40 protein-coding genes and 7 pseudogenes are annotated in these 52,178 nt (G+C 48.3%); 36 read left to right on the forward strand and 11 right to left on the reverse strand.

Going from position 1 to position 52,178, the window contains the following annotated elements; translation table 11 throughout:
- Positions 1-834, forward strand: an 834-nt coding sequence (locus JCM2765_RS05290; protein ID WP_225351979.1) for a MucBP domain-containing protein, incomplete at its 5' end; no start/stop codon positions are given.
- A 68-nt stretch (positions 835-902) separates the two neighbouring features.
- Complete coding sequence (locus JCM2765_RS05295; protein ID WP_054734644.1) at positions 903-1,601, forward strand: MucBP domain-containing protein; 699 nt, start codon at positions 903-905, stop codon at positions 1,599-1,601.
- A gap of 276 nt (positions 1,602-1,877) precedes the next feature.
- Here JCM2765_RS05295 and JCM2765_RS05300 read toward each other — a convergent pair whose 3' ends face one another.
- Entirely contained in the window at positions 1,878-2,234 is a 357-nt protein-coding gene (locus JCM2765_RS05300; RefSeq protein ID WP_054734647.1) for a hypothetical protein, read from the reverse strand.
- A 132-nt stretch (positions 2,235-2,366) separates the two neighbouring features.
- Between JCM2765_RS05300 and JCM2765_RS05305 the strand changes: the two genes are divergently transcribed.
- A complete protein-coding gene (locus tag JCM2765_RS05305) occupies positions 2,367-2,855 on the forward strand; it encodes a hypothetical protein (protein WP_054734649.1) in 489 nt (162 codons plus the stop codon).
- 144 nt (positions 2,856-2,999) lie between these two features.
- Here the strand turns inward: JCM2765_RS05305 and JCM2765_RS05310 are convergent, their stop codons facing one another.
- Positions 3,000-3,893 (reverse strand): 3-hydroxyacyl-CoA dehydrogenase, encoded by an 894-nt coding sequence (locus JCM2765_RS05310; protein ID WP_054734652.1) that lies wholly within the window; start codon positions 3,891-3,893, stop codon positions 3,000-3,002.
- A 141-nt stretch (positions 3,894-4,034) separates the two neighbouring features.
- Here JCM2765_RS05310 and JCM2765_RS05315 point away from each other — a divergent pair, with 141 nt between their 5' ends.
- The 6 genes from JCM2765_RS05315 (at position 4,035) to JCM2765_RS17940 (ending at position 17,433) form a co-directional block, all read left to right on the forward strand.
- Positions 4,035-4,736 carry a FadR/GntR family transcriptional regulator gene (locus JCM2765_RS05315; protein WP_054734654.1) on the forward strand — a complete coding sequence of 234 codons (702 nt, stop codon included), beginning with the start codon at positions 4,035-4,037 and terminating at the stop codon, positions 4,734-4,736.
- Between the two features lie 31 nt (positions 4,737-4,767).
- On the forward strand, positions 4,768-4,989 hold the full coding sequence (locus JCM2765_RS17060) for a hypothetical protein (protein ID WP_156301686.1): 222 nt from the start codon (positions 4,768-4,770) through the stop codon (positions 4,987-4,989).
- Positions 4,990-5,368: 379 nt separating this feature from the next.
- A complete protein-coding gene (locus tag JCM2765_RS05320; protein ID WP_054734656.1) occupies positions 5,369-6,052 on the forward strand; it encodes an EAL domain-containing protein in 684 nt (227 codons plus the stop codon).
- Positions 6,053-6,181: 129 nt separating this feature from the next.
- Positions 6,182-6,964 (forward strand): KxYKxGKxW signal peptide domain-containing protein, encoded by a 783-nt coding sequence (locus tag JCM2765_RS05325; RefSeq protein WP_054734659.1) that lies wholly within the window; start codon positions 6,182-6,184, stop codon positions 6,962-6,964.
- Positions 6,965-7,171: 207 nt separating this feature from the next.
- The gene (locus tag JCM2765_RS05330) at positions 7,172-15,982 is read left to right on the forward strand and encodes a beta strand repeat-containing protein (RefSeq protein ID WP_054734662.1); all 8,811 of its coding nucleotides are present in this window, start codon (positions 7,172-7,174) and stop codon (positions 15,980-15,982) included.
- 692 nt (positions 15,983-16,674) lie between these two features.
- Positions 16,675-17,433, forward strand: a complete 759-nt coding sequence (locus JCM2765_RS17940) for an LPXTG cell wall anchor domain-containing protein (protein WP_082405005.1) — start codon at positions 16,675-16,677, stop codon at positions 17,431-17,433.
- A gap of 54 nt (positions 17,434-17,487) precedes the next feature.
- On the opposite strand, the gene JCM2765_RS05335 is transcribed toward JCM2765_RS17940, so the two are convergent.
- On the reverse strand, positions 17,488-18,018 hold the full coding sequence (locus JCM2765_RS05335) for a hypothetical protein (RefSeq protein WP_054734664.1): 531 nt from the start codon (positions 18,016-18,018) through the stop codon (positions 17,488-17,490).
- A gap of 250 nt (positions 18,019-18,268) precedes the next feature.
- On the opposite strand from JCM2765_RS05335, the gene JCM2765_RS05340 reads away from it, so the two are divergent.
- Positions 18,269-18,706: a MarR family winged helix-turn-helix transcriptional regulator gene (locus JCM2765_RS05340; protein ID WP_054734667.1), complete on the forward strand. Its 438-nt coding sequence runs from the start codon at positions 18,269-18,271 to the stop codon at positions 18,704-18,706.
- On the opposite strand, the gene JCM2765_RS18705 is transcribed toward JCM2765_RS05340, so the two are convergent.
- Positions 18,703-19,056, reverse strand: a complete 354-nt coding sequence (locus JCM2765_RS18705; RefSeq protein WP_082405004.1) for an SDR family NAD(P)-dependent oxidoreductase — start codon at positions 19,054-19,056, stop codon at positions 18,703-18,705. The two genes, JCM2765_RS05340 and JCM2765_RS18705, sit on opposite strands and share 4 nt — an antisense overlap.
- Complete coding sequence (locus tag JCM2765_RS05350; protein ID WP_054734673.1) at positions 18,960-19,475, reverse strand: SDR family NAD(P)-dependent oxidoreductase; 516 nt, start codon at positions 19,473-19,475, stop codon at positions 18,960-18,962. Before JCM2765_RS05350 ends, JCM2765_RS18705 begins: the two co-directional genes overlap by 97 nt.
- Before the next feature lie 104 nt (positions 19,476-19,579).
- On the opposite strand from JCM2765_RS05350, the gene JCM2765_RS05355 reads away from it, so the two are divergent.
- The gene (locus tag JCM2765_RS05355) at positions 19,580-20,263 is read left to right on the forward strand and encodes an SDR family oxidoreductase (RefSeq protein ID WP_225351980.1); all 684 of its coding nucleotides are present in this window, start codon (positions 19,580-19,582) and stop codon (positions 20,261-20,263) included.
- 272 nt (positions 20,264-20,535) lie between these two features.
- Here the strand turns inward: JCM2765_RS05355 and JCM2765_RS05360 are convergent, their stop codons facing one another.
- Positions 20,536-20,733, reverse strand: coding sequence for a hypothetical protein (locus JCM2765_RS05360; protein ID WP_054734676.1), 198 nt, complete (start codon positions 20,731-20,733; stop codon positions 20,536-20,538).
- 208 nt (positions 20,734-20,941) lie between these two features.
- Entirely contained in the window at positions 20,942-21,925 is a 984-nt protein-coding gene (locus JCM2765_RS05365; RefSeq protein WP_054734679.1) for a LacI family DNA-binding transcriptional regulator, read from the reverse strand.
- A 234-nt stretch (positions 21,926-22,159) separates the two neighbouring features.
- Between JCM2765_RS05365 and JCM2765_RS05370 the strand changes: the two genes are divergently transcribed.
- From JCM2765_RS05370 to JCM2765_RS17545, 9 genes and pseudogenes are all read left to right on the forward strand, one after another.
- Positions 22,160-23,197: a Gfo/Idh/MocA family protein gene (locus JCM2765_RS05370; RefSeq protein ID WP_225351991.1), complete on the forward strand. Its 1,038-nt coding sequence runs from the start codon at positions 22,160-22,162 to the stop codon at positions 23,195-23,197.
- A 6-nt stretch (positions 23,198-23,203) separates the two neighbouring features.
- Entirely contained in the window at positions 23,204-24,184 is a 981-nt protein-coding gene (locus tag JCM2765_RS05375) for an ABC transporter substrate-binding protein (RefSeq protein WP_054734684.1), read from the forward strand.
- Between the two features lie 15 nt (positions 24,185-24,199).
- Positions 24,200-25,426 (forward strand): sugar ABC transporter ATP-binding protein, encoded by a 1,227-nt coding sequence (locus JCM2765_RS05380; RefSeq protein ID WP_225351981.1) that lies wholly within the window; start codon positions 24,200-24,202, stop codon positions 25,424-25,426.
- Between the two features lie 10 nt (positions 25,427-25,436).
- The gene (locus tag JCM2765_RS17945) at positions 25,437-25,676 is read left to right on the forward strand and encodes a hypothetical protein (RefSeq protein WP_225351982.1); all 240 of its coding nucleotides are present in this window, start codon (positions 25,437-25,439) and stop codon (positions 25,674-25,676) included.
- A 213-nt stretch (positions 25,677-25,889) separates the two neighbouring features.
- Positions 25,890-26,683, forward strand: a pseudogene (locus JCM2765_RS16650) (ABC transporter permease).
- Positions 26,684-26,693: 10 nt separating this feature from the next.
- The gene (locus JCM2765_RS05395) at positions 26,694-27,605 is read left to right on the forward strand and encodes a sugar phosphate isomerase/epimerase family protein (protein WP_054734690.1); all 912 of its coding nucleotides are present in this window, start codon (positions 26,694-26,696) and stop codon (positions 27,603-27,605) included.
- 191 nt (positions 27,606-27,796) lie between these two features.
- A complete protein-coding gene (locus JCM2765_RS05400; protein ID WP_054734693.1) occupies positions 27,797-28,420 on the forward strand; it encodes a hypothetical protein in 624 nt (207 codons plus the stop codon).
- A gap of 176 nt (positions 28,421-28,596) precedes the next feature.
- Positions 28,597-30,252 (forward strand): zinc ribbon domain-containing protein, encoded by a 1,656-nt coding sequence (locus JCM2765_RS05405; protein WP_054734697.1) that lies wholly within the window; start codon positions 28,597-28,599, stop codon positions 30,250-30,252.
- Between the two features lie 279 nt (positions 30,253-30,531).
- Complete coding sequence (locus tag JCM2765_RS17545; protein WP_054734699.1) at positions 30,532-32,613, forward strand: MucBP domain-containing protein; 2,082 nt, start codon at positions 30,532-30,534, stop codon at positions 32,611-32,613.
- Between the two features lie 85 nt (positions 32,614-32,698).
- Here JCM2765_RS17545 and JCM2765_RS17950 read toward each other — a convergent pair.
- From JCM2765_RS17950 to JCM2765_RS17960, 3 genes and pseudogenes are all read right to left on the reverse strand, one after another.
- Positions 32,699-33,619: pseudogene (locus tag JCM2765_RS17950) on the reverse strand (ABC transporter substrate-binding protein); the annotation flags it as partial.
- Between the two features lie 38 nt (positions 33,620-33,657).
- Complete coding sequence (locus tag JCM2765_RS17955; RefSeq protein WP_225351983.1) at positions 33,658-33,822, reverse strand: hypothetical protein; 165 nt, start codon at positions 33,820-33,822, stop codon at positions 33,658-33,660.
- Positions 33,823-33,836: 14 nt separating this feature from the next.
- The gene (locus JCM2765_RS17960; protein ID WP_225351984.1) at positions 33,837-34,361 is read right to left on the reverse strand and encodes a peptide ABC transporter substrate-binding protein; all 525 of its coding nucleotides are present in this window, start codon (positions 34,359-34,361) and stop codon (positions 33,837-33,839) included.
- A gap of 405 nt (positions 34,362-34,766) precedes the next feature.
- Here JCM2765_RS17960 and JCM2765_RS05420 point away from each other — a divergent pair.
- The 15 genes and pseudogenes from JCM2765_RS05420 to JCM2765_RS05480 all read left to right on the forward strand — a co-directional run bounded on the left by JCM2765_RS05420 (position 34,767) and on the right by JCM2765_RS05480 (position 49,352).
- Positions 34,767-35,197 (forward strand): annotated as a pseudogene (locus tag JCM2765_RS05420) (C40 family peptidase).
- Between the two features lie 352 nt (positions 35,198-35,549).
- Positions 35,550-36,277, forward strand: a pseudogene (locus JCM2765_RS17970) (FGGY family carbohydrate kinase).
- Positions 36,184-37,083 (forward strand): FGGY-family carbohydrate kinase, encoded by a 900-nt coding sequence (locus JCM2765_RS17975; protein WP_225351987.1) that lies wholly within the window; start codon positions 36,184-36,186, stop codon positions 37,081-37,083. Before JCM2765_RS17970 ends, JCM2765_RS17975 begins: the two are co-directional and overlap by 94 nt.
- A 133-nt stretch (positions 37,084-37,216) precedes the next feature.
- A complete protein-coding gene (gene galU / locus JCM2765_RS05430) occupies positions 37,217-38,134 on the forward strand; it encodes a UTP--glucose-1-phosphate uridylyltransferase GalU (RefSeq protein WP_054734701.1) in 918 nt (305 codons plus the stop codon).
- A 461-nt stretch (positions 38,135-38,595) separates the two neighbouring features.
- Positions 38,596-39,630 carry a hypothetical protein gene (locus JCM2765_RS05435; protein ID WP_057152032.1) on the forward strand — a complete coding sequence of 345 codons (1,035 nt, stop codon included), beginning with the start codon at positions 38,596-38,598 and terminating at the stop codon, positions 39,628-39,630.
- A gap of 11 nt (positions 39,631-39,641) precedes the next feature.
- A complete protein-coding gene (locus JCM2765_RS05440) occupies positions 39,642-40,580 on the forward strand; it encodes a hypothetical protein (protein WP_054734705.1) in 939 nt (312 codons plus the stop codon).
- Positions 40,577-40,906: a Firmicu-CTERM sorting domain-containing protein gene (locus JCM2765_RS05445; protein ID WP_054734708.1), complete on the forward strand. Its 330-nt coding sequence runs from the start codon at positions 40,577-40,579 to the stop codon at positions 40,904-40,906. Before JCM2765_RS05440 ends, JCM2765_RS05445 begins: the two co-directional genes overlap by 4 nt.
- Entirely contained in the window at positions 40,872-41,189 is a 318-nt protein-coding gene (locus JCM2765_RS05450) for a Firmicu-CTERM sorting domain-containing protein (RefSeq protein WP_054734711.1), read from the forward strand. The genes JCM2765_RS05445 and JCM2765_RS05450 overlap by 35 nt, the downstream gene beginning before the upstream one ends.
- Positions 41,190-41,831, forward strand: a complete 642-nt coding sequence (xrtG, locus tag JCM2765_RS05455) for an exosortase family protein XrtG (RefSeq protein ID WP_054734714.1) — start codon at positions 41,190-41,192, stop codon at positions 41,829-41,831.
- Positions 41,794-43,143, forward strand: a complete 1,350-nt coding sequence (locus JCM2765_RS05460) for a TIGR03111 family XrtG-associated glycosyltransferase (RefSeq protein WP_054734715.1) — start codon at positions 41,794-41,796, stop codon at positions 43,141-43,143. Before xrtG ends, JCM2765_RS05460 begins: the two co-directional genes overlap by 38 nt.
- 4 nt (positions 43,144-43,147) lie before the next feature.
- Positions 43,148-43,525, forward strand: a complete 378-nt coding sequence (locus tag JCM2765_RS05465; RefSeq protein WP_054734718.1) for a 6-carboxytetrahydropterin synthase — start codon at positions 43,148-43,150, stop codon at positions 43,523-43,525.
- Positions 43,526-43,648: 123 nt separating this feature from the next.
- Positions 43,649-45,252: pseudogene (locus tag JCM2765_RS19360) on the forward strand (TIGR03766 family XrtG-associated glycosyltransferase).
- Positions 45,236-47,077, forward strand: a complete 1,842-nt coding sequence (locus JCM2765_RS05475) for a bifunctional diguanylate cyclase/phosphodiesterase (RefSeq protein WP_054734722.1) — start codon at positions 45,236-45,238, stop codon at positions 47,075-47,077. The pseudogene JCM2765_RS19360 and the gene JCM2765_RS05475 overlap by 17 nt, the downstream one beginning before the upstream one ends.
- Positions 47,078-48,026: 949 nt before the next feature.
- Positions 48,027-48,375: pseudogene (locus JCM2765_RS18980) on the forward strand (hypothetical protein).
- Complete coding sequence (locus tag JCM2765_RS05480; RefSeq protein ID WP_369404036.1) at positions 48,375-49,352, forward strand: amino acid permease; 978 nt, start codon at positions 48,375-48,377, stop codon at positions 49,350-49,352. Before JCM2765_RS18980 ends, JCM2765_RS05480 begins: the two are co-directional and overlap by 1 nt.
- Positions 49,353-49,428: 76 nt before the next feature.
- Here the strand turns inward: JCM2765_RS05480 and JCM2765_RS05485 are convergent.
- Positions 49,429-50,197 (reverse strand): annotated as a pseudogene (locus tag JCM2765_RS05485) (NUDIX domain-containing protein).
- Positions 50,198-50,468: 271 nt separating this feature from the next.
- On the opposite strand from JCM2765_RS05485, the gene JCM2765_RS05490 reads away from it, so the two are divergent.
- Positions 50,469-51,575 (forward strand): glycerol dehydrogenase, encoded by a 1,107-nt coding sequence (locus JCM2765_RS05490; protein WP_054734725.1) that lies wholly within the window; start codon positions 50,469-50,471, stop codon positions 51,573-51,575.
- Positions 51,576-52,178: the final 603 nt, after the last annotated feature.

Here is a 52,178-nt window from a genome sequence, read left to right on the forward strand (position 1 = left end):
AGTATGCCAGTTCTTGATTTGTCAGATTGGCATACGATGACTAATTCAACCGATAGTCTGGATAGTACTAGCCCGGTATATGGCATGTTTACTGGATTAATGGCTAAAAAGATTGTATTAGGTACCGGATTCTTACTTAAGCCAGTGATGCCATCGTCTACAGGTGCCATGAACGCTGCTAATGATACGACTTGGATTGGTGTCGGCGCTGGTACCGAGGATGATCCACAGGGATTGTTACTAGTGAATACATCGTATACTGGCGATCCGAATGATGCGGACACTTACCTTTTGGTTGGGGCATATGTGAACTACGTTGATGTCGATACGGGAAGTCAATTGAAACAAGTTATCCTTCCAGCAACCGTAACCAGTTACACGGCAACGGTTCCAGATGGCTATGTGCTCGCAACGGGTCAGAAGAGGACGTTCGCTATTCAAGCAGCGAATAAACCAACCGTCTATACGGTCAACGTGACAACGCCTAAACCAGCGCTTCCGGATGCATCTCAAACGATGACTAATTTGACAGTTAAATACGTTGATGCAGCAGGTAATGAACTTCAAACAGCAACGGTCCAGAGTGGCCAAGTTGGTACGGACTACACGGTCAGTGTTCCCGCAATTAAAGGGTATACCACAACTGCCAAACCAATTTCTGGCCAGTTTAAAGGTAACAATATGGTACTAACGCTGACGTACGTTAAGGATGGCGTAATTCCTGACGAATCTGCTAATACCACGACCATGACCATCAACTATGTCGATCAAGACGCAACGCCATCCAAGCCCCAACCACTCAATCGGGGAAGGTTGGTACTGATTACAAAGTAACGGTACCGCAAATCAAAGGCTACACCACTCAAGCCCAACCGGTTTCCGGTCAGTACAAGGGCAACGCCATGGCACTCACGCTGACTTACGTGAAGAACGGCGTCCTGCCTGATGAATCGCAGACCACCACTGGCATGACGGTGCACTACGTTGACCAAAACGGCAACGCGATTGCGACACCAACGACCAACACTGGCAAGGTTGGCACGGACTACACGGTCACCGCACCAACGATTGCCGGCTATCAGTTAGCGGACGGTCAACTAGCAACTACAACTGGTAAATACAGTGGTAACACGATGGATTTGACCTTAGTCTACGACAAGGTTGCGCAACCGGCTGATGGTGGTGACACTGGTAACGGTACTGGTACAACGACTGATCCCGGTTCGGGTGAGGGTACTTCAACGACCGGAACTGGTACTGATACGACGGCGCCTGATACAGGGACCACGTCCGGCACTGATTCAGACACTGCTGTGACGACTGCCCCTTCAGACGCGGCAACGGCGGTGAAAGCTGATCAACCGGAGACGACAACTTCAACGGATGCTGGCGCGGTTGTGAATGACGCGCCAGAGGATACGCAAGCGGTTGTTGCATCGGATGATTACCAGAAGTTGAGTGATGATTCGGTAGCGCCAACCAGTGATTCGGTTAAGTTAGCTACGACTGAGCGTGCTGAAGGTGCTACTACTGAGAACGCTGCTGGCAAGGCTGAGACGTTGCCACAGACTGATGAGACTCAAAGCGGATTGCTTGGCTGATTGGTGTGGCGATGTTGGGGACGCTTGGAGTTGTTGGTAGTAAGAAACGGAAAGTGGATTAATTAGCTTTTCATCATTATTAATTTATAGTAGTTAAAAACGAACCGCCGGATTTCCATTTAGGAAAATCGGGCGGTTCGTTGTCTTTCGGATTGGGAAGGGCTAAGCTTTGAGATTAACGATGGTAATAATAAGAACTACCGATCGGCTTAACCGCATCGCCTAATCGATAATACCAAGACTTAAGCACGGTCTGACCGTGATACCGGGTTTTCTTCAGGTGCCAAATCGCATCCGTGCCATTCTTGCCCAGCGAGTAGTAACCGCGGGAGATTTTTGGCTGACAACTAAGTCGTATCCTGAACGATAAGCTGTCAGCCGTTTTCCAGAAAAATAGCTTGGTTGGCCAACTGAGCGGCCATAACGGAAATTGTTGACGTAAAAGCCGTATTTGCTGATGCTGAGAAATTGCGATTCGCCGTTGCTGTCGCGGTGTGTCTGCCATTTACCACGAAGTGAGGATGGTGTGGTGGTGTATTTTGCTGAAACGTCAGTCGGTTGAAGCCAACTGACACCGGCACCAACTGAGAGGGTGAGGCCAACTGCCAGCAAGGGTTTCGTTGAAGTGAGCATAATCATCATCTCCTTAATTTTAGGAACGCGGGTTAACTACGAGATGACTGTAAGAAAAGATTTAATAGACAAGACTTTTTTGGTATGCTTTGAGTAACGAATGCTCACTAAACTCAAAAGGGGACGACACACATGAACCTGCACAAACTCAACCACTACCTCAACCACTACCTGCTCCTAACCACCGCAACCTTCGCCGGCGCTCTGGCGCTCACCACAACGGCAATGACCACTCAAGCTTCTGCGCGCACCTTCGCCACACCAATTCGTGGCACTTGGTATCACAAGACAGGCAAGCATCAAACGGCGGTTAAATTCACCGCCAGCGCTGCTAAGGTGACCGGAATGCCCAAGACCGTTAAATTGAGTAACAAAGAAGTGCGCAATATTAACACTAAATTTAAACTCAGCATCAATGGGACTAAGACTAAGAACTACCAGGTTGCCGGTTTCGACTATCTAGGCGGCACGTTCCAGTTTGTCCCAACCAAGTTAAAGTTGGCTGGTAAGACGCGTAAGGTGCTGGTGAAGTTACCAAACGATGCATCGACGAAGTGGGAAGTTTATACAACATATAAGTCATCGGTTGCGCGGACGGCGCGGGTGCGGATGGCGTATTAATAGCTAAATTAAAAGCGTGTCTGACCACTCTGGGGTTAGACGCGCTTTTTTAGATTGACCCAATAAAAAGGACCAGCAGCTCACACTGCCAGCACTTTCAGGATGGTAACTCACTTATGCCGCCGCTGTGGTTGAGACACAGGGTTATTTCAAAAAGTCAGGGTTCATAAACTCGGGATTTGGATAGTGATAGAAACCTTCTCCAGTCGATGGTCCCAGTAAGTTGGCATCGATTCGTTCTTTCATCTTATCGGCAGCGTGCTTCAAATCAGCGTCACCGGTGCGTTCGGCTTCAGTAACCACGATGTTGTAGTGGGTGCGCAGGCCAATCATGTCAAGAATCCCGAATGGTCCAATTGGTGATGAGAGCACGACCATCCAAGTTTTATCGATGGTTTCGGGCGTCGCAATCCCGTTTGCCCAAAGCTTCAGTGCCGCGTTTAACCATGGGACCAAGATACTGTTGAGTACGTAGCCGGGTTGTTCCTTTTGTAGCGGAATGGCAATCATCCCGATGGACTTCGCGAAGTCAACGACGGTGTTAAATACCGCTGGATTCGTCTCCGGTGAGCCCATCACTTCAGCCGTGTTTCGCAACCAGATTTGGTTGGCAAAATGCAGGTTTAGGAAGCGAGTTGGTCGGCCGGTTGCAGGTGCGATATCGCTTGGCAACAAGGTTGAAGAGTTACTTGCGAAGATGGCGTCCTTGGGTACAACTTGGCTGAGTTCCTTGTAGAAGCTTTGCTTGATCGAAATCTTCTCTGGAATCGCTTCGATGATCAGGTCTGCATCCTTGGTGGCATCGGCCAAGTCGGTTGAAAAGGTCATGCGGCTCATGGCAGTTTGGAAGTCGTCGACCGTTACTTGTAAGTCGTGCTCGTAACTTGGCTGTAGTTGACTAATGAGCAACTGCGCGTGCTTTACTGTTTTTTCGTTAATATCATATAACGTGACGTTATAGCCTTTAAAGGCGGTCTGAAAAGCAATTTGGCTACCTAAAACGCCATCACCCGCAACTGTTACGTGTTGAATCGTCATGTGAATTCCTCCTCAAAGTTAAGTGACTTTAGTATAAATAGCCGGTGGTGGGAGTGAAAGCCGAAAAGGGCGATTTTGAAGCTAAAGCGTGCTAAACTGGACTGTGGTATCTGGTACAACCAGAACAAGGAGGCCGTTAACGTGAAATTTGAACCGATCCATGCACCGAGTGCGACGGATATTTTTACCAATCAAATGAAGGAAGCCATCATTTTAAGGAAGCTGAAACCCGGTGAGACGTTGCCGCATGAGCGTGAACTAGCTGAGCAAATGGGGGTTAGCCGGTCAGTGATCAACCATGGATTGCAGCGGTTGGCCCAGCTGCATTTTATCACCATCAAACCACGGCAGGGCGCGGTGGTGGCGGATTATCTGGTTGATGGCACGTTGGAAACGATGCATGAAGTGGTGGCGCTCCATGACGGTTTTTACACGCCAGCGATGTTGCAGTCCATCTATCAGGTGCGGCGGTCGTTAGAGTGTGACGCAATCAAGTTGGCAGCACAAAAGCGGTTAGCTGAACCGTTGCGAGAAGCTCGCCGGGCACTGATGCGGTTTAAAAATGGTGATAACTTAGATGTTCAGTCCCCAGCGATTTTTGACTTCTTCCATTCGCTGGCAATCGCATCGGGTAATCAGGTGTACACCATGATGATTAACAGTTTGAAACCCATCTATTTGCGGTTGGGGCGTTGGAACGCCCAACGCGATAACGGAGTGGCAACGATTTTTGAATTAAATGAGACGTTGTTGACTGCAGTTGAGGCCGGTCAGGTTGCCGAAGCCGTTGCTGCGGATGAGCGATTGATCGAGTGGAGTTTGCAGGATTTGATGCAAGCCTGATGAACAGTTTTAACTTTGATGGTCTCATGAGTTGACTCATGAGGCTTTTTTTTATGATCGTGATGAGCGGGTTACTATCCATTGTTTACCCGGAATGGTTAGAAATACTGTTGTAGCGGGGATGATTGACTGGTCAATTTTTGCCAAAATTGAGAATTTTTCGCAAATTTTTGGTCGTTCTAGTGAAAAAAAGTGCTACTTTTTTGAATATTTGCCGATTTACGACCAAAATGAAACCGGTTTTATAAGATGAAACCGGTTTATTTGAAAAAACGAAGATTTTAAGCTAGGCTTCCGGTGGTTAGTCAGGAGAATAAACGCCTTATATTATTATAACGTTATAACAACTACTTGATAAATTGTATTAGCGTAAAAACGAACTATTGCCTGAAATAGCGATTGATTATCCGGATTCGATTTTCAGGTGAAAATTGGTCGTTATAATTAGTTCACAATTGTCGTATTTTATATGCAGTTATTTTGGCTAAAAATTGTATGTTAATTTGATAATCAGCGAATTGGTGTATAAATATTGGAAAAAGAGGTCATAAATTTACGGTTGTAACCCTTGAAAACGTCAATTATACTTGCATTAATCTAGAATTAGTCTGAGCTTAATCTTTGGATAGGGGGTGAAGACAACGCTTACTTTTTTTGGACAACCCAAGTTTTCTAGAAGTGGCGCGAACGATTTAGCAATCGGCTATGAACTATTTATTCGGGAAGCGCATGGCGATGAGTGGACGCTGCCGCACGACTTTGGGGCCATTACAGCACCAACGATTGAACGATTGTTGGGGCAGGTTTTGGAAGTGTTACCGAAGACGACGACCATTGTGTCCTTCAATTTGGAACAGACCCAGTTTATTGATCCGGCCTTCGCTGCCATGGTGGCACGCGTTCAGGCCAAAACAGACATTCACATCTACACCGAGTTAACGGAACGCCAGGACCCGAACGTGACAGCGAGAGAGCTGTTTTTCGCCGCCCAGCATTTTAAACAACTCGGCTTATTAGTTTGCATCGATGACGTTGGCACCGGGTTTAACACGCCTGAGTTAGTGTTACAACTGGATCCATACATTGACGAGTATAAGTTTGCGTTACAGAATCTACGACCGTTCAACACCATGGGGGAGGTTGAATCGGAACTTCAGTTCTGGTACGACTTAGCAGCGACCAAGCACAAAAAGTTTGCGATCGAGGGAATCGAAACTGAGGACGAACTGCTGACCATTACTGAAAAATTCCCTTGCGATATTTTACAAGGGTACTACATTGGCAAGCCGCTATTGATTCCAGTGGGAATGACGTAGCCGCGGCCCAGACAGGCAAATGCATAGGAGCGCATTTCAGGTGGGGTATCTCGAAAATTACTAATAATTAGCTGATTCGCAAATCAGATGCGGGTTAGACAACGATAGTAATTAAGGGGATATACACATATGGATAAGAAACGAAATCAGCTTTACCGGGACATGCGTTCAGTTAAGACGCACTATAAGGCTTACAAGGCAGGTAAGCGTTGGTTAGTGGCCGGCATCTCAATCGCCACTTTCGGCTCGTTCTTGATGACGAGCACCGCACATGCCGATACGCTGAGTGAAAATACTGCAATCACAGCACAGACATCGACGCAGGGAAGCAGTCCAGCGGCGGTGTCTTCAACGTCCGCTGAGCCGGCAACTACTGGCGAGAGTACGACTTCGACAACGACACAAGCTCAGACTCAAGCAACAACCGGGTCAACTTCAGATGCTTCCCAAACAACGGCCACCAATTCGGCGACCGCTGATTTACCTGTGGGCACAACTACGAGCACGGGTACGGATAGTAGCGTAACGGTTGACTTGCCGGCTGGGGCGACTAGTGCACATATTGCTGCGGCTAAGCAGGCGGTGGTGGCTAGTGGCGCCAGTGTTGGGACGGTGACGGCGAAGGATGGGGCTAGTGCGGATGCTGGTGATGTGACGACCAGCACCGATGACACAGCATCTACAAATACGATGACCGCCACTTCTTTGAAGTCAATTGATCAACTTGGCGGTAAGTATATTGATGATAAAGGAAACGTGTCGGATACTGCGCCGGGGGCTGTGACGATTGGTGGTCAGACTGGGACTTCGGATGATATGTCAACGGAGATTACTGGGAATTTAACAGCGGTTAAGACTGCCGATGGCAAGGATACCTACTATGTATCAGACAACGGTAACTTCGTAGGTTAAGGTGGTGCTGATGCCGCTGATGGTAATAAAGAAGTTATTGTTGCTAATACGGGTGATAATTACGAAGAGTTTGGGAAGGTTTACGTTGATGCGAACGGAAAACAGTGGGTTAAATTAGTTAATAACTCCGCTAATTCGGCTGCGTCATATGCGTACAAAAATCAGATCAATACTAATTCTAGTTTCGAAATTCAAGGCGAGTGGCAAATGAGCACAAATGTTGCTGGCGGTGGCTTGGGAATCATTCTTCAACCCGTATTACCGCAAACTGCTGGCGTTGGTGCTGGTGCTAGTGCGGCTGCTGATATTGGTATTTTAGGCCAACAATCCACAACTTTTGTGGGATTTGATGGTTACGTTTCGGGAGATCCGAATACGTATGACAGCAAGCCAGGTGCGCTAACGATTCGTCAAACTGATGATAAAACTGGTAAGTCGTTTGTCAATTTACAAATGGTTGATAAAGGTATTGATGGGTTAAATGACGACACATTGATGGGCGGTAACGATAAAGACGGTGATAAGACTCAAAGAACTAACCCTCAAACTTCGCCTATTTCGGGTGTACTGGATGTTCTGTACGATATTCAATGGACCCCGGACTCAACACAGTTATCCGGTGAAACTGTTACCGGGACCCTTTCAGCAACGTTATACGATGCGAAGACTTATACTGCAGCCTCAACGCCTTTGCGGACACTAGCTGTCAGTGGTATTAACTTACCTAGTTCAACAGCGATTGCGTTATTTGGCGCATTTGGCGGCGGTGGTGCTAGTGCACTTGCTCAAGGTCGAGTGACTTCCTTCACTTTAACGCCTGTTACTCAACAAGTTACCGTCAACTACATCAACGTGGATGGTGGTGCTACGCTGAAACCATCAACAAACATCAACGCCAGTGTCGGGAATACGTTAAACGTTACCGCAACCACTTCTGGCGACAGCGCTAGCTACGGTGCACCCACTATTGATGGCTACACCTTCGTTGGGGCAGTTGGTACCGATATTACTGGGAACTTCCAAAGGGCCGATATGCAGGTAGTTGATCCTACGATGACTACTGGTACCGGAACTTACAATACGATTAACGTTTACTATAAAGCCACCTCGAAAACACAACAGCAAGCTGTTGCATCATATACAACGCCTGATGGTGTGACGATTCCTGCAGTTAGTCAGGGTTCGGCCGGAACGAGTAATGCGGTTCATGCGGGATCGGCAACGGAAATTACGGACGTGAATGGTAATGCAATTTCACTGGGTAGCGATATCAGTTCAGTCCCGATTCAACAAGTTGACGGTTACATTTCTGGGTACACTTTAGATGGTGGTGCTTGGACTGCTTCGACCGATATTCCAGGTAAGAGTACTGGGAACTATGTCGTTTCGTATCGGAGTCCAGATATTTCATTGACACCCGTTAAGTTTGCTGAAGGTGAAACCGGCTTTAACGTAACACTTAAAGCACCTCAGGACGGGTTGAACGTGCCGAATGTGACCTTAACTGCTGATGACGTTGTGATTACTAAAAATGGCGTTGCAGTTGATCCTAATGTTGCTGCTTTACAACCTAACGACTACACAATCAGCCTGACCAGTGAAGGTCAGGCAAAGGTTGCTACAGCATACGGATTGGCTGCTGATCAACTGAATTTTGACACCGCAGCGACTACCTTAACTGTCACTGGGAACGACACTGTCACCGATGATGCGGATGGTGGTCAAACGACCATTACCCGGAACAATGTTGAGCAAATCGTTATTATTCAAAAGAAGTGGTCTGATGGTGCACTGTCTCGAATTGAAATCAATGTGGCGACGGGAGAAGCAACGTTGACTGAAACTGGGACGGATGGTTCGGTTGAAGGACCGCTAGCATTAAATGCTAACGAGGATGTGACGGCCGGTAACACGACGGTGAACTACGGTGGTTCTGGAGCAGACTTTAGTTTGGGACACATGAATCCTGACGATCCGAAAGCGGTAAGTGGTGCGACGGAAAAGATTTCCGCTGCTGGCGAACCATCCTATGTTAATACTGCAACTCTCGCTGATGGCGATGTTGCGGGGACTAACGATTTCTTGAATGATGCGGTGAAGACTTCGGAAGAATTGGCAGCTGATAATCAGCCGCAAAACTACATTGATGGGTATTTGAAAGCTGTTGAAACTGCGACCGATGATTTTAAGAAGGGGCAAGATGCCGGGCACAGTGTTGGGTTGAACGACTTAACGCCGCAAGATGAAGCAACGCTAGCGAAAACACCATTTGATGAAGCCTATATTAAAGGGTATTTGAACGGTTATGAAACTGGAAAAGCGTCTTACGATGAAGATAAAAAACTTGGTGAGACGGATGGCACCGCTGCGGGATTAGCTGGTAAAGACCAACCCACAGCACTTGATACAAAGGGTTATTCTGACGGTGTATTGGCGAGCTATGAGGCTGCAAAAGGTCAATATACGGCCGATAAAACGGCTGGTATTAACGATGCAACAGCTGACGGTTCAAGTCGATTAGATGAGGCTGATTTAACTGGGCGCTCACAAGGCTATATTGACGGCTATACCACTACGTATCAAGGTGTGAAGGACGAGGCTGATACGAATGCCGGTCAACTTGATGGGACCACTGCGGGTCTAGCAGGTGAAGATAAGGCGGACGTTACAACCGAAACCACTAAGTATCAAGATGCCTACACTGCTGCCTATACAATGGCGAAGGCCAGTTATGATACTGATCGGATAGCCGGTGCTGACGCTGGTACTGCAGCCGGTGAAGCTCGTGAAGCAGCAATAGATTTAACAGATCAATCACAAGGGTACGTTGATGGCTATACCAGTACGTACCAAGTCTCGAAAGATACAGCCGATGTAAATGCCGGTACAGACGCCGGAAAGCAAGCCGGATTAGCCGGTAAAGTTGCAGTTGATAACCAGACTGAAACCGATAAGTTTAAAACTGCGTATACTGATGCTTATACGACTGCTAAAGCGAGCTATGATCAAGATGAAGCTTCAGGTGCTAAAGCTGGGCAAATTGACGGTGATAATCGTTTAGCTCAAATAGATTTAACGGATAAATCACAAGGGTATATTGATGGTTATAACAGTACGTATCAAGATGCCAAGAATGCGGCTGATACGAATGCCGGTAAACTTGATGGTGCTAAAGCTGGTTTGGCTGGTAATGTTGCAGCCGATGTAACGACAGAAACTACCTCATATCAAGACGCCTACACCGCAGCGTATACAACAGCGAAAGCTAGTTATGATACTGATCGCGAAATGGGTGCGTTTGATGGGGCAACTGCTGGTAATGCGCGTGAAGCCGAGGCAGATTTAACTGATAAGTCTCAAGGTTACATTGATGGCTACAATAGCACGTACCAAGATACAAAGGATAAGGCTGATACTGTAGCCGGCGCAGAAGCCGGTAACCAAGCTGGTTTAGCCGGTGAAGCAATCGTTGATAACGCGACTGAAAGTGAGAAGTATCAGACAGCCTACACAGAAGCGTATACAGCAGCGAAGGCCAGTTATGATACGGATCGTACAACGGGTACAACTGTCGGTGAAGCAACCGGGCTTTCAGGCAAGTCATCGTTAGACGTGAGTGGTGAGTCAAAGGGATATCAGGATGGCTATGCTGTCGGGTATCAAACCGGTCTGGATAGTTATCAGGCAGATGAAGCGCTGGGTCAAACGGCGGGGACTACTGACGGCAGTTCACGGGTTGAGCCTGCTACTGATCTAAGTGCGAAATCGCAAGGTTACCAAGATGGGTACAACGCTACCTATACGCCAGCGAAAAATAAAGCGGATCAAACCGTCGCAATTAAGGATGCCAACGCTGTTGTAATTCCAGAAAATCTGTCGGAAAATACTGACGTGGTCAAGGCTAATCAAGCACTTCAAGAGGCAATCACGGCAGGGGATAACACACCAACGACAACCGATTCGATTAATACTGCTACTGAGGCACTTCAAAAGGCCATTGAAACGACTGAAAAGGCCTACACGACTGGCTCAGATTTGCTGACGAAAACGACTCCAGTCACTAAAGAAATTGATGTTGAAAAGGCTATTGAAACGCTGACAGCGACACTTGAAACAGGTACTGCCACCCAAATTACTGATGACACTGCTACTTTACAGAATGCTTTGAAGCTGGCCAACGAGAACCGCGACATCGCCGTTAAGGACGCGGGTACGGTAGTTATTGAGTTCACGATTGCGGGCAATGCCGATGTGATTGCAGCGAAGCGTAACCTGAACGATGCACTTAACAATGGTGAAACTGACCAAGGGACAACGGCTGACATTACGGGTATGACGGCAACGTTACGGCAGGTGATTGAAACGGCAACGACTGCCTATAATCAAGGCCAAACCGCATTACAGACGGCTGAATCAGTTGATAATGAAACCGAAGTTGCCACACTGATTAATCAATTAAACGCTGCACTGAAGAGTGGGACAACCAGTGATATTCAAAAACTAACTGATCAGCTGAATCAAACTAGTCAGACGGCTCAAGCTGACCGAAATGTGGCCATTACCGATGCCAATCAGGCACAAAAAAATGTACCAGAGACTCTGAAGAACAACGCTGACGTTGCTTCTGCCGCAACGAATTTGATGACTAAGTTGGAGACGGGCACAACTGAGCAAATTAGGTTGGCCACAACAGTTTTGAAAACTGTCAGTGCAGCTACCGATAAGGCTGTAACTGCTGGTAACGCTGCAGTTGATACGGCTAAAACGGTTGCTAATGAACCGACTGTGTCACCGCTACTAACAGCGTTGAAAGGTATTTTAACAACTGGGACTACCGAAGCGATTGGTTCAGCCACTGCTAAGCTCACTGAAGCTACCAAGTCGGCTCAGGAATCACGTGACGCTGCGGTTAATGCTGGTCGTGCAGTTCAGGTACCAACTGAAGTTGCAGGAAATAGCGATGTTCAAATGACTCAAGATAGATTGGCAGATGCGCTTGATTCAGGAACAACTGAAGCAATTGTTCAGGCAACGAAAAATTTGACAACCGCCATTAGCACAACAACCGACGTCAAGAGCAAGGCAAAAGACACGATTGATAATGCAGGAATCGTTGCGAACGAAGAGACAGTGAATGCGGCTATCCAGGCGTTAAATGATTTACTAAATTCAGGTAGTGCAGCCGACATTGAAACTTCAACTAATGATTTAGATAAATTGTTAGATCAAACGGATGGTGAGCGAGCCGACGTTGTTACAGTTGCGACTGCCGTTGAAGTGCCGGGAAATATAGCTAAAAATGCCGATGTTACGGCTGCTAAGTCGGCCTTAGACACGGCGATTTCAAACGGAACGATTGCTGACATTACCGAGAAGACGACGGCGCTGAATACTGCTATCCAAATGACCGGTGACGCTCAACAGACAGCTCAAGTAGCGCTTGAGAAAACTGCTCCGGTTACCCAGGAGGATGAAGTTCAAAAGGCGATTACAGCGTTAAATGATACTTTGTCGACTGGGACAGCGGACGCAATCGATGGTGCAGTTGCTACGCTTACAACAGCAGTTGAGACTGCAACTGGAATACGGGAAACAGCTGTTGCTAAAGCATATCAAATCACAATTGATGAAACTATTACCGATAACTCGACCGTTAAGGCAGCCCAAGCATTATTAACTCAAACTTTGTCCGATGCCGATACAGGTGTCGCAAAAACGGATACCATCACTGAAATGACGGCTAAACTTCAAACGGCCATCGATGGCGCCAATCAAGCCTACGCTGATGGTCAAACGGCCTTGACTACGGCTCAACCAGTCGGCAATGAAGATGAAGTTGAACAGCTAACAACTCAGTTAACTAGTCTGTTAGCAAATGGATCGACTGATGAAATCAGCAAGACTATCGATGCCTTGAACACCACTGCTAAAACTGCGTTGACCAACAGACAAACAGCGACTGACAAGGCTACTGAAGCACAATCAAACATAACGCCTGATATTGCTAAAAATAGTGATGTTGCTACTGCTGGAGGTGTGCTAGAGGAACAGCTTGTGACAGGAACAACAGCCAAAATCAATGAGGCGGCAACCGCACTACAAACAGTCATTGACAGTACCATAGCTGCTAAACAAAATGCCAATACCGCACTCAACTCACAGGGGACAGTCGCCAACGAACCAAGCATTCAGGCAAAGGCCAACACGTTGAATGAGTTACTGGCAACTGCTGCCACTGCCGATATCGTAGCAGTAACGGAATCCTTAACGACCGACATTGATCAAGCAACCTACAGTCGCGCAACGGCAGTCACTGCTGCGAATATGATTACGATTCCAACGGATTTGGCAACCAATACCACTGTGACAAGTGCTCAGGATAACTTGCAAACTATGCGATCCTCTGGAACCACTAGTGAAATCATGGCAGCCACAACCACGTTAACCAACGCCATCACCGTAGCAACATTAGCTCAAACTACTGCAACCGCAGCGCTAGATAATGTTGCACCAGTTGGCAACGAAGGCAGTGTTCAAACGGCAGTTGGTTTGTTACAAACTGCCTTGACTGGTGGAACGACCGCCGAAATTACCAAGGCTACTGAACAGCTAACAACGGCCGTCCAAACTGCCCAAGCCGCTCGGACAACCGCAATCAACGATGCAATGAACATCATCGTATCGGGTAACCAAGTAGCTAACGAGGAAGTGAAAAAGGCTCGGGAAACGTTGAACACCAAATTGGCTGATGGTACCACCGATGACATCAACATCGCCGCAACCGAATTAGCAAACGCGGTCCAAGCAGTGACTGATGCCAAAACAACGGCCAATACTGCCCTTGGCAACCTCGGCGATGTCGCTAACGAAGCAACGGTTCAAAAGGCTGTGACTGGCGTAACTGATCTGTTAACAACGGGAACGGCAGACGCCATCGAGCAGGCCGTAACAGCGTTACAGCAAGCCACCACGACTGCTAAGGCGGCGCGCAACACCGCTGCAACAACGGCCAATGCAGTTCAGGTCCCAACCGAACTCAAGGCCAACCAAGACGTTAAGCAAGCGGCTGACAAGTTAACGACGGCCTTAACCACTGGGACGACGGCTGAGATTGACACGGCAACCACGGTGTTGACCACTGCGATTACCAACACTAACCAAGCGTTAACCACGGCAAAAAACACGTTAACGGGCATTGGTAGAGTTGCCAACGAACAACCGGTCGCTACTGCAATGGCAACGTTGACGAAGACCTTTACGACAGGTAGCGCCGCTGAAATCAATGCAGCCAACGATGCCTTAACGGATGTGCTTAAAACCGCGCGATTGCAACGTGATACGGTAATCACTGCCGCAACTGCCGTGGTGATTCCAACGTCACTCAAAGCAAGCGCCGACGTTATCGCAGCGCAAACGGCCTTGAACACGGCCTTACAAGTCGGGACAACCGCAATCATCAAACAGGCAACCACTGATTTGAACACCGCAATTGCTGCAACGGGTACAGCGCAAACAACTGGTCAGATGGCGTTAGTAACGGCTAACGCAACTACCTTGACGAAGGAAACCGGGGTGGCTAACGCGTTGACGCAGTTAGCAGCCTTGTTAGAGAATGGTACAGCGACTGCTACGGAATTGACGCAGGCTACACAGCATTTAGCGACTGAAGTTGGCACTGCCGAAACTTTACGTACTACGGCAATCGATACGGCCGAAGCGATTACGATTCCAGCCGAGTTAGCGCATCACCAAGATGTGCTGGGCACCAACGATGCGTTGATTAGTGCGGTGACGGCTGCTAAGCATGGTACGGGCACCACGGCGCAAATCGAGCAAGCAACAATCGCGCTCCAAAACGTGATTGCAACCGCGCAAAATACCAATGATGTTGCCCGGGCCGCGATTGCGGTGACCGACCTCTCAACAACGGCCACGACACCACTCGTTCAATCCGCTAAGCAACAGCTCCAAACGTTGCTTGACGGTGGTACGGCAACGATTGCGCAGCTCAAACAAGCGACAACGAATCTGGCAACGGCGGTTGAAACCGCGCGGACGACCTTTACACAAAGTTGGTCAGACGGTGCCATTTCGACGATTCACATTACTGATAACCATGATTTGACGGTGATAACGGTTGAAACCGATGGCACGCGCACCACGGCAACGATTGCGGGTGGTAACGGAACCGCTGACGGCTTGACCTTCGTCACACCAGCCGATGGTGCACTCAGTGTATTTAAGGCCACAACGGTCGCTGAAGGGCAGTTGGTTGAAACACTGACCGTGCCACGGACTACGGCGATTACGTCAACCACCACGTTGACCACGACCACGCCAGCAACCACCAACATCACGGTACCGGCAACCACGGTTACCACGACTACGGTGACGCCAACTGGTGACACCACAGTCACAACGGTGGTCACGAGTCAACTTGGCAAGCAAGGGCAAGTTGTCGCAACGGTGGCACCAGAGGTAACGACCGCAACTGTCGTGCTCCTGCCGGATGGCACTGATGCGCTGACGACAACCGGTACCAAGCGGAGCACTCAAAGTGATGGCGCACAAGTGCTCACATTGACCACGCCGCAAGCTGATGGCAGTGAACTGACGCAACAGTTGATCATCCAAAAGGATGGTACTGTCAGTTACGCGAAGACGGCTAAATACACGGATACCGATGCCAACGTCGCCACAGTTGAAACCAACGCCAACGGCCAACTCGTTCAGTTAACGACTTACGACGCCGGTACGAAGCAGGCAGTCGTCGTTGATGCAGCCGGTATCGCCCAACTCTTGGCAATTGCTGATCGGACGGGCAGCCAAACGGTGGCTGGATTTACCATCACCAAAGCAGATGACGGTAGTTTAGCGGTGACTTGGCTGGTAACAGCGGTACGACAACTTACGCCGTTGGGACTGATGACCAAGGGAATTTTGCTTACACCAAGGTTGCGGTTACCAAGGATACTGACGGCACCACGGTCGTTGCAACCAATCTCGATGCTGACGTGACGTCAATCGATAAGACTTGGAACGATCAGAGCAAGACCAACGTTCAAGTTTCACAGAGCACAACGGCCATTCAGAAGCTGATTCAACAGCTCTTGCAAGATAAGGGCGTCCTCCCAACGACTACGCCAGAGCAGGCCACGGTTTCGGCGACGGTTCCAACGCAGCATTTGGCAAATGACGTTAACTTGGACTACGATGCATCGACTGATAGCTACGTGCTCCACAAAGCAACTGATCCGTTGACCAACTACCATACGGCGGTTACGGCCAAGCACGGGAAGGTGTCTGACAGTAAGGATCAACTTTACCAAACTAACGGCAGCCAAACGGTGATCACCACCCAATTGACCGCGGACGGCGCACAGTTGACCCAAGCCGACACGACCTGGTTAGATGGCAGTCAATCGACCATCCAACGTCAAGCTGACGGCACTTACCAGTTGGTTGAACAAACCGCTACTGGCGAAACGAAGGCGACTGATTTGACGCCGGGGACTACGGTGACATCCGGAACGTTGAGCTTTACCGCTACGCCCGATGGCAACGTAGCCGGTGTTCAAACCGCTGGCGATACCCAACTGATCTTGGGCGCAGATGCGGCTGGTAACTTTACGGCCAACCAAGTCACGACCGTTACCAACAACGGCAACACGACCAAAGTTGTGACCGATGACGCTGGGACGCCAATCGCTATGAGTCAAATTTGGTCGGATGGGTCACAGACGAACCTGACCTTTGGTGATCCGACCGCAACCACGTCATCATTGACACAGTTAGTTCAAAACCTACTCAACCAAATCGGCGCAACGGCACCGGACGCAATTAAGGTTGCGGACGACGCCCAACAGGTTGGTGGCGTTTTGATCAAACGTGACGGCAACAAGGTCACGTTATCGAAAGTCACGGCCGGTAATGTTGAGACTTCGGCTAGCGTTGATCAAAAAACCGGCGACGTGTTGTACCAAGAGACAACGCTGTCACAACCAGAAGTGGTGACGGAAACGGTTGTTGAAACGGTTCCAACAGCTTCGACTGAACAGGCCGGGGGAACTGCTAGCGATGGGTTAACCACACCAGCAAAGCAAGCAAATACAGCGGAGTCGACACGAAATACTGCACGGACGAACGAAACGCAGTCTGCTAACAATGATCCAAAGGTTAAGCAACTTGGCACCTCTGGACAAGCAGGCAACCCTGAATTCGAGACGAATGGGGCGTCCGAATCCAATGGGCATGCTGAGCGGACTGGTAACATCGAACAGCTTGCAACTGATGGCGAACCATCTCTGACGGCGCAAACTGAACAGAACGCAGCCAGTGAAGCTGCAGAACAAGAGCAATTGCCACAGACGGATGATCAAAGTAACGCCGCAGCTTCAACGGCGGGACTAGGATTGTTGGCTGGCTTGGCCGGTGCGCTTGGGTTACGGCGGAAGCGGCGTGAGGAATAGTTATAGTAAATAAATAAGGAACCTACCAAACTCGGTAGGTTCCTTATTTATTTACTAATTGATTTCTGGATAATAGCGCTCGCCTGAAAAATGCCGATTTTTCATTACTTTAGCGACTTTCTTAGTTGCATAAAAGTGCTCATAAGTCCATATGCCGGCGCCACCTGCGGCACTTAAAACACGGAAACGAACACCGTGATAGCTATGAATTTTCACTTTGTAATAGTCACCGGCACCTGCAGTTTGATTCCAGCCATAAACCCAAAGCCATGGTGATTTAAAAGTTGCGAATGTCCAATTTTGATGTGAAGAAACTTGTTCACCATCGAGGTTTAGATTTCGCGTGTGCAAAGGGGAACGACTATAGTACCATTTTTCATAGTAAGTATGGCTACTTAAATGATTGGGCGTAAATATCATTTTTTCGTATCGACCGTCAGTGTAATGATACCAGGTTCGTTGAAATCTGGCTGGATAGTGACGAAGCGAATTCTTCGCTGAGGCAGAGGTTGTCGTTGTTGCCCCGATAATTCCCAATGGAAGTAGTAATAGTAAAGCAGATTTGTAGATAGTAGATTTATGCATGGCAAGGCCTTCTTAAATTGATGAATTTAATATTCTTATTATATCATTAAATAATTTGGCAATATGCCTTGATAAAGGAATCTAATACTTTTCAAAAATGAAATTAATTTGCCTGATAATATACGATGCATAAATTCTGTCATAATCAGAACCCCACCTCCCGCATTTCCCAAGTTATATGATAAACTTGATAGTAACTAGTGTTATAGCACTGAAAACAATACTCATTTAAAATTCAAGGAGTCTCAACATGCCCAACACCCCCGAAGCCGATTTCGTGCAGCAAGTCGCCCAACTGAATCTTGCCATTTCAACGCACATTACCGAAACCCTGGCGCCGTACGATGTTAATGCGTCCAACTACTTCTACCTGATGAAAATCGGTGACCATCCCGGTATCGTGCAACGTGAATTTAACGACGTGGTGCACCTGAATCCCAGTTCGATCACCCGTGCCGTCAACCACCTCATCAAAAAAGGATTGGTCGACAAGCGAACCAATCCTGAAGACAGGCGAGCAACGCAGCTTTATCTGACAGCGGATGGTCAGCAGATTACCACCGCAATCAATCAATTTATTCAGCAATTAAATGCCGAGTTGATGTCTAGGTTGGGGCCGGACGCTCAGCACATCTTTGAACAATTGATTCAGCTCCGCCACTCGATTGAACAAGGCACGGCCGATTAAGCGTTCTTGAAAGTCGGGTTGTCTTTAAACATGTGCCATACTTGCTCGGTCATGTCGTTGTTCTCTTGTTTAGTGGCGCGCAGTTGCGTCCACGAGGTGTCAAAGGTGATCTCTGGCGTATCACTTGCCAGTTGGTCGATCACCGCACTGACGAATTCGTTGAGGTCAGAGCCATAGGTGTGCTCACCGCTACCACCGAGGTTGGTATTGACGGCGGGTGGTAGGATTTCAAATACCGCCGTGTCGGCTTCCTCTAACTGAAGACGCAACGATTGGGTAAAGCCATGAACCGCATTCTTCGAGGCAGTATACAGTGCACCCAGGCACCGGTGGTGATGACCAGGCCGGATGAGACGTTGATGATGGCGCTGTTCGGATGACTCGTAATCAACGGTAACAGGAGCATCGTCAGGTGAAGCGGGGCTTCAAAGTTGATGGCCAGTTCCTGATGGTACCAGTCCCAGCTTTGCCGCTTATCCTGATTTTGAAGGTTGATCCAGCGCTGGATACCGGCGTTGTTGATCAACATATCGAGGTCACTAAAATGAACTTGAACCCAGTCAGCTAATCGTTGACGTTCACTTGCCGAACTTAAGTCGGCCTTGAACGTTTGCAGAGCTGGTTGGGTCTTTTTAGCTTGATCAATGTTGGTCTGACTATAATCGACAACCAGTACATCGTTGCCCAATGACAGTAACTTTTGCGCGATTGCGAAGCCGATGCCAGTTGTGCCACCGGTGATTAAGACGTGATGATTAACGAGTTCCATAATGCCATCCTCCTAAAAGAATTAGTTTTCAAGTGAAGCGTAACACAAATTAGGTGCATATGCACCTAATTTGTGTTACGCTTTTAGCAAAGGGGATGAAAAAGATGATTGTTGTGACTTCAGCAGCTGGCCATACCGGGTCAATTATTGTTGATGCATTGGTGAAACGCGGACTGCCAGTGATTGCGACGGACCTTAATCCGACAGTGAAGCAACTACCAGGGATCGAACGGGCCATCGTGGGTGATCTGACTCAGTTGGACGTTCAACTTGAGATTATTAGTGCGGCGGATATTTTAATTTATATTCCACCGTTATTTTCATCGGAGGAAGCGTTGATTGGGAATTCATTGATTGATCTGGCAGCTGAGGCGAAGTTGCAGCAGTTCATTTTTATGTCGGTGACCCACCCCATATTGAGTTCACTGTTGCAGCATACGGCCAAGCGCGATGTGGAGGAGCATTTAATTTACACGGGTATGCGCACCCAGTTGCCGTACACGATTTTGCAACCGATGCACTACATGCACAACTTTGATCCACTAGCGGTAAAGCGGAGCGGAAAATACCGGATTTTCTACAGCTTAGACGGTGCCGTTGCGTACGTTGATCCAATTGACGTTGCCGAAGTCGTGTTGAACGTGCTTGCGGAACCAGCCAAACATAATAAGGCCACGTACGAGCTAGTGGGGACCGCACCGTACACGCCGAAAGAATTAGTGACCCGCTTCAATGCGTCACCGGGGAGCATGCCGTTGCTGAATACGTGCCAGTTGAGCAGTTTTTAGATGATATCGGCGCGCAGGATTTATACTTTAGGACTGGCTTTAAGCACCTTGCCGACAGTTACAGCCAATGGGGATTGGACGGGAACGTGACTGTTTTAACGATGTTGTTGGGACGGGACCCAACACGTTTGAGGACTATTTAGTCCGGACGTTGGCGAAGTGAAATGAGGATGAAAAGACGCTATTTTCGGATTGGGGAATCCGGGAATAGCGTCTTTTTTGTTTTACTAGAAAACTAGTTAAAAGTGTTTGTACCGCTAATTATCGGTACCTTATTCGTCTTCCATATCAGCCAACCATGGATTTTCACGGTCTGAAATCCAAGAATAGCTGGTAACTTGAGCGTTGTATTCGGCAGCGATTTGGTTGGCAATCTTACGACTTTTGATGATTCTAGCCTGTTCAATATCATCGTTGAAGTGGTTGTTGCGGTCGAGGTACTGATTGTCTTTGAAGATTAAGTTGATCATAGGTGTGAGCTCCTTTATGTGTGGATTGATTATTAGAGAATGGGGGAGTGAGCTTTCCTGTCCTTGAGCTGAAACGCGTTCCACGAAACTGAAAACTGCACGCAAGGCGCAACCAACATAAAGCCGAAGCCCACGACTTTCTGTCGGTTACGCCTTACGCTCCGCTTTCAACCCGTTTCGCTCCACGCTCTGTCCTACGTACTTTCCCTCACCAACAACGACGCTCCAACACCTCATGCCGCTCCGGCGCATTTTTTCGCGCAATCTTTTCCCTCAGAATTTCACACGCTTCGTGACCAATTTCATAGGCCGGTTGCTTAATGGTGGTGAGCTTTGGTGAGACCACGGTGGCTAAGAAGATGTTATCAAACCCCACAACAGAAAGCTCATCCGGTACCCGCCGCCCTAAGTGACGGGCAGCTTCCAACGCCGCAATCGCAAAGATATCCGAAGTGGCAAAAATCGCATCGATTTCGGTGCGGGTGCGGAGCAGGTCCGTGACTTTCGAAAGTGCTAAATTATAACGGATGCTGTTAATATGCAGCACTAGATCCGCCTCGAACGACAGCTGCGCTCGCCGCAGCGCCTGTTTGTAGCCAGCTTCCCGTTCCCGAGCGTACTTATGGTTAGTCGTCGCGTTGATCAGCGCAATGTGGCGCCGGCCGATTCGGGTGAGGTAATCGGTCGCTTTTTGCGCTGCGATATCGTCGTTGATGCCTACGTAAGACATTTCGGTGTCCTCTAAGTATTCCGAGCACATCACCACCGGAATCTCATGGTTGAGTTGGTACGCCGTTTGGTTATCCGGAAGGGCAGCCAAGGCGATTACCCCGCAGTAGTTGGCGTCTTTCAACATGTTTAAGTAGTACTCAATATTGGTGTCGGTTTCTTTGACCATTAATAGCGCAACGTTCAGGTCGTGGGCATTGGCCGCATTTTGAATGCCTTCGAGCACCGATGAATTGAACGGATTTGATAAATTGGGTATCAACACGGCAATCGTGGTGCTCTTGGCTGGTTGGCGGGTGTTTGTGACGTGATAGTCCATTTCCGCCACCAGCGCATCAATCGTGCGTTGGGCGACTGCACTGACACTGCCACGATGGCTGATTGCCCGCGAAACCGTGGCAATCGAGTAACCGGAGGCGGCAGCGATGTCTGAGAGTGAGGCTGGTTTTCGTTTTCGGCTCATCGAGATCCCTACTTTCGTATTTGCCACTCATTATAGCACGATTTTTCTAAAAAATACGGTATATATTACGCTATATTGTAAATGTTACACTATATTTTGCAAAAATTACGTTGACTATCATGCTTAATCACTTTATTCTGAGTTTGTAAGCGATAACATTGTTTTGGAAGGAGGCCACGACATGGATGTTGCGGTCATTGGGATCGGCTTCATTGGTAAGCAGCACATCGAGCGATTCGGCGAGTTCCGGGGGCGCGCCTAGTTGCGGTGTGTGAACCAAATGAAGCGGTCGCCAAACAACTCAGTCAAGCAATGGAGATTCCCCGGTACTACACGTCAGTTGAGGAATTGTTGGCGGCAGAGCCGACCTTACAAGTTGTCCACAACTGCACACCTAGTAGTTTCCACTTTGCGATTAATCAGCAACTGATCGCCGCGGGGGTGAACGTCTACTGCGAAAAGCCGTTTACCAGTAACGCCGAACAGTCGGCAACGCTGGTCAAGCAGTTATCCAAATCCGGCCTCAAAGGCGGCGTTAATTTCAACTACCGGCATAATCTGATGGTGGAAGAGATGCGCGAACGGGTGGCCAGTGGGTCAATTGGGCGACCGTGGTTCGTCAACGCCGAGTACCTGCAAGACTGGTTATTGAAACAGACCGACTACGATTGGCGGGTAGACGCTGAAATTGGTGGTCCCACTCGGGCAATCGCCGACATCGGTTCGCACTGTTTTGATACCTTACAGTACATCTTCAATCAACGCATTGTGAGCGTTGAAGTGAAGCGTCTGCAAGAATACGCCACTCGGTTCCAAAATGGACAAGAAGTTCCCGTTAGCAACGAGGATGCGGCCATCATCTTTGTGACCTTCGAAGATGGTTTATCCGGCTTGATCCGGGTGTCGCAGGTGACTGCCGGTAAAAAGAACGACCTCCACGTGTTAGTCGAAGGCAGTGAACAGGCGTTGGAATGGTATCAGGAGCGACCGGATCGGTTATGGGTCGGTCACCGGGACCAGGGCAACGAAGAGCTGTACGCTGCCAGTCAGTATTTACACGGGCAAGCCGCTCACGATGCGGAACTGCCCAATGGTCACGCGGTGGGTTGGAAGGACGCCTTTACCGCTGGCATTCAAGCCTTTTACGATGACGTTAACGGCAAGCCTAGTGCCGGGTACGTTGATTTCTCAGAAGCAGATTACTTAATGCAGCTGGTCGACGCCTGTGTCGTCAGCGATGCACAACAGCAACCAATTCAACTTCAGGGGTGAACGAATATGAAAAAAGGATTACTAGTTAAGTTACTTGGCGTTACCGCACTGGCAGCCACGATGATTGGCTTAGCCGGTTGTAGCAGCTCCTCATCGGACAAAAAATCAAGCGATTCATCGACCACCAGCAGCAAGACCCTCGCCGTGGTGATTCCAAGTTCCGACCACGGCTGGGAAGCCGGCGTGAACTACTACGCCCAACAACAAGTGAAGAAGTTAGGGCTGAAAAAATATAAGATCGTCACCTCATCATCCGTCAACGAACAAGCATCTCAAATCGACGACATGATCTCCCAAAAAGTGGGGGCCATCGTACTCCAACCGCAAACTGACGAAGTCTCGGTAGCAGCGAAGAAAATCGTCACCGCCAAAATTCCACTAGTTGTTTTTGACCGGAAAGTGGACGCCAAATACACCGGTTACGTTGCTGGGTCTAACCCACAAATCGGCCAATTATCAGCTAAGAAAATCGGTGATGCCTTGAAGGGCAAGGGCACCGTTGCCGTACTGAACGTGCCAAGCTCAGGTTCTGTGAGCGCTGAACGGACAGCCGGCTTTAAGAAGGTTATGAAGGCCAGCTACCCAGACATTAAGTTAGTCAACATGACGGCCGATGACTTCACCCAAGAAAAGGGCTTGAAGGCGGCGACGGATATGCTGCAATCAAACAAGCAAGTTGACGGGATCTTCTCCATCGATGACGAATCATCAATCGGGATCTTACAAGCTGTGAAGGACGCTAAGCGAACGGACATCAAGATCATCTCGGGTGCCGGTGGTGACCAAGCCTACTTCAAGCAAATCAAGGCTGGCGGCGACATTACCAAATTTACGGCCACCTACTCACCAGCCATGATCGGCGATGCCATCAAGTTGGCAAACAAGGCGATGAACGGGAAGACCATCAAGAAGGACACCATCATTGCGCCAACCATCGTCACGAAGAGTAACGTTGCTAAATTCCTAGATGCGAAGTCACCATACTAAAGGTCGGTGAAACGGATGACTGATGTCGTTAAGATGCGCCAAATTGAAAAAGCTTTCGGGGCCAACGCCGTACTCAAGCGGGTTGATTTTACACTGGCAACCGGGTCAATTCACGCCCTGTTAGGTGAGAACGGGACGGGGAAAACCACCCTAATGAACATTCTCACCGGCGTGTATACCAAGGATCAGGGTGAAATTGAAATCGATGGCGCACCAGCGACACCGGCCACCCAGCAACAGATCGCCTTTATCCATCAGGAACTCTCACTGATCAACGATTTAAGCGTGTACGAGAACCTGTATTTAGGTCACGAACTCAAACGTCATGGGTTGTTACGGCAACGGGAAATGATTGCGACGGCGCAGCGATTTGTGGACCAAGTCGGCATCGACCTTGATGTGACGACCATGGTACGCGACCTCAATCCGTCTTATAAGCAAATTACCGAAATCGTGCGGGCGTTGATGCGCGATGCCAAGGTGATCATTATGGACGAACCTACCACCTCGTTAACCGATGTTGAAATCAACGACGTCTTCAAAATGATGCGGACGTTGCGTGATCAAGGGGTTAGCTTAATCTTTATCTCGCATAAACTTAACGAAGTGCTAGAAATTTGCGATACCTACACGATCATGCGTGACGGAGTCGTGGTGAATTCGGGGCCGGTCACGCCAAACTTAACCGAAGTGCAACTGAGTAATCAAATGGTGGGTAAGGAGTTGGCCAACAGTGAAATCTATCAGCCACGACCACTGGGTAAGCCGATTTTAACCTTGGAAGGTCTGACGAAAGCGCGGGAATTTCATAACGTGGATCTCGTTGTTCATCGAGGTGAGATTATCGGCGTGACGGGTTTGCTGGGTGATGGGCGAAGTGAACTCTTCAGTGCCGTTGTCGGCGCAACGCCGTTTGATGCCGGGCAGGTTTTGGTTAACGAAAAGCCGGTTCGAATCCGGATCACCGCGGATGTGAAGCGGTACGGAATTGCTTATTTACCGAAGAACCGCAAAGAAAACGGTATTGTGCCAGACCTTAATATCGAGGAAAACATGGCCTTGCCGATTTTGGGGCGATTGTCCCATGGTGGGCTGATCCACCGGCGGCAACTGGCAACCACCGTTCAACGCTACGTTAAGCAAATCAACATTAAGGTGGCGGATGTTAAAGACGTCATCGGGTCGCTTTCTGGTGGCAATCAGCAAAAGGTCCTGTTGGCTAAAGCCCTCTGCACCAACTAACGTGGTGATCTTGGATAATCCGACGCAGGGGGTCGATGTGGGTGCGAAAGCCGAAATTTACCACCAAATTATGGACTTGGCGAAAACGGGCATTAGTTTCGTGATTCTGACCAGTGAAATTGCGGAGATTCAACAGCTTTGCGACCGAGTCTACGTGATGACCCACGGCGAGATTCGAGCGGAACTGCCACACGACGCCATCAACGAACGTGACATCATGTTGGTGGCGACCGGTGGGCAATTAGATTAGGAAGGTGAGCTTATGATAGACACGCAGGACACTTCAGCACCTCAGCACAAACAACGCAGTCTGAAGGGATTGATCGCGGACTATAGCGCTATTTTTGCCTTTCTGATTCTGTTCATCGTGGCGGTGCTCCTCAAGGGATCAATCTTTCTCAGCGTCAGTAACATCATGAACATCTTAATGAACAACTCGATCATCGGCATCATCGCCCTGGGCATGACACTGGTGATCATCACGGCGGGCATCGATCTAGCCGTGGGGTCGCAGATGGCCGCCACTGGACTGATTGCGATGACGATTTTAAATGCCACGCAGAGTATCTTCTTGGCCATCTTGGCAGCCGTGTTTGCGGGACTGGTCTTCGGGGCCATCACCGGTGGCTTGATTTCAAAATTTGGCGTGCCAGCTTCATCGTGACCCTAGGGACCATGCAGATCTACCGGTCCGTCTCCGAATACTACTTTGATGGTGGCGGGGTGTTGGCCTCTGGTAAGTCGGCGAGTGCCTTTACCGCCATTGCCAATACCAAGCTGTTTGGTGTCATTCCGATGCCGATGATCTACTGGTTTGCGCTTTGTATCATTATTAGCATCATTGCGCGGCGGACGGCGTTTGGCCGGCACGTGTACGCAATTGGGAGTAACAAACGGGCCAGTTTCCTGTCAACGATTAACGTCAACCGAGTGTTATTGCTGGTGTATGCGTTATCCGGAATCCTAGTTGCCTTGGCCTCAATCATTGAAGCCTCACGGTTAGGGAGTATGAACTCTGCGTCTTCCGGGAGTGGCTACGAAATGGATGCGATTGCGGCCGTTGTGATTGGTGGGACGTCGATGGCCGGTGGTCGCGGGACGATTTTAGGCACGGTATTTGGCACCCTGACCCTCGGCATTATTAATAACCTGATGAACTTGTTGGGGGTACCGTCGTTTTTGGTGGGCGCCATCAAAGGGATCATTATCATCGGCGCGTTGCTGATTCAGCGGTCGGTGTCGAAGGACGAAAGTTAGGGGTGGCAGGATGAAATTAGGGTTGTTGAGTGCGATTTTAGAAACCATGTCGTATGAAGAAGTCATTGATTACGTGGCCGCTCGCGGGTTAAGCTGTGTTGAATTAGCGGCTTGGCCCAAGGGGGACGGTGCGCGCCGGTATGCGGGGGTATCCCACGTTGACGCCGAAAGCTTAACACCAGTCCGAGCGGAGGAAATGCGCGGGTACGCTGCTGAACGACACGTTGAAATTTCAGCGTTGGGGTATTACCCAAACCCGTTATCAGCGAATGTGGAAGTTGCCGAAACGGCGATTGCGCACCTTTACCGGGTTATTGACGCCGCTCAAATGATGGGCGTTCCGCTGGTGACGACCTTTTTGGGCCGTGATCAGTACCGAACCGTGGCGGAAAACCTCGACTTAGTGGCGACCGTTTGGCCACCAATCATTGAATACGCTCGAGATCGGGGAATTCGAATCGGTATCGAAAACTGTCCGATGCTGTTTACCGACGATGAGTGGCCAGGTGGTCAAAATATCATGACGTCGCCAGCAGTTTGGCGGCAGGTGTTTACGCGCTTAGACTACGATAACTTTGGTTTGAACTATGATCCGTCACACTTTGTTTGGCAGATGTTGGATTATGTGAAACCCATCTACGAATTTCGAGACAAGTTATTCTTGGTGCACTTCAAGGACATTAAGCTGTTACCTGACCAGTTGGCTGAGGTTGGGACAATGGCGACACCACTGTCGTATATGGTGCCTAAGTTACCCGGTTACGGTGATATTGACTGGGGTCGGTTTGTGTCGGCCTTGAGTGATGTTGGATATGCCGGTAATACCAGTATTGAAATCGAAGACAAGGCGTTTGAAGCGGATGAAGCGCAGGTGGATGCGGCGATTCGGCATACGGTGACGTATATGCGCAATTTTGTTTAGTCGGTGAAACAACGAGATAAAGCGGTCGAACGCCCCATTGTTGTAAGGGGTGTTCGGCCGTTCTGCGTTACATTGAAGCGACAGAACGTGAAGGGTGCTCCGACTTTTAGCGAAATTGTTCTAGACCATTATCATCAGGTGTGGATTATGCTAAACTTAATCCGCGAACAACTTAATTGTGGAGGACAACGATGTCGCTGGGGACTTTTTTGAAGCACGAATCAACTACAACTGTGAAATTAAGCGTTTTTGAGGCGTACCAACGGCGCCGCCGGTTACGCCGAGCCTTGGCGAAAGCATTGGCCGACTATGTCGGTTACTTTAAGGCCACCATTGCCACCCTTGAACATGACCGGTTAGCTGAGATGACCCAGAGTCGTTATCAAACGGCACTGCGAGTAGCGGAGACGATGGATTTACACGTTGATCATGCCGATTCGGTCGCGTTGCTGGATCAGACGTTAGCGCTGGCTCAGTTATTGATGGTGAAACTGGATTGGTATTTTTACCAAGTTGCGCCCGATGATTATGAGGGGCACCAGGAGATGACGAACGCGCTGTCAGTCAGTCGAACCGGCAAGAGTCATTACCAGTACGTGGACTGTAAGACGATGGAAAGCGTTCAGGTTGATTTTTCGTCATTAACGCGAGGGTCGATCAGCGTTGATTTTATTTTAAGTCGAAACCAAGCCTATACGGTGCGGGTAGAATTTCACCACGATGGCGAGTTTCCGGTGATTGCCGAGCAGTATGCGCTGTCGGAGTACGTCACGCGGGTGTCGATCAGTGATATTTCGGCGCAGATGGGCAAGTAACCGGAAGCGTCTACGATTAAGGGAGTCTTGTTTTGGCCGGGTGTTTTAGGCTAAGACAGGACTTTTTAGTGTGTTTGGGGTCGTTCCAGCGACTGGAATGCGCGTGACAACCCATAAGCGGTATTTTATAATAAATACTAAATGTATAAATTAGTTGATTAAGGGTGGGGACCAAAATGGCAACAGATGGATCAGGTGACGGGCAGGCCACGATGTTTTGCCCAAATTGTGGCACGAAGGTTTTGGTGACGGATGCGTTTTGTGCGAACTGTGGGGCTGAGTTAGCGGCGTTTCGGCCAAATACATCGGCGGATGCACCGCAACAAAATGCGCCGGAACCGGTGACGCCGCGGCAGGAGTCGCAACCGCAATCCGCGTCGGAGCAAGCCGAGCGGCAACCAGCGGAACCACGGCAGGATGCGCAACCGCAATCTGCACAGCAACCGGTGGCACCGCGGCAGTACACGCCACAGCAATCAATGCCAGAACGAGGCGGACAACAACCAACACCGGCGCAATCAGTGATTCAGCAACCGGCACAACCAGCGCAACCAGTACCGCACCGTGCGGCTACGCGGCCGCGGCAACCACGTTCGAAGGGCCAGCGAATTGGCCTGATTGCGGGCGCTATCGTAGTTGTGTTACTGGTGATCCTTGGCGTTATGGGCAACAACTACTACTCCAAAGCAAATACCATCAAACGAATCGTGACCGCTGCGAAGGGCAACCAAGCCTCGTTGGCGGATTACTTCTACACAACGGACCCGACCTTTAAGGTGACGAAGACGTCGCTGAAGCCGATGGTGCGGTATTTGCAACAAGATCCAGCGGCTTTGAATCAGTTTCAGGAAGGCTTGACGAATAGTGGCCAGTTTGAGAAGGGGCATTTGCTGTTGACGCAACACGGTCACCACTTCTTGGTCTTTCCAAAGTATCAGGTTCAGGTTCGACCGGTGTACGTTTCGGTGACGGTGAACAAGAAGAACGCCAAGTTAAAACAAGATGACCAGTTAATTGCAACTTCGACTTCCGCTGATTACACTAAGAAAATCGGGCCGTTGGTGCCTGGTTTGTATAACCTAGCTAGTTCGGCTAAAATTAGTGGCCGTCAGCTGACGAATACGAATACCTACCATTTAAATCAGGACAACCAAACGATTCCGCTGACGCTGAAAACCATCACCTTTGACGTTGATGGACCAGCGGGCACCGAAGTGATGATTAACTCGCAACGGCAGGGGAAAATCGATAGTAGCGGTGTTTTGACGCTTAAGGATTTCCCTTGGACTGATCAGATGAAGATCCAGGGTGTTTATCGGAACGGCAAAACGGTTGTGAAGTCGCAACCAGTCGCGTTAGATGAATCAACTGGTGATCCGGAAGTTTCAATTGATTTTCCGGGACTAGTTGACCAAGCGGATGCCGATACCTTCTTTAACAATTTAGGGGATGCAACGTCGATTTTGAGTAATACCGGCGATATTGATCAGGCGTCTGACGATGACGGCGACGACTTGTCGACCTTCTTTGCGGGTGGCGATTCGGATTCGAACTACCAGGAATTTGTCAAAATGGGGAAGGGCTATTACGACGATGACGATATCGATGGTACGGAGATCACAGCCAGCATCGATAACGTTCAGCTGAGTTCGCAGGACAGTAGTGATGTGACGTTTGAGTTCAAATACAAGTTTGATAACGGCGACCACTACCACGTTCAGGTGTTCAAGTACACCGCAAACGTGATCGTGCGCGACAACAGCGACTACCCGCTTCAAATCAAGAGTTTGACGCCGGCTCAAAGTGTTGATACGTATAACGAAGACGAATAATCAAAATGGGTTCTTGTAACGGTTTAAACGCCGTTATGGGAACCTATTTTTGTCGTTCATTGACAGATTAAACAAACAAAATGGGACTTCAGTTGGTCTGTGTAACATTTTTTGAATTTTAACAAATTTTGCTTTTGAATTGGTGAAGGGCATGTTACACTATGGGTGGAAAATGATGGTTTGTGTTGCAACGGTGACAGGGAGTCTCGTTGTCGCAATCAGGATAGCTTTCGGGGGAAAGTTTGACCATCGAGACAGCAATATAATGGGGGGATTAACATGATGAAAAAGCGGCAACAACTCATGGGAGATTTGGCAACGCGGACGCACAGAGTTCGGCTATATAAGCGCGGTACTAAGTGGATAATGATGGGCGTAACAACCCTGGCTTTTGGGGCGGGGTTGATGACCGTAACAGGTGTTGTGGCACAAGCAGACGCAATACCTGTTGAGGTGGCGGCCGAGCAACCGGCGACTGGCGCGACAGCTGAGACGGACACAACGGTTGATGCTGATGCGGCAACAAATCAGGCGTCAGTTGAAAAATCAGTTTCAGAAGCACCGGCTACAACGGCGGCTCCGTCAACTGAAACGGCTGAACAAACATCAACGGATAAGCCGGCAGACACCACGCCGCAAGCCGATGTCGCCCAAACAGATTCAAGTTCAACTCAAGAAGCTACGACTGAAACTGAAGAAGTCAAAGCAGGCACAGTGACGACACCAACGCAAGTCGTGAAGGCGCCTAATGCAGTGACGACCACGTCTGATCCGACGATTGATCCACAGACGCATACAGATGTTCCGGAAACGAACACTTATAAGGACAGCGTTTTTCATCAAGCACCGATTTATTTAGATGGTAAGCTGGCTAATCCGACTGGGCAAGATGCGACCGTTAATGGTAAGCCGCAAGGGAGCACTATTGGCGGCATTTCTCAAAGTGATTTTATTACCCCACAGCATGAGAATGAGCTGATCAATAACGCCTGGTATGATGGCAGCAACGCTTGGATGGTCGGGTTTAGTACGGACAACCAGACCACGTACATTTACGAACTTGATCAACAGGGCAACGTGACGAATACCTTGACGACCGTCGGACCAGCCGCCGCTGATTTTGATGCGGATTGGTCAACTCGGGTTGATGGCGTCAATGTTGCATGGGATGGTGACGTTTTACAATTATCGCTAGGTCGCGACTTTACGACAACGTCTGGAATAGCCTATATCAGTGATATTCCGGTTAAATACGTTGACCGAGCTGGCAAAGAACTTGCGCCCGAGTCGACCGTTTCGGGATATGATGGGACCTATGTGGATGCACCAGTTCCAACAATTGCGGGTTATCGGCTCGTGAGTGTGCCTTACCAGAACCAAAAGCATCAGTTTTTAATCAACGGAAAAGCTGAGGTAACGCCAACTGACGATTATCAGGTCGTTGATATGGGTGGCGGAATAACCAAGTACTTTAAAGTCCTTGATAACAAAAATACGCAGGACGTCTATGTCACTTTTGACTATATTGATAACACGTATCCATCAGAATCAATTATCATGACAGCTGATCCGGTTGCGAACGGTATATTCCCGATTCACACTTTTTACGGTGATTTAACGATTACGTTATCTGCGCCGACTCCAATTGGCAATCCACTGACCTTCGTCTACGAACCAATCCAAAGCTACCAATTGATGATTCAATACTTGGATGCTAATACTCGCGAACCATTGGCAACAACCTACCAAGCAACCGGGATCGGTGATTATGAAATCAACTCACCAGTGATTGCGGGCTATACGACTTCAGCGTCGACGGTTACGGGGAATCTTTTGGCGGATACGTTGGTTAATGTGTTGTATTCACCAGTCGTAGTTGATGAACCAACGACATCGGGGGCAACCGGTGATAACGAACCGGGCAGCCCAACTGTCACAACGCCAGTGACGAGTACGCCTGAAACAACGGTTGTGACAACATCAACGATGAAGCAACCTGAAACAACAATCGTCAAAACACCAACAACGCCAACCACTTCGGCGCCAACGATTGTGCCAGATGATTCCGATGATGCGGCGGGTGTTCCGGAAAAGACTACCGAAAATGGGGTCGTTACGGCAGACGCCAATTACGCAAAGGTGGCAACAGCTAAACAGACGCCATTGGATTCGTTTGGTCGTCAAAGTCAATCAGCTACCGTATCGTTCACGTCATCGAACCAAACTGATTCACAAAATACGGCTGAAGCGCAATTGCCACAAACGAGCGAAACGAATTCGACTGTTTGGGCACAATTAGGAATCGTGGTGCTGTCAACACTCGGTCTCTTTGGCTTGGCTGCTCGAAAGAAACGCGATTAATTACCCAATTAAATGACTAGTAAAAAGCGCCTGATGTCCAGAATTCAAACATCAGGCGCTTTTTAGTAGCCGGCGAAACTTTCAGTTACTTATCAAGGTACATGCCCTTAAAGTTAAACTGCAAGCCGGCGCTATTATAAACGAGCCCCTTCAACTTCGGGTTGCGCACTTGCGGAATAGTTGCTTGATAGATTGGCGCAACCCCTTGATCCTGCATCATCACCCGCTGCGCGTCAACTAAATCTTGCCAACGCTTATTTTGATCATTGGCATCGGTTGAAGCGGAGGCCTTAACGAGCCGGTCGTACTTGGCGTTTGACCAGCCACCTTCGTTAAAGGTGTTGGTGGACTGCAGAATCTGCAAGAAGGTGTATGGGTCAGAGTAATCGGCACCCCAGTTTGAAACGAAGAAATCGAACTGGTGGTGGGTTTGACGTTGAATCAGCGTCTTAGTCGGCACGTTGGTTACCGTCAGCGTCAGTCCGGGGAGCACTTTTTCCAATTGGCCCTGGACGTAACCGGCAGCGTGTTGAGCCGCGGTGGAGTCCCCCGCGAGGACTTCTAATTTCAGCGATTTTTTATTCATCTGTTTGAGTGCTAGTTTGAACGCAGCCTTGGCTTTCTTAGGACTATACGTAATGCCAGTATTGTTTTGGTTCGCTTCCTTAGCGAAATCCTCACCAGTTTTTGGATTACTTGCTAGACCGGACGTTACAAACCCAGTTGCTGGTTGTGAGCCGTCACCGAGGACGTTGTTGACAAACGACTTGCGGTCAATGGCGTACGAGAAGGCTTTCCGAAGTTCGGCATTTTTAAATGCTGGTCGGGTCTTCTGGTTAAATTCAAGGTAGAAGATCCGGGAATCTTGAAGGACGTGCATGTCCTTACTCTTTAGCATGTTTTTAGCCTGAGTCCCAGATAATTCGGCAGCGTCGATCTTTTTGGTTTGGTACAGGTTGTAGGTGGTTGCCGGGTCCTTGACCACTTGGTCGTTGATCTGCTTGAGGTAGACGTGCTTCTTGTCCCAGTAAGTTGGGTTGGCAACTAAGCGCCATTTTTCGTTGGTGCCCGTCCAGCCTTCATGATAAACGGCCCATCGTAGACCATCTTATCGGCAGCCGTGCCGTACTGCTTACCGTATTTTTCAACCGCCGTTTGGTTTTGCGGGAAGAAAATTGGGAAGGCCATGAGGAGTTTGAAATACGGCATGGGGCGCTCCAACTTCACCTGCAGTTTCGTTTTGCTGAGGCTTTGACACCCAGTTGACTCGGGGTCGCTTTGCCTTCTTGAATCCGGTTGGCGTTCACGATGCCGTCATAGATGTAACCATACTGAGAGGCAGTTTTCGGATTGATCGTTCGTTGCCAACTATACACAAAGTCTTGCGCAGTTACCGTCTCGCCATTGGACCACTTGGCGTTCGGTCGTAACGTGAAGGTGTAAGTTTTACCATCTTTGGAAATCGTGGACTTAGTGGCGATGCCGGGTTCGATTTTGTGATGGTTACCGAGGCGGTAGAGGCCTTCACCAACGTTACCGGTCATCGTCAGATCAATGGGTTCGGTGAGTTTAGACGGATCTAGTGTGACTAAATCTTGCGTTTCAGACCAGTTCACGACCTGATCACTTGCCATCTGACCCTTGAGATTGCCGTCATTTTGCCCGCTACTGCTTTGGTTGCCACAACCCGCCAACGCTAAAATGGCGATGGCGCTCAAAAACCACAGATACCGTTTTTTAATCATCATATTTCCCCCAATTTACAAACCGTCAAACGAAGTCACAACTTAATATAAGGTTATTTTACACTAAAATAAGCCGAACATTAAATTAAAATTAAAAATTAGCGATAAAATTTCTTTTTATTGGGGAATGTTAGTGACATAGTAATGTAAAGTTGCTTAATATCACGACTAATTGAGAGATGTATTTTAAATAATGAAAATTGCCTTATTTCAAATATTACGCTAGACCAATAACGCCCGTTTGACTTGTCATACTGATTAACTGAAACGCAACTCGACTGCAACACGGCTGTAATAGTCGCCTGCTAGACTTGTCATCATTGAAGAAAACGAATTGCACGATAAAAAGAAGGAGAATCTTACTTGATGAAGAAATCAGTGATCAATTTTGGATTGATTACCGTAGCCATGCTCGGAATCGTATTTGCGTTTAACTTAATCCAGCCAAAAACTGCCAGTGCAGCGACAACGCCCACTTACAGCAAGGTTTACAGTACTGCCAAGGCCCAACTGGGGAAGCGTTACAGTTGGGGTGCCGTTGGCCCATACACCTTTGACTGCTCAGGGTTAACCTCCTACGTTTACAAGCACGGGGCTTCTAAGTCGATTCCACGGACGGCTCAGGCGCAATACAATAAGTACAAAAAGGTCAGCTACAAAAACATTAAGAAGGGCGACTTGGTCTTCTTCGGTTGGAGTAAGCACAGTATCAGCACGTTGGTCTCTATGTCGGTAAAGGCAAGATGATCGATGCGCAAAACCGCGGGGTCATTACTGAATCCGTGAAGGCACCATGGTGGCATTACGTGGGCTCGGCTCGGGTTACGGCGTTAGATTAAATTAATTAGCAAAAACTGCTCTGAAATTTTCAGGGCAGTTTTTTGTCATATACGGGATGTCACATTAAAGTGCGTTTTGCGTGATTTATGGGCATCATGAAAATAACGTCGCATTCAGGCGTTAACGTGGTGGTTGATTTGGTTGATAATTTGAAACAAAACGGAATTTTTATATTGAATTAATAGCTATACCAAATTGATGCAAATGTTTGCGGCGAATTTATGATATGCTATGATTATAAAGATGAATGGCGGTTATTTAATGAAAAGTCGTTATTAAAAACAACTATACCAACTGCGGTATATTTTAATGGTTCATTCAACTTATTATCACAACCAGGAGGCATCAACCATGACTTACTTGATTGGCACGGATATCGGCACCTCTGGCACCAAAACGATTCTGACGGATACGCAGGGCCACATTTTAGCGCAAGCGATTGAAGAGTACGACGTGCTTACGCCCAAACCGCTTTGGCGGAACAGTGGCCGGAGGTGTGGTTAACCGCAACTAGAGCTACCATTAAACGGGTCGTTGCAGAAGCTGGTGTTCCAGCGGCTGAGATTAAAGGCATCGGCATCAGTGGTCTCTACGGCGGTTCCGGCGTGCCGCTGGATGACCAGATGCAACCAGTCCGGCCGTGTTTGATTTGGTTAGATCGACGGGCTCAAGCCGAGGCTGAATGGGTGAAGACCCATGTTGATATGGCAAAGTTAGCCACGGTTACTGGTAACGAAGTGGTTGATCCCTACTATGGCTTTACGAAAATGTTATGGATCAAGCAACATGAGCCTGAAAATTGGCAGAAGACCCGTTTATTCTTACCGCCCAGCAATGACGTGATCTATCGGTTAACCGGTGAAATTGCCATTGACCACGCCGCCGCGGGGTTAATTGGTGGGGTTTACGATGTTGCGCGCCGTGATTGGTCGGATGACTTGTTGGCACAACTAGGCTGCCACGTGATGTGTTGCCTCAGCGCATCGTGGATTCAACTGAAATTGTGGGTGGCCTCACCGATGACGTTGCCCGTGAGTTGGGTCTACAGACGGGAACGCCAGTCATTTCCGGTGGGGTAGATGTCGGCGCTGCCAATATCGGCATGGGCGTGTTTGAACCGGGCAAATACGTGGCGACGATTGGCTCTTCCATGAACGCTGCCTTGGTGACTGAAGCGCCAATTACCGATCAGGGCATGATTGTTTGGCCGTACCAGTACCGTGGCACCGGTTTGTACTATAATTTCTCCGGTTCAGCAACGGCAGGCGCAATCATTAAATGGTTCCGGGATAACTTCGCCCAGTTGGAAGTTACCCAGCAGGCTAACGGTGGCGTGGCGGCTTACACTGCCTTAGACGAACAGGCTGCTGAAATTGAACCTGGGAGTGACGGCTTAATCGTCCTACCTTATTTTATGGGTGAACGGGCGCCATTGTGGAATGCGGACGCGAAGGGCGTTATCTTCGGCTTGTCGTTGGCGCATTCCCGAGCACACGTGTACCACGCTTTTGAAGAAGCGGTTTGTTATGCTTTACGAGAAAGTATCGAACGAACCGGTCGTGACCTAGGTGATAGTATCGTCATTGCGGGTGGGGTGACCCATTCAGCCGACTGGGTGCAGTTGTTTGCGGATGTGACGGGTTATGCAATTCAGACGCCGTTGATCAATGCGGAGGCCAACTTGGGTGACGTGATTTTGGCTGGCCTGGCAACTCAGACGTTGACGGTGGCCGATGCGCAAGCTTGGCAGGTGTTGGGTGAACCGGTCCAACCTAACTTAGAGCGGCATGTACAATATGACGGTTATTACGCACTCTATAAGCAGCTTTATGCGGACCTCATGCCTGACATGACAACCCTTAGTCGATTGGAGACACATAATTGAGCCGAAACTGATATGTATTCGCCAAAAGTTAAACGAACCTTACAAAAATCTAAGTGAATCCCCTTAACGATTAGTGTAAAATGGGTTATAAGATTATTCGAACCATATGCAACTTGTAGAGGAGATTTGCGAAATGAAAGTACGTAAGGCCGTTATTCCAGCTGCTGGACTCGGTACCCGCTTCCTACCGGCAACCAAGGCATTGGCAAAGGAAATGTTGCCCATCGTCGACAAACCAACGATTCAATTTATCGTTGAAGAAGCCCGACAAAGTGGCATCGAAGATATTTTAATTATTGAAGGAAAATCAAAACGTTCCATCGAAGATCACTTCGATTCAGCCCCCGGTCTTGAACAAAACCTCGCCGAAAAGGGCAAGGATAAGTTACTGGATTTGGTCAACCAAACCACTGCAGCCGGCGTGAACATTTTTTATATCCGTCAACCCTATCCTAACGGGCTGGGTGATGCGATTCGCTACGCCAAGTCATTTATTGCTGACGAACCCTTCGTTGTCATGTTGGGCGATGACTTGATGAGTGATAAAGTGCCGTTGACCAAGCAATTGATGAACGAGTACGATAAGACCCACGCATCGATTTTGGCTGTCAAGAAAGTGCCTCACGACGAAGTTTCCGCATACGGGGTCATTGATCCAGAAAGCAAGATTGATGATGCACTGTACAATGTCCGGAAATTCGTGGAAAAACCAGCTGTTGAAGACGCGCCAAGTGACTTGGCCATTATCGGGCGCTATCTATTAACACCAGAAATTTTCGACGTGTTAGCCAAACAGAAACCAGGTAAGGGCGGCGAGATTCAACTCACCGATGCCATCGACACGTTGAATCAAACCCAACGTGTGTTTGCCCATGAGTTTACTGGCGAACGCTACGATGTTGGTAACAAGTTTGGTTACGTGAAGACCAATGTAGAATATGGCTTGACCCATCCTGAAATTAAGGATGAATTGAAAGATTACATCCTTGAAACGGCGGAACGTTTGAAGAAGGCGGATGCTGAAAAGGCTGAAACTTCGAAGAAAAAGTAAATTTTGACTGGATCAACGACGTCTCACGGCTCGAATTGAGCTGTGGGGCGTTTTTTGGTGTGTCATGAAAGAGTCGAAATGACTTAGAACGATTCAAATTACATGTGATATTCAAGCATTTTCATAAAATAAATAGTGATAGAAAAGGGTCACAATTTGACGAGTTATCGGATAAATTTTCGAAATTAATTAGAATCTGGTGTGGCTCAGAAATGAGTTATAACGCATTTTGAAAGCGCTGTCCTATTTTGTTACTGTATTTTGTAATTGTATTGAAATATAATACTGGGAAGTTTATTATATACTGTGAATGAGTGCTTAAGTTATTTTTAACCTTTATAAATAGCGTAAGTGAAACGTTTAGTTTTCCCGAATCATTAAGGGGCTAAACGAGTTGACAATTAGACATAAGTGTTTTGAGTATTTAGCAATAGGCAGGCACTTCGAAAGCAGGGGCAGTTATGAGATATAAAGGGTTAGCATTCCTTCTTTCCTGTGTAGGCGCATTAGCGTTTGCAGGGAGTCAATCAGCCAGTGCAGCGACCACGATGGTCAACGTCGATGGACTCTACAGCGACTGGGATTCGATTGCAAAAACAAGCATTGGTTCTAGTAACCTGGCAATTACTGGGACTGGCAGTCACGTGTACTTTTACGTGGATGCCTCGAAGCAATCTTCAGCAGTAAAACTTTCTGATTATAATGTAAAAATTGGTAGTTCTACCTATAAGATTTCCTTATCAGGTAGTGGTGAAAACTACATTCTTCAAGGACAGGATCAAACCACCGGTAATTCAACAACGTTAAATGATATTGGGGCAGCGGTCGTTAAGGACAACAAAATCGAAGCTGATATTGATTTGACCAAGTTACCGGAAACGTTTAATGGCATGCAGACGCTGACCATTTTGAACGATAGTCTTGGTAGCGGTGAGGCAACGAGTTTGAACGATATTTCAACGACTGCCGCAACCGATTTGGCAAATGAGGTTGCGATGCCAACGTTGGCTAGTGGTTCATCGGATACCATTGCTGATTCAAGTAACGTGGCGTCCGCTACTAATAGTATGACTACTAGCGGCATTACGATTGATGGCGATGATTCCGACTGGGATAACGTGGCTAAAATTCAGACTGGTTATAGCGGCACCAACGATGTTGCCGTTGCGACTGATAGTAAGCACGTTTACTTTTATGTGAATGGTACGAACTCGACTTCGCCGGTGGCCACGAATAGTTATCAGCTGAATATCGGTAGTAATGGCTACTATGTCAGTTTGATTAGTAATGGCGATGGCACGTACAACGTTCAAGCCCAAGATCAGTCCAATAATTGGGTTCAATTGGGAACGATTGGGACGGCAACCATCAAAAATAACGTCCTAGAAGCTCAGATTAATTTGAGTGATTTACCACAAAAATACAGTGGGGTACAGACGGTTTCATTGAGTAATCAACAAGTTGGACCGGGCACCGCAACCAACATGGTGATTTAACCAGCAATGCGTTGGCGGATGCTGCAGCTGCAACGACCGTCACGCCACTTGAAAAAGTTCAGGTGGGCGATACGTATACGACTGCTGATAGTTCGTCGACGAGTTCGGCCTCTAGCAGTAGTACCAGTTCGTCATCCTCAGCTTCAAGTAGTGCTACTAGTTCCTCAGATACTGCATCTTCAGCTGCTTCGAATTCTTCGGAAACAGCAACAACGAATGCTAAGGATACGACTAGTGATACGAAGTCGAGTGATGCTAAGTCAACGGATGGGATTTCGATTGATGGGGACTACTCGGATTGGGCGAATGTTTCGAAGACTGCGATGGGGTTCTGGGAAACAGACGATGTTGCGGTAACGAATGATGGCACTAATATTTACTTCTATTACGATGCTAGCGCCGCTAAAGCACAGGCGTTCCAAGATGAATGGCAGAAAAATTTTTATATGCTGGTTGGCAATAACCAGTATCCAGTTACGTTATCGGGAACTAGTGGCGATGTGACTGTTAGTGTGAATGATAAAGCAGTTGGCAAAGCCGTAATCAACGGTAATCGAGTTGAGGCAAACGTGCCAGTTTCTGATTTAGGCCTTGGCTTTGATGCTAGCGGTCAAACTGTTTCGGTTGGTAATTACAAAGTTGCTGGTAATACTACTGTTAGCACGGTGATTAGCAGTGATATCACTAAGAACCAAGTTGCCGATGCAACGAAAGAAACTGATAGCAGCAGTGATAGTAGTAGCTCTAACGACAGTTCCTCAAGCAGTGCTTCTAGCGCTTCCAGTACACCTGATGTGAATGAAGATGGGACTTCCAATGCTTTAGATCAAGCGGTTTCCGGTGATAGTGATAGCTCAACTGAGACTAAAATGCGGATACGAATAATGTATCCGGTGATTTGGGCATCAATATCGACGGTGATTTTAATGACTGGAACGATAAAACGATGACTGAAGTGCACTGGAAAGGTGACAATGATAATCGAGAATTGGCCACGCTATTAGCTGACGATAAGTATGTGTATTTTTATGTGTTGATGGAGCCTCATCTTGAAGGTGGTTATAAGACTTTCCAACCATCTGGTTATAAGTTACACGTTGGTGATGCAGTGTATGATATTACCCTTAATAATGGTCAAACTGTTAACTTAGCAAACGGATCAACGCAAGCTGTTAGCGTGACTGTTTTTGACAATAAAAAATATGAAAAAGATCAAAATAGTATGGACGCTACCATTAACAATGCTGGCGAAGTACGTTGGCAATACTACGATTGATCAAACGGCTTATGAGTATATTAAAGATCATGGTAATAGTGCTGTGACGGTTCAAACACCTTCCTATCAGTGGGAAGTCCGCATTCCGCTCAAAAATTTAACGAGCTCCTCAAATGAGACCGGTCAGGATATTAGTTTAACGACTACAACTATTTGGACCGATACCCTGCATACCAGCGGCGGTAGCACCGGCCCCGTTGTCCTCGCCAGCGCCGGCTTCTTAATTGCGGCGATCACGGTGTTGAAGACGACCGGCTTTAAGCTGAAGAAGCGGTGGTTTTAAATGAGTATTTACCTGATTATTGGGACGATTGTCTGGCTCTATGCCTTGACGATCTTAAAAAGGGCCAAGTTGCCAGCCTTCTACTTTATTGTGGGCAGTGGCGGCCTTTTTTTCATCTTGATTGCGCTGAGTGATCCGTACTGGGTCTGGTTTTTCACCCATGCGGTGGTGAACGGTGTTCGGTGGTTCGGCGCAGTAACTGGTTGGAGTACAACGATGCCAAAATACAGCATTGTCAGCATCATCAACCAAACGGCGCCCATCAATATGAGCATCGATTACGAATGCTCCGGCATTATCGAAACGGCGGCTTACCTGTCGTTAGTGGTGTTCTTCCCACTGTACAACCGGTTTGAAAAGCTGTTCTTCTCGGTAGCCGGTATGCTGTGGATCTACATGGCCAACGTGATTCGGCTATCGGTGATCATTACCATCTTGCATTTTGCGGGCGCGAACTACTTCTTTGTGGCCCACGCAATGATTGGCCGGTTAGTCTTCTATGCTTTGGTCATCGTGCTCTACTACGAAATCTTTACGTACTCGCAAGTGTCACAGAACCTTTACCACGTCATTAGACGACGATTTCATCGGAAGGGGCTGAGTGATGGATCTGAGTTATTGGTTAAACGTCACCCTGTTTAAGATGGGCTTTTGGCTGACGTGGGCGTTGATTCCCATCGTGGTTGAAATCCTGCCAGCGCTGTTTTCGGCGATTGGCTTAATTGTGCGCCAGTTCCGACAGAAAAAGTTGGAAATGCCGGATAAGATGCCGATGATCTCACTGGTGGTGCCGGTCTACAATTCCGAAGAAACGCTCTTTCGATGTATCCAGTCAATTCACGATTCCACGTATCCCACGGAACTGATTCAGGTGATTTTGGCGGACAATCAAAGTACCGATAATAGTTTTGAGGTCTTTGACCGGGCCCATAATCACTATAATGATTTGAATATGCAATTGATCCATACTGAACAGGGGAAAGCCAAAGCGCTGAACTCCGCGATTTATGGTTGTATCGGAACGTACATTATCAACATCGATAGCGATGGTGTACTGGAAAAACACGCGTTGATGAACATGGTGTTGCGGTTTGAAAACGACTACGATATCGCGGCCCAAACCGGGACGATTTTGCCACAGCGCGATATGATTATGAACGATGAGGACAGTGGCTGGTTCAAACGACTGTTGCGGAAGAACGAGTATTTTGAATACGCACAAGCCTTCCTCTCTGGGCGGACGATTGAAGCCCAAAACAACCAGTTGTTCACGATGTCAGGCGCTTTTTCAGCCTTTCGTAAGGAAGCCCTCCTTAGTACGTTTATGTATAACACCAACACGATTGGTGAAGATACCGATATGACGTTTCAGATTCGGGAACGGTTGAAGCGTAAGGTGGCGATTTGTACGGATGCAATTTTCTACATCGAACCGATCGCCGGCTTCCACGAACTCTATACCCAGCGACAACGGTGGCAACGGGGCGAACTGGAAGTCATTCACGAGTACGCGCAACACGCCAAGTTACACGACTTCTTTACGAACTTCTTGATTCGGCGCGAAATGATCGATCACACCTTCTTGTTTCCCAAGATGATCTGGATGTTTGCCTCGATTGCCTTACTGTTCTTCCGGTATTCAGCAATCATGATGGGCATGTCGTACTTCATTATCTACTTACTGTACGTGTTCGTTGGTTTTCTGAATTTTATCTGTGTTAAGCTATTACTGAAAGACTTTTCCGATGAGAATTCGTTTTACGGTTCCCTTTGGTGGGTGACCTTCACGTTACCGCTCTATAACTTCGTGCTGTCATGGATTCGGTTTATCGGCATCCTTAATAGCATGACGGAGACTTCTAGTTGGAACTCCGAAAAGTTCGGTGACGAAATGGATTCGGCACAGGAAATTCTTGAGAACGACTATAACTGGGTGAAACACAAACGGGGGTAATTGGTTGTCACATCAAGTCCACACTTATAAAATCAAATCCTACGTGAATGCCAGCCATGCCATGCGCTGGGCTGACGGACAGGGAAAGCAACATAACCATACCTGGGAAATTATCAGTGAGTTTAAGAGTGCCGGTGATCACATGATCATCTTTAACGATATTGAGCGCACCCTAAACGATATTTTTCAGACTTTTTCGGGCAAGTTTTTAAACGAACTCCCCGCATTTCAAAAAATCAATCCCACGGTTGAAAACGTGACGATTTGGCTATTTAAGCTGATTACGGATGCGTTGGATGGACTGCATGCCGATTTAATTCGACTGGAAGTTGGGGAATCGCCAACCCGGTCATACTGTATTACCGTGGAAGACGATGAATAGTGAGTTGGCTGATTAGGATCGGCCAATCCAAAAACAGGGGAATCGTGTGAACGGTTGCCCGTTTTTGATTAACTGAGCGGGTATTATGGCTCAGGATAAAGGGAAGTGAGTCCATTCATGCCAATGACACAACGGTTGTTTAAGTTTGGCCATCGCACCATCGGCATCATCTTTAACTTTTTTATTTTTGTGACGCTCTTATTTGCGATCACCTCGCCCAATCTGATACTAGGGGATAACGATAAAACTGGGTCAGGCACAACGCTGGTGACCAGCTGGTTGCTGATTATCGTGGTGGCGTTTTTGCTGTGTACGGCAACCTTTCCGAGTTTTCGGCACCGCTTAAAGGTAATCTTTATCGACCACAAATTGGCGACGGCCAGTGTCGTTTGCGCACTGGTGATTGGCTGGCAGGTCTTGTTTGTGGCGATGGTTCATCCGCCAATCGGATTTGACCCCGGTGCGATTCACGAAGCGTTGTACAACACGTCTGACCCGGAGTTACGCGCCTACTACAGTGAGTACTACAACAACCTGTTACTGGTGCTGATTCAACACGGCTTGGCAACCACGTTCCACACAACGAGTTGGTTGTTCATGGACTACTGTACGCTGATCATGGCTGACTTAGCGGCGCTGTTTAACATCTTTGGCGTGTGGTTACTGGACAAGCGCAAACTTGCGCCGGCAATGTATATTCACGCGGCGGCCTATTCGGTCTTTCCCATGATCATCGTGCCTACACCGATGTTTGGGTGCTGCCGTTTGTGTCGGGGTACCTGTTGGGGTACTTACTGATGACGAACCCGCGGTGCAAAACATGGGTGCGGGTTGTCGCAACCATCTTCTTTGCGGTGATGGCGATCGGCGCTTACTTCATGAAACCGTCCGCCATCATTGGCGTGATTGCGATTGTGATCATCGAAGCGTTGTTTAAACTCAAGCAGGCTCAGTCGGTGAAGCAATTGTTGAAGCTACCGCGACTGTCGTTGATTTTAGGCCTACTGTGGCTGGTTGTCGCTGGCGCAACGTACGAGGCCGGCAACCGGGTCGTCCTTCAGCAAACCTATATTCCGGTCACTCAAGGCCGCACCATGCCAGCAATTCACTTCGTCAGCATGGGGGTCTCCGGTGAAGGGGGGTATAACGCGCACGATGCCTTGGTTATGGGCCAGTTGGCCACTAAGGAAGAGCGTTCAGCCTACTCGAAAAAGTTACTGATTAAACGATTGAAGAAAATGGGGCCCTTTGGCTACCTTCAATTCTTAGTTAAGAAACAACGCAACAACACCGCTGATGGGACCTTTGCGTGGGTCAAGGAAGGTCACTTTATTAACCTTGATCCAACACCAACCGTTACGACTGGCTTAGCTGGTAACCTGAACCAATTCGTGTATCTTTACGGCACTCGGCTCGGTGATTTTCGTTTTATCGCCCAAGCTTGGTGGGTGATTTGGCTAGCACTGATTGCTTTGGGTTGGTCGGATAAACGGAAATTTGTCTTGATCTTACGCACCATGGTTATTGGCGGCATGCTATATTTACTGATTTTTGAAGGCGGGCGTTCCCGGTACCTGATCCAGTTCCTACCGGCGTTCTTCATGCTCGCAGCTCTGGTTTACGACCGCAGTTTCGCCTTCGTTGCCCGGGTTTATCGTTGGGGAACTGGCCAATTGATGCACCAATCAAAAACGGAGACGGGTGACAACGATGCAACTTCACATTAGCTTCCCGCTGTTTATCATGCGGGTGATCACGGTAAGCTTTTTCAGTATTGGGTTTATTCAGTATTTTCATCGATTATGGATCGATGCGTTTGAGAATGAGGAAATGCCGGTAGGGGCGCGGCGGTTAAGACGCGTGCTATTAACGCTAGTTTCCGTCGTCTTAGCCCTGTTTATCCACTTTGCGGCAATGGCCTACATTCATAACGATTCAGCGGTACTGTATCATAACTGGGCGCTGTTTGTATTGACGTTACCGGTTCTTTATGAAGGCTTCAACCGCTTTGAAGAAGGGTTACAGTTTGCGACCATGATGCTGATTTGGTATATGCATCACGAGCCAAACTTCTTTCAGCCGAAGACGTTGATTGCGTTAGTCGGCTTCTTGGTTATCGTACTGGCGCTCAAACGGTACCATCAGTTCGTCATCGTTCACTGGTGGGCCGGTATGGTGAGTGGTGGGGTATTAGCTGCCCTATTTTGGTCGACGGTCCCACCCGTTTCGATGGGTGTTGCGATGACCCCGAGTCTTGAGGTTGAAGCAGTTGTGTTATACACCCTGATGATTGCCTTCGTGTTAGGGTACTGGTTACGGCAGTATCGCGAAGACTTGAAGAACCACGAACTGGCGCAGTTGGCCCACTATGAAGAGGGAACCCGGCAGAATCAGCAAGCGGCATATCAAGCTGAGTTGCAGATGCTATTTTCGCGGTCGTTGCTGAACGGCGAATCGTTAACGTTTGCGACACTGGATTTGGACCACTTCAAGCAGGTCAACGACCAGTACGGGCATTTGGCCGGTAACGCGGTGTTGATCGGCGTTGCGGATACGGTGAAAACTATTTTGGATAAAGCCGATGTCCCGTTGATGAAAACCCAGTTAACTGGTGAAACGTTCAATATTGTGTTCCCTAACCGATCAGCAGAAGCGGTGATGCCGGTGATCAAGGACTGCTGGCAAGCGATTCGCAAGCAGGAGTATGATTATGAAGGTCGTGGCATTGCGGTTACGGCGTCAGTGGGCGTGACGGCATTGCGACAAACGGATAAGAGCGTTAATGACGTTTATAAGCGGGCGGATGATGCGTTGTCAAAATGCAAGCGCAACGGCCGTGATATTATCACCTTTGATGACAAACTCGTGTCAGGCGTCGATAAAATTGAAAAAAAACTGGCCGATTACCGCTACATTGGGCAAGGGGTCTATGATTTGACGAAGCCCGAAATACCGAAGTGCTATCATGAGTTGCTATTGCGGTCTCACGATGCCAGTCAGGATCGCTGGTACTTACCAGATACGTTTGAGATCCCGGTTTGGATTCAAATTCACCTGTTAAAAACGGTGATGAGTCATACGACCCTGCAGAACTTTAACGTGAACCTCACGGCGGACCAGTTTAAAGATCTGGACTTTGCGGAGGCGTTAACTCAGTTTGCGGAAAGTCCGGATGGACCGGACAATTTAACGGTTGAAATTACCGACCTGTCAGATTCACAAACAACTCGGCGAATCAGTGCGATCTACCGGGCGGCCGGTATGAAAATTCTGATCGACGATGTCGGTAGTGATAACGATTTTGAAATCGTCCGCAACTCAATGCCGTACATCAACGGCATCAAGTTTGCGATGCAGAACTTACGCAAAACAACCAACGCCAGCGAGTTACGTGAACGGGTCAAATTCTGGCGGCAGGTTGCGGATGAGAATGACTTAACGTTTATTTTAGAAGGCGTTGAAACAAAAGAGGACCTTGAAATGGCACAGGAGTTAAAGGTTGCCAATGTTCAGGGGTATTATTTTAGTAAACCGGAACCGTTTAGAGCGTGAGGAGAAGCGGTTAAAGAGCGGCGTATAAGGCGCAGCCATAAAGCTACCGGGTTTTGGTGGCTTTATGCTGACGCCCTTATACATAGCTCTTTGCTTCTCCGAACGCGTTTCGGCGTGGTGGCCTAAAACCATCAAAGCAGCCAAACTTCACAACAATAACAATTAAGCGGAAAATAAAAGCTTCAGTCAAGCCGAAAACAACGTCGCCACAATGCACGTCGCCAATAGCAATCAATATAAGTTACGAGTCACCGGTTTCGCGCAAACTTAGTCCAGTCGTATATGATGCCGTAAAGCACCAAAGCAGCCAAACTTCACCGCAACAACAAATAAATGGGGATTCAGAGCCCCAATCAAGCCGAAAAAACGTAGCCACAATGCATGCGCCAATAGCACTCAAAAAACTAAGTAAACCTACGTGACCGATCCACGGCAATCACCAACCATCTTGCGCTAGTTCCAAAATCAAAACGTAGTCCCATGGCGGCCCTTATAACATTAAACCATTGACATCATTCTCTAATCGTATTACCATAATCGTTAACGAAACAACTGACAAAAGCCAGCCAACTAAACAAATTAACGTTGACGAGAAGAGTAGTTGATCCAGTAACCGTTAAGCGAGCACCGGGTGATGAGAGGGTGTCTGTGACCGATCGACGAAGATGAACTCCGAGTTTTGGCAAGCGGTGCAAGCTGCTAACCCGTTAGGACCCGATACGTCCCAGACATCGATGATCGGTGTTGTTGAGCCATTGCTAGCAATAGAAATGGAAATTAGGGTGGCAACGCGAAGTAGCTCTCGTCCCTAGAACGTTCAGTTCTGGGGACGGGAGCTTTTTTGATGCAATCAGTTAGGGATTATGAGAGGAAGTTAATTATGAAATCAAAGTCAGTACAGCAAAATGATGATGGGACGTTACGGGCGTTAAGTAACCGCCACGTTCAGATGATTGCGATTGGTGGCACGATTGGGACGGGGCTCTTTTTGGGATCTGGTTCGACCATCAGCAAGACGGGGCCGTCAGTGATCCTAGTGTATTTGGTGCTTGGCGGGGTCTTCTACCTGATGATGCGGGCAATGGGGAGATGTTTTACGCGGATCCCTCACAGCACACCTTCGTGTCGTTTATTTCCAAATACTTGGGGCACACCGTGGTCATTTCACGGGTTGGACGTACTGGATTGGGCTGGTCTTCGTCTGCATGGCGGAGTTAACGGCGATTGCGGGATACGTTCAGTACTGGTTCCCTAAATTGCCAGCTTGGACTATTGAACTCGGCTTTTTAGCATCTTAATGGGCGTTAATTTAATTGCGGCGCGGCTGTTTGGTGAAACTGAGTTCTGGTTTGCGATGATCAAAATTTTTGCGATTTTGGCGATGATTGCCACCGGGATCTTTATGGTGTTAGTTGATTTCAAAACGCCGTTGGGGCACGCTAGTTTCAATAATATTTTCCATAATTTCACACTGACGCCTAAGGGTGGGTACAACTTTATCTCAGCGTTTCCGATGGACTTCTTCGCCTTTTTAGGAATTGAATTTATTAGCATTACCGTTGGGGAAGCCAAGAATCCGCGAACGATTATCAAGAAGGCCGTTAACGAGACCATTATGCGGATCCTGCTGTTTTACATTTGCTCACTGGGCATCATCATGTGCATCATTCCGTGGACGTCGTTGAGCGCCAGCAGTAGTCCCTTCGTGCAAGTGTTTGATCTAGCTGGGTTTCCAGCGGCGGCTTCGGTGATCAACTTTGTGGTGTTGACGTCTGCGGCTAGCTCGATCAATAGTGGGATCTTTTCCGCGGGCCGGCATTTTTACCAAATCGCGACCGAGGTTGATCCTGATAGTTTGATGGGGCGGACCTTTGGGAAAATTTCCAGTAACGGCGTGCCCGCCGCAGCCATCTTACTTTCAGCAGGGTGCATGTTGATCACGCCACTGTTGAGCTTAACGGCGACGTTGGCATCGGCATTTTCGTTTATCGTGAGTGTTTGCTGCGACATGTATCTGATCGTTTATAGTTTAGCGATGGTGGCGCACCGACGTTATCGGGTCTCAGATGACTTCTTGCCGGATGGGTTTAAGATGCCGTTTTATAAGGTGACGAACACCGCCACGATTGCCTTTTTCGTTGTGATTTTCATCAGTCTCTTCTTCATTCCGCAGGACGCGATTGCGGCAACGGGGGCAATTTGCTGGACGCTATTGTTTGGGGTCGTGAACTGGTGGCACGGCCGGAAAACCAGTCAGGCACGGTCGGTTGAGTAAGATTATTATAAATAAAGGCACTGCTACCGTAGTACCTCAAAGTGAGGGTGACGGTTGCAGTGCTTTTATTGTGTGTCTAATTATCCTGTTCGGTTTGCAGATCATTAAGCCGATACACCTTTGCCGGACGTCCGGGGCGTTTACTGCTGGAGGTGCCGACTAACGAAAAGACGTTGCGGTGGTTCTTCTTAAAGTTTGAGTTATCGATTTCGTCAACGCTGATTTGTTGAAAGTCGGCGAAGATGTGACGGGCTTCCTTTAACGTAAACGTGTCACCCAAAATCAAGAGGATGTTGTTGGTAATCCAGTTTATTGCGAATTCGGTCACAAGCCACCTTTAAGATCCAGTCATGGTCAAAGGCAAGGGCCAGTTTAGGCTTGGCTTTTCGCGTTGCCAATTGCTGGTAGTAGGCGGATTGTGAGTTGATGGTGGTTGCGGTAAAGTGGAATTTACCATTTTCAAAGTCGTATTGGTGGTCGGGAGTATGCAACGTAAACCAGCGGGCATCAACGGCCCCGTAACCCGCCGTTAGTGGCGGCATCTCAGGCAAGAAGGTCATGTAAGCTAGTGAGAGGGTGCGTTGATCTGGGGTGCGATTCGGGTGGGTAAACGTGGCGAGCTGTTCAGTGTGAAAGCCGGCCAGTTTGAGTCCGATTTTTTCGCGAACTAACCGTAATGCCGCAGCGTCAGCACTTTCCGTCTCCCGCATGGTAGTTTCGGGGAGTGCCCAAAAATCTTCGAATGGCGCATTGGCGCGTCGAACAAGCAGGAGATTGACGCATTGCAGGTCGCGGTCGAAGCTCCAAATTAAGTTAGTAATGGTAATTGCGGGTGACATTGACATGGCAAGGATCCTTTCTGGTACGCGTTGCTAGTGAAGCAACCTTCAAGTCTTAATTGTAAGGTATTTGCCAGTAAAATGCAGTAAGATTGGTGGCTAAAACTAATTTTCATGAAAAAATAATCAGGCGTTATGAAAGCGGATTCACAAAATGCAATCAGGTGTGCTATCATAGACTTGTAACCAATTATACGAGCTGGCGCCGAAAAACTTGCGATGCCAATTGTTGGAGACGCAGGTCCGCCAGTCCTGAACTGAATGGAGGAAATCACTGATGACAAAGATTTTTGGAAGTCCATCAACTTATGTCCAAGGAAGTGGCGCGTTATTCGACAGCGCTGATGCTCTGAAAAAACTCGGTTCAAAGCCAGTCTTAATGGCTGACGCAACGGTTTACAAGATTGTTGGGAAAGACTTTTTAGACTATCTCAAGCAACAGAAGTTTGACGTGCGCAAGGTGACCTTTAAGGGGGAAGCCTCGGAGGAAGAAATCAACCGAATTACCGAAATCGGTAAGGACTTTGGGACTGATTTCATTATTGGTCTTGGCGGTGGGAAGACGCTGGATTCAGCAAAAGCAATTGCTGATAACCTCGGCTTGCCGGTTGCCATTCTACCAAGTTTGGCCTCAACGGATGCGCCTTGCTCACGGTTATCAGTGATTTACACCCCAAGTGGTGCATTTTCAAAGTACCGCTTCTACAGCAAGAACCCCGACCTCGTGTTGATCGATACCCAACTGGTTGCCAATGCGCCAGTTCGGCTGTTAGCTTCCGGGATTGCTGATGCCTTAGCAACCAACGTTGAAGCCCAAGCCGTTGCCAAGGGTGATGGTCAAACGATGTTAGGCGGCAAGCAAACCTTAGTTGGGAACGCGATTGCCGAAAAATGTGAAGAGACTGAATTTGACTACGCCTTACAAGCCATTGATGCGGCTCGCGTTCACGCGGTTACCCCAGCGTTGGAAAAGATTATTGAAGCCAACACCTTAATGAGTGGGGTTGGCTTTGAAAGTGGCGGTTTATCAGGCGCCCACGCCATTCATAATGGCTTGACGGCCTTGCCTGACGAAGCTCTTCACGAAAAGACCCACGGTGAAAAGGTAGCCTTTGGGACCTTGACCCAACTCTTCTTGGAAGGCCGCGACACCGATGAAATCAATGAATACCTGGAACTCTACTTGGCCTTGGGCTTACCAACGACCTTCGCAGATCTCGGTATCGCTGACGTCACTGATGAAGCGCTGTTGACGGTTGGTGAAGTTGCTACGGCGGATGCTGACACGATGTCAGAAATGCCATTTGATGTCACCCCAGCTGACGTTGCTGCTGCCATGAAGGGTGCGGATGCTTACAGCCGTTCTTGTCAAGGGTTGGCATAAGCGCTTTACTGGATTGAAATTAAATTGATTTTTGGGATGGTAACTGCGAAGTCGTGGTTACCATTTTTTGTTGTCGTTTGGGTCCAGCGTAAGCATCGTTGCTGTGAGTTTGTGAAGTGCGATGATTTGCGTGGACTTACGATTCCGGTCAGCGGCTAGGTTCCTGCTGTGGGGCCGGTCTGAGCCAAAGGGCGGTCTCAAACCTCGAAGTTAAGCCTCGCCGAAACCCGCGCGAGTCTTAACTTCGTCCCCGATGATTGGTGGTTGTTGGAAGTACGCCAACAACCACCAATCATCGCGACACAGCATCCACCTAGCCGCTGACCGAAATCTTACATTGACGCAATTCGGCACTATTGTAGATCATCTCAAGTGCTTCAGTGGACGTTATGTTGCAGTATGACAGCGATTGATGTCAACTCGATAAACAGCACAATCGGTCAGCAGTCGTCATTTCCATAATGAACCAATGTTAGTCTATCCGCTTGAACATACTGCTGACCCGGTGTTGCCATTCAACACTTGCTGAGATGCATACAATTGTCAGCGTGCGACAGTTTGGCCCTTCATGATAAATTTTCGGGAGTGCGGTAATCGATGCCG

This window comes from Secundilactobacillus similis DSM 23365 = JCM 2765 (assembly GCF_001311075.1).
GTDB lineage: Bacteria > Bacillota > Bacilli > Lactobacillales > Lactobacillaceae > Secundilactobacillus > Secundilactobacillus similis.

Excerpts from the sequence above, each read along its gene's own strand:
- JCM2765_RS05295 (WP_054734644.1), top strand. The coding sequence starts at position 903 with ATGGCACTCACGCTGACTTACGTGAAGAACGGCGTCCTGCCTGATGAA.
- JCM2765_RS05300 (WP_054734647.1), bottom strand. The coding sequence starts at position 2,234 with ATGCTCACTTCAACGAAACCCTTGCTGGCAGTTGGCCTCACCCTCTCA.
- JCM2765_RS05305 (WP_054734649.1), top strand. The coding sequence starts at position 2,367 with ATGAACCTGCACAAACTCAACCACTACCTCAACCACTACCTGCTCCTA.
- JCM2765_RS05310 (WP_054734652.1), bottom strand. The coding sequence starts at position 3,893 with ATGACGATTCAACACGTAACAGTTGCGGGTGATGGCGTTTTAGGTAGC.
- JCM2765_RS05325 (WP_054734659.1), top strand. The coding sequence starts at position 6,182 with ATGGATAAGAAACGAAATCAGCTTTACCGGGACATGCGTTCAGTTAAG.
- JCM2765_RS05330 (WP_054734662.1), top strand. The coding sequence starts at position 7,172 with ATGAGCACAAATGTTGCTGGCGGTGGCTTGGGAATCATTCTTCAACCC.
- JCM2765_RS17940 (WP_082405005.1), top strand. The coding sequence starts at position 16,675 with ATGAGTCAAATTTGGTCGGATGGGTCACAGACGAACCTGACCTTTGGT.
- JCM2765_RS05335 (WP_054734664.1), bottom strand. The coding sequence starts at position 18,018 with ATGCATAAATCTACTATCTACAAATCTGCTTTACTATTACTACTTCCA.
- JCM2765_RS05340 (WP_054734667.1), top strand. The coding sequence starts at position 18,269 with ATGCCCAACACCCCCGAAGCCGATTTCGTGCAGCAAGTCGCCCAACTG.
- JCM2765_RS05350 (WP_054734673.1), bottom strand. The coding sequence starts at position 19,475 with ATGGAACTCGTTAATCATCACGTCTTAATCACCGGTGGCACAACTGGC.
- JCM2765_RS05355 (WP_225351980.1), top strand. The coding sequence starts at position 19,580 with ATGATTGTTGTGACTTCAGCAGCTGGCCATACCGGGTCAATTATTGTT.
- JCM2765_RS05360 (WP_054734676.1), bottom strand. The coding sequence starts at position 20,733 with ATGATCAACTTAATCTTCAAAGACAATCAGTACCTCGACCGCAACAAC.
- JCM2765_RS05365 (WP_054734679.1), bottom strand. The coding sequence starts at position 21,925 with ATGAGCCGAAAACGAAAACCAGCCTCACTCTCAGACATCGCTGCCGCC.
- JCM2765_RS05375 (WP_054734684.1), top strand. The coding sequence starts at position 23,204 with ATGAAAAAAGGATTACTAGTTAAGTTACTTGGCGTTACCGCACTGGCA.
- JCM2765_RS05380 (WP_225351981.1), top strand. The coding sequence starts at position 24,200 with ATGACTGATGTCGTTAAGATGCGCCAAATTGAAAAAGCTTTCGGGGCC.
- JCM2765_RS05395 (WP_054734690.1), top strand. The coding sequence starts at position 26,694 with ATGAAATTAGGGTTGTTGAGTGCGATTTTAGAAACCATGTCGTATGAA.
- JCM2765_RS05400 (WP_054734693.1), top strand. The coding sequence starts at position 27,797 with ATGTCGCTGGGGACTTTTTTGAAGCACGAATCAACTACAACTGTGAAA.
- JCM2765_RS05405 (WP_054734697.1), top strand. The coding sequence starts at position 28,597 with ATGGCAACAGATGGATCAGGTGACGGGCAGGCCACGATGTTTTGCCCA.
- JCM2765_RS17545 (WP_054734699.1), top strand. The coding sequence starts at position 30,532 with ATGATGAAAAAGCGGCAACAACTCATGGGAGATTTGGCAACGCGGACG.
- JCM2765_RS17955 (WP_225351983.1), bottom strand. The coding sequence starts at position 33,822 with ATGCCGTATTTCAAACTCCTCATGGCCTTCCCAATTTTCTTCCCGCAA.
- JCM2765_RS17960 (WP_225351984.1), bottom strand. The coding sequence starts at position 34,361 with ATGATGATTAAAAAACGGTATCTGTGGTTTTTGAGCGCCATCGCCATT.
- galU (WP_054734701.1), top strand. The coding sequence starts at position 37,217 with ATGAAAGTACGTAAGGCCGTTATTCCAGCTGCTGGACTCGGTACCCGC.
- JCM2765_RS05435 (WP_057152032.1), top strand. The coding sequence starts at position 38,596 with ATGAGATATAAAGGGTTAGCATTCCTTCTTTCCTGTGTAGGCGCATTA.
- JCM2765_RS05445 (WP_054734708.1), top strand. The coding sequence starts at position 40,577 with ATGACTGAAGTGCACTGGAAAGGTGACAATGATAATCGAGAATTGGCC.
- JCM2765_RS05450 (WP_054734711.1), top strand. The coding sequence starts at position 40,872 with ATGCTGGCGAAGTACGTTGGCAATACTACGATTGATCAAACGGCTTAT.
- xrtG (WP_054734714.1), top strand. The coding sequence starts at position 41,190 with ATGAGTATTTACCTGATTATTGGGACGATTGTCTGGCTCTATGCCTTG.
- JCM2765_RS05460 (WP_054734715.1), top strand. The coding sequence starts at position 41,794 with ATGGATCTGAGTTATTGGTTAAACGTCACCCTGTTTAAGATGGGCTTT.
- JCM2765_RS05475 (WP_054734722.1), top strand. The coding sequence starts at position 45,236 with ATGCAACTTCACATTAGCTTCCCGCTGTTTATCATGCGGGTGATCACG.
- JCM2765_RS05480 (WP_369404036.1), top strand. The coding sequence starts at position 48,375 with ATGGGCGTTAATTTAATTGCGGCGCGGCTGTTTGGTGAAACTGAGTTC.
- JCM2765_RS05490 (WP_054734725.1), top strand. The coding sequence starts at position 50,469 with ATGACAAAGATTTTTGGAAGTCCATCAACTTATGTCCAAGGAAGTGGC.